At 48.1% G+C, this 52,214-nt stretch carries 47 protein-coding genes and 2 pseudogenes; 28 read left to right on the forward strand and 21 right to left on the reverse strand.

The window, feature by feature from the left end:
• A partial coding sequence (locus C8R14_RS08175; protein ID WP_146208364.1) for a transposase occupies positions 1–105 on the reverse strand: 105 nt, incomplete at its 3' end.
• A gap of 57 nt (positions 106–162) precedes the next feature.
• On the opposite strand from C8R14_RS08175, the gene C8R14_RS08180 reads away from it, so the two are divergent.
• From C8R14_RS08180 to C8R14_RS13750, 4 genes and pseudogenes are all read left to right on the forward strand, one after another.
• The gene (locus C8R14_RS08180; RefSeq protein ID WP_373605810.1) at positions 163–489 is read left to right on the forward strand and encodes a transposase; all 327 of its coding nucleotides are present in this window, start codon (positions 163–165) and stop codon (positions 487–489) included.
• 12 nt (positions 490–501) lie between these two features.
• Positions 502–684 (forward strand): annotated as a pseudogene (locus tag C8R14_RS08185) (integrase core domain-containing protein); the annotation flags it as partial.
• A 427-nt stretch (positions 685–1,111) separates the two neighbouring features.
• Complete coding sequence (locus C8R14_RS08190; RefSeq protein ID WP_041353487.1) at positions 1,112–2,731, forward strand: hypothetical protein; 1,620 nt, start codon at positions 1,112–1,114, stop codon at positions 2,729–2,731.
• Between the two features lie 25 nt (positions 2,732–2,756).
• On the forward strand, positions 2,757–2,894 hold the full coding sequence (locus tag C8R14_RS13750; protein WP_219997558.1) for a hypothetical protein: 138 nt from the start codon (positions 2,757–2,759) through the stop codon (positions 2,892–2,894).
• On the opposite strand, the gene C8R14_RS14530 is transcribed toward C8R14_RS13750, so the two are convergent.
• Together C8R14_RS14530 and C8R14_RS08200 are read right to left on the reverse strand one after the other, a co-directional pair.
• Positions 2,833–3,180 carry a four-helix bundle copper-binding protein gene (locus C8R14_RS14530; RefSeq protein WP_011634384.1) on the reverse strand — a complete coding sequence of 116 codons (348 nt, stop codon included), beginning with the start codon at positions 3,178–3,180 and terminating at the stop codon, positions 2,833–2,835. The two genes, C8R14_RS13750 and C8R14_RS14530, sit on opposite strands and share 62 nt — an antisense overlap.
• Before the next feature lie 245 nt (positions 3,181–3,425).
• Complete coding sequence (locus tag C8R14_RS08200) at positions 3,426–3,764, reverse strand: KGG domain-containing protein (protein ID WP_011634385.1); 339 nt, start codon at positions 3,762–3,764, stop codon at positions 3,426–3,428.
• A gap of 1,140 nt (positions 3,765–4,904) precedes the next feature.
• On the opposite strand from C8R14_RS08200, the gene C8R14_RS08205 reads away from it, so the two are divergent.
• The 8 genes from C8R14_RS08205 (at position 4,905) to C8R14_RS08240 (ending at position 14,158) form a co-directional block, all read left to right on the forward strand.
• On the forward strand, positions 4,905–5,996 hold the full coding sequence (locus C8R14_RS08205; protein WP_011634386.1) for an ABC transporter ATP-binding protein: 1,092 nt from the start codon (positions 4,905–4,907) through the stop codon (positions 5,994–5,996).
• Entirely contained in the window at positions 5,993–6,895 is a 903-nt protein-coding gene (locus C8R14_RS08210; RefSeq protein ID WP_011634387.1) for an ABC transporter permease, read from the forward strand. The genes C8R14_RS08205 and C8R14_RS08210 overlap by 4 nt, the downstream gene beginning before the upstream one ends.
• A 19-nt stretch (positions 6,896–6,914) precedes the next feature.
• A complete protein-coding gene (locus tag C8R14_RS08215) occupies positions 6,915–7,700 on the forward strand; it encodes an ABC transporter permease (protein ID WP_011634388.1) in 786 nt (261 codons plus the stop codon).
• Entirely contained in the window at positions 7,697–8,806 is a 1,110-nt protein-coding gene (locus C8R14_RS08220; RefSeq protein ID WP_011634389.1) for an ABC transporter substrate-binding protein, read from the forward strand. Before C8R14_RS08215 ends, C8R14_RS08220 begins: the two co-directional genes overlap by 4 nt.
• A gap of 4 nt (positions 8,807–8,810) precedes the next feature.
• Entirely contained in the window at positions 8,811–9,119 is a 309-nt protein-coding gene (locus C8R14_RS08225) for a (2Fe-2S) ferredoxin domain-containing protein (RefSeq protein ID WP_011634390.1), read from the forward strand.
• 319 nt (positions 9,120–9,438) lie between these two features.
• On the forward strand, positions 9,439–10,242 hold the full coding sequence (locus C8R14_RS08230; RefSeq protein ID WP_011634391.1) for a hypothetical protein: 804 nt from the start codon (positions 9,439–9,441) through the stop codon (positions 10,240–10,242).
• A 1-nt stretch (position 10,243) separates the two neighbouring features.
• Positions 10,244–11,692: an Eco57I restriction-modification methylase domain-containing protein gene (locus tag C8R14_RS08235; RefSeq protein WP_011634392.1), complete on the forward strand. Its 1,449-nt coding sequence runs from the start codon at positions 10,244–10,246 to the stop codon at positions 11,690–11,692.
• 3 nt (positions 11,693–11,695) lie between these two features.
• Positions 11,696–14,158 (forward strand): DEAD/DEAH box helicase family protein, encoded by a 2,463-nt coding sequence (locus tag C8R14_RS08240; RefSeq protein WP_011634393.1) that lies wholly within the window; start codon positions 11,696–11,698, stop codon positions 14,156–14,158.
• A gap of 61 nt (positions 14,159–14,219) precedes the next feature.
• On the opposite strand, the gene hrpA is transcribed toward C8R14_RS08240, so the two are convergent.
• The 4 genes from hrpA to C8R14_RS08260 form a co-directional block, all read right to left on the reverse strand.
• Positions 14,220–17,981 carry an ATP-dependent RNA helicase HrpA gene (hrpA, locus tag C8R14_RS08245; RefSeq protein ID WP_011634394.1) on the reverse strand — a complete coding sequence of 1,254 codons (3,762 nt, stop codon included), beginning with the start codon at positions 17,979–17,981 and terminating at the stop codon, positions 14,220–14,222.
• 6 nt (positions 17,982–17,987) lie between these two features.
• Positions 17,988–18,467, reverse strand: a complete 480-nt coding sequence (locus tag C8R14_RS08250) for a hotdog fold thioesterase (RefSeq protein WP_011634395.1) — start codon at positions 18,465–18,467, stop codon at positions 17,988–17,990.
• 30 nt (positions 18,468–18,497) lie between these two features.
• The gene (locus C8R14_RS08255; RefSeq protein WP_011634396.1) at positions 18,498–19,607 is read right to left on the reverse strand and encodes a 3-deoxy-7-phosphoheptulonate synthase; all 1,110 of its coding nucleotides are present in this window, start codon (positions 19,605–19,607) and stop codon (positions 18,498–18,500) included.
• A gap of 144 nt (positions 19,608–19,751) precedes the next feature.
• Positions 19,752–21,407, reverse strand: coding sequence for a MutS-related protein (locus tag C8R14_RS08260; protein WP_011634397.1), 1,656 nt, complete (start codon positions 21,405–21,407; stop codon positions 19,752–19,754).
• 147 nt (positions 21,408–21,554) lie between these two features.
• On the opposite strand from C8R14_RS08260, the gene C8R14_RS08265 reads away from it, so the two are divergent.
• The 5 genes from C8R14_RS08265 to C8R14_RS08285 are packed head-to-tail and all read left to right on the forward strand — an operon-like array spanning position 21,555 to position 26,372.
• Positions 21,555–22,133 carry a DUF2062 domain-containing protein gene (locus C8R14_RS08265; RefSeq protein WP_011634398.1) on the forward strand — a complete coding sequence of 193 codons (579 nt, stop codon included), beginning with the start codon at positions 21,555–21,557 and terminating at the stop codon, positions 22,131–22,133.
• Between the two features lie 12 nt (positions 22,134–22,145).
• Positions 22,146–23,300 carry an efflux RND transporter periplasmic adaptor subunit gene (locus C8R14_RS08270; protein WP_011634399.1) on the forward strand — a complete coding sequence of 385 codons (1,155 nt, stop codon included), beginning with the start codon at positions 22,146–22,148 and terminating at the stop codon, positions 23,298–23,300.
• A complete protein-coding gene (locus C8R14_RS08275; RefSeq protein ID WP_011634400.1) occupies positions 23,297–23,968 on the forward strand; it encodes an ABC transporter ATP-binding protein in 672 nt (223 codons plus the stop codon). Before C8R14_RS08270 ends, C8R14_RS08275 begins: the two co-directional genes overlap by 4 nt.
• Complete coding sequence (locus C8R14_RS08280) at positions 23,965–25,167, forward strand: ABC transporter permease (protein WP_011634401.1); 1,203 nt, start codon at positions 23,965–23,967, stop codon at positions 25,165–25,167. The genes C8R14_RS08275 and C8R14_RS08280 overlap by 4 nt, the downstream gene beginning before the upstream one ends.
• A gap of 5 nt (positions 25,168–25,172) precedes the next feature.
• Positions 25,173–26,372 carry an ABC transporter permease gene (locus C8R14_RS08285; RefSeq protein WP_011634402.1) on the forward strand — a complete coding sequence of 400 codons (1,200 nt, stop codon included), beginning with the start codon at positions 25,173–25,175 and terminating at the stop codon, positions 26,370–26,372.
• 9 nt (positions 26,373–26,381) lie between these two features.
• Here C8R14_RS08285 and C8R14_RS08290 read toward each other — a convergent pair whose 3' ends face one another.
• Entirely contained in the window at positions 26,382–26,906 is a 525-nt protein-coding gene (locus C8R14_RS08290) for a cytochrome P460 family protein (protein ID WP_041353488.1), read from the reverse strand.
• Positions 26,907–27,501: 595 nt separating this feature from the next.
• Here C8R14_RS08290 and C8R14_RS08295 point away from each other — a divergent pair.
• From C8R14_RS08295 to C8R14_RS08310, 4 genes are all read left to right on the forward strand, one after another.
• The gene (locus C8R14_RS08295; protein ID WP_011634404.1) at positions 27,502–28,347 is read left to right on the forward strand and encodes a bifunctional helix-turn-helix domain-containing protein/methylated-DNA--[protein]-cysteine S-methyltransferase; all 846 of its coding nucleotides are present in this window, start codon (positions 27,502–27,504) and stop codon (positions 28,345–28,347) included.
• Positions 28,348–28,349: 2 nt separating this feature from the next.
• On the forward strand, positions 28,350–29,063 hold the full coding sequence (locus tag C8R14_RS08300) for a 2OG-Fe(II) oxygenase (protein ID WP_011634405.1): 714 nt from the start codon (positions 28,350–28,352) through the stop codon (positions 29,061–29,063).
• A 185-nt stretch (positions 29,064–29,248) separates the two neighbouring features.
• A complete protein-coding gene (locus C8R14_RS14395) occupies positions 29,249–29,497 on the forward strand; it encodes an Ada metal-binding domain-containing protein (RefSeq protein ID WP_041353490.1) in 249 nt (82 codons plus the stop codon).
• Entirely contained in the window at positions 29,473–30,099 is a 627-nt protein-coding gene (locus C8R14_RS08310) for an alpha-ketoglutarate-dependent dioxygenase AlkB family protein (RefSeq protein ID WP_011634406.1), read from the forward strand. The genes C8R14_RS14395 and C8R14_RS08310 overlap by 25 nt, the downstream gene beginning before the upstream one ends.
• 129 nt (positions 30,100–30,228) lie before the next feature.
• On the opposite strand, the gene C8R14_RS08315 is transcribed toward C8R14_RS08310, so the two are convergent.
• The 5 genes and pseudogenes from C8R14_RS08315 to C8R14_RS13755 form a co-directional block, all read right to left on the reverse strand.
• On the reverse strand, positions 30,229–30,816 hold the full coding sequence (locus C8R14_RS08315) for a DUF938 domain-containing protein (protein ID WP_011634407.1): 588 nt from the start codon (positions 30,814–30,816) through the stop codon (positions 30,229–30,231).
• A 20-nt stretch (positions 30,817–30,836) separates the two neighbouring features.
• On the reverse strand, positions 30,837–31,256 hold the full coding sequence (locus C8R14_RS08320) for a glutathione S-transferase N-terminal domain-containing protein (RefSeq protein ID WP_242500151.1): 420 nt from the start codon (positions 31,254–31,256) through the stop codon (positions 30,837–30,839).
• A 31-nt stretch (positions 31,257–31,287) separates the two neighbouring features.
• Positions 31,288–32,044, reverse strand: a pseudogene (locus tag C8R14_RS08325) (IS5 family transposase).
• Positions 32,045–32,273: 229 nt separating this feature from the next.
• Positions 32,274–32,882: a glutathione transferase GstA gene (gene gstA, locus C8R14_RS08330; RefSeq protein ID WP_011634410.1), complete on the reverse strand. Its 609-nt coding sequence runs from the start codon at positions 32,880–32,882 to the stop codon at positions 32,274–32,276.
• Between the two features lie 546 nt (positions 32,883–33,428).
• A complete protein-coding gene (locus tag C8R14_RS13755) occupies positions 33,429–33,602 on the reverse strand; it encodes a hypothetical protein (RefSeq protein ID WP_176752612.1) in 174 nt (57 codons plus the stop codon).
• Between the two features lie 218 nt (positions 33,603–33,820).
• Here C8R14_RS13755 and recC point away from each other — a divergent pair, with 218 nt between their 5' ends.
• From recC to recD, 3 genes are read left to right on the forward strand one after another with little or no spacing between them, the layout of a single operon-like run.
• Complete coding sequence (recC, locus tag C8R14_RS08335) at positions 33,821–37,387, forward strand: exodeoxyribonuclease V subunit gamma (protein WP_011634411.1); 3,567 nt, start codon at positions 33,821–33,823, stop codon at positions 37,385–37,387.
• 15 nt (positions 37,388–37,402) lie between these two features.
• Positions 37,403–41,089 carry an exodeoxyribonuclease V subunit beta gene (gene recB / locus C8R14_RS08340; RefSeq protein WP_011634412.1) on the forward strand — a complete coding sequence of 1,229 codons (3,687 nt, stop codon included), beginning with the start codon at positions 37,403–37,405 and terminating at the stop codon, positions 41,087–41,089.
• Positions 41,086–43,128 carry an exodeoxyribonuclease V subunit alpha gene (recD, locus tag C8R14_RS08345; RefSeq protein ID WP_011634413.1) on the forward strand — a complete coding sequence of 681 codons (2,043 nt, stop codon included), beginning with the start codon at positions 41,086–41,088 and terminating at the stop codon, positions 43,126–43,128. The genes recB and recD overlap by 4 nt, the downstream gene beginning before the upstream one ends.
• Positions 43,129–43,146: 18 nt before the next feature.
• Here the strand turns inward: recD and C8R14_RS08350 are convergent, their stop codons facing one another.
• The 7 genes from C8R14_RS08350 to C8R14_RS08380 form a co-directional block, all read right to left on the reverse strand.
• Complete coding sequence (locus C8R14_RS08350; protein WP_011634414.1) at positions 43,147–44,451, reverse strand: M18 family aminopeptidase; 1,305 nt, start codon at positions 44,449–44,451, stop codon at positions 43,147–43,149.
• Between the two features lie 22 nt (positions 44,452–44,473).
• On the reverse strand, positions 44,474–44,902 hold the full coding sequence (locus C8R14_RS08355; protein WP_011634415.1) for a TA system VapC family ribonuclease toxin: 429 nt from the start codon (positions 44,900–44,902) through the stop codon (positions 44,474–44,476).
• Positions 44,902–45,147 (reverse strand): hypothetical protein, encoded by a 246-nt coding sequence (locus C8R14_RS08360; protein ID WP_041353760.1) that lies wholly within the window; start codon positions 45,145–45,147, stop codon positions 44,902–44,904. Before C8R14_RS08360 ends, C8R14_RS08355 begins: the two co-directional genes overlap by 1 nt.
• A gap of 84 nt (positions 45,148–45,231) precedes the next feature.
• Positions 45,232–46,569: an ATP-binding protein gene (locus C8R14_RS08365; RefSeq protein WP_011634417.1), complete on the reverse strand. Its 1,338-nt coding sequence runs from the start codon at positions 46,567–46,569 to the stop codon at positions 45,232–45,234.
• A complete protein-coding gene (locus tag C8R14_RS08370) occupies positions 46,566–47,252 on the reverse strand; it encodes a response regulator transcription factor (RefSeq protein ID WP_011634418.1) in 687 nt (228 codons plus the stop codon). Before C8R14_RS08370 ends, C8R14_RS08365 begins: the two co-directional genes overlap by 4 nt.
• Positions 47,253–47,320: 68 nt before the next feature.
• Positions 47,321–47,611 carry a PepSY domain-containing protein gene (locus C8R14_RS08375; RefSeq protein WP_011634419.1) on the reverse strand — a complete coding sequence of 97 codons (291 nt, stop codon included), beginning with the start codon at positions 47,609–47,611 and terminating at the stop codon, positions 47,321–47,323.
• Positions 47,612–47,696: 85 nt separating this feature from the next.
• Entirely contained in the window at positions 47,697–48,056 is a 360-nt protein-coding gene (locus C8R14_RS08380) for a DUF3824 domain-containing protein (RefSeq protein ID WP_041353492.1), read from the reverse strand.
• 297 nt (positions 48,057–48,353) lie between these two features.
• Between C8R14_RS08380 and C8R14_RS08385 the strand changes: the two genes are divergently transcribed.
• Entirely contained in the window at positions 48,354–48,899 is a 546-nt protein-coding gene (locus C8R14_RS08385; RefSeq protein WP_041353761.1) for a DUF924 family protein, read from the forward strand.
• Positions 48,900–49,034: 135 nt separating this feature from the next.
• Here the strand turns inward: C8R14_RS08385 and C8R14_RS08390 are convergent, their stop codons facing one another.
• On the reverse strand, positions 49,035–50,024 hold the full coding sequence (locus C8R14_RS08390) for an integron integrase (protein ID WP_011634422.1): 990 nt from the start codon (positions 50,022–50,024) through the stop codon (positions 49,035–49,037).
• 125 nt (positions 50,025–50,149) lie between these two features.
• On the opposite strand from C8R14_RS08390, the gene C8R14_RS08395 reads away from it, so the two are divergent.
• The 3 genes from C8R14_RS08395 (at position 50,150) to C8R14_RS08405 (ending at position 52,048) form a co-directional block, all read left to right on the forward strand.
• Positions 50,150–50,950, forward strand: coding sequence for a DUF4145 domain-containing protein (locus C8R14_RS08395; RefSeq protein WP_011634423.1), 801 nt, complete (start codon positions 50,150–50,152; stop codon positions 50,948–50,950).
• Between the two features lie 76 nt (positions 50,951–51,026).
• The gene (locus tag C8R14_RS08400) at positions 51,027–51,524 is read left to right on the forward strand and encodes a hypothetical protein (RefSeq protein ID WP_011634424.1); all 498 of its coding nucleotides are present in this window, start codon (positions 51,027–51,029) and stop codon (positions 51,522–51,524) included.
• A 23-nt stretch (positions 51,525–51,547) separates the two neighbouring features.
• Complete coding sequence (locus tag C8R14_RS08405) at positions 51,548–52,048, forward strand: CC0125/CC1285 family lipoprotein (protein ID WP_011634425.1); 501 nt, start codon at positions 51,548–51,550, stop codon at positions 52,046–52,048.
• Positions 52,049–52,214 lie beyond the last annotated feature (166 nt).

Consider the following 52,214-nt stretch of genomic DNA (forward strand, 5'->3'; position numbering starts at 1 on the left):
GATTTCCAGGCTTCTGGCAGCTTCTGCTATCGTTAATCCCTGATCCAGTACCAAGCTGATTGCATCCAGCTTGAATTCCTTTGTATAGTGTTTCCCAGGCTCCATTTCATCCTCCAATTAAGACTATTTTCTCTTAACTGGAGTGCCCGGGTCTATTAGACCATATCATCCCTCCGTAGCTGGTTATATGTTACACCAGCACACCGTGGGACTAAACAATTATGCGGAGCAAGTCCATTGCAGGCGTCTCCGGGAAAGACTATCCGCCATCGATTAAATCGAGGAGGTGATCGATCTGCAAACAATGCGCTATGGACCATCGCGATGGTACGCATGCGTAGTGAGCCGAGAACTCAAACCTATGTAACACGACGTACAGCTCAAGGGATGTCAAATAAGGAAATTCAGCGTTGTCTGAAACGGTACATTATTCGTGAACTGTATCCGCTTATTCTCGCAGATTTGTCAGATGCGGCCACAATTACTTGACATAGGAGCGTCAATGCTGTAGCGGAACGATTCTTTCTGAATCTCAAGATGAAACCTGTCTGGCAGCGAGATTACGCTAACCATGCCGAGGCCAGAAAAGATATGATGCAATACATTGTTGGCTTTTATAACGCAGTGCGCCTGCACTCCACGCTCGGGTATATCACGCCGGTTGATTATGAGTTCATGCTGTAGCAAAAGAACCTATCGCAGTGTCTGAAATTACTTGACCACTACATATCTTTAAGGTCTGCACCACTGATATATTTCATTTTCAATCTCCAAGGTTGTCAGATTTCTATATCCACGCTTTTGAATGGCCTTGCGGAGGCGAAGTATACTTTTTTATAAATCTTGATGGAATATTTGAGTGGGTAGACTCACTTGGCATTTATATGCAATGAATAACGGGGATGCTGAATTCCTTAATCTTCTTGAAAGAAGCCATGAAATAAAATGATAAATATTGCACAACTACTTTTAAAATAAAGAGTATTATCAATAACATTGTGCTCAATTTGATAGGGTAAGTATTGATTGAGAGAGCAAGGCGAAAGGATGAGAACCTAACCAGAGAGAAGTTGAGAATTACAGACCTTTGTACTCACAAAAGGAGATTCACATGAGAAAAAGAACTGTTGTATGGTTTAGCTTGGGATTAAGTAGTCTTGCTGCCGTAATAAGCCCTGCCCTCAGTCAAACGGATTACGAATTGCTCGCTCAATCTTCAAATGCGATTTCTGAAACACAGCCACACAGAAAATCTTCTAATAAGAATACAGAACCTAAAAAAAATACCCCTGACCGACCTTATGATGCAATTGCGGAGGCACAAACACCTAGCTCATCGCTAGACAAAAGTGCGGAGCAGAAGAAAAACGAACATGACCGCTCTGATGTTTTTGCTGCCACGCATGCGCTACCCTCTTCAGCCGCATTCAAGAATCAGCCAGATGACGGAAAGATAAAAGGATTTGATTTTTATCGCGATGCACTCAATGCAAAAGAAGCGATGGAAACCTTCGAAAAAACAATGAAGGCAGATGTGGAGCAGCGCTCTTCAGTAACGAAAACTCAGCGTGATCTATTACTCAAGCGTTACGATCTGAACCCACGTTTGGACTCCAAGGTAACCATGACTCGTGGCAAGCCCTTGGCTGTAGGTCCTACTGCCAGATTGCAAGAGGGAATGGACTGGCAAAAGCTGGCAGAGATGTCCCCACAGGAAATACGTAGCAAGGATATCTTCCCTTATCCTGCGCTACCTCATCCGAAGCAGGTAACTGGAGGACAAGTCTTCCCACCCGTACAAATCAAAGGTTTTCCAAGATTGGAGCGATTCGATGTAGAATTTGATTTACCTGAAGCCTTTCTGCCGGAATTCCCTCCGGCAATGTTTCTTCAGAACAGACCAGAACTAGGGGATGTATCGCGTGGAGAGGTCATATCCATCAACAACTTTTACCGCTTGTTCAAGGATATTCTAACTCCGGTTCAGCTTAACGGACTTCAAATGTTACTTTCCCCGTTGCCACAGGAAGAATTTAATCCGACAGATGATCGTAAAAGTGTGCAGCCAAGTCTGGGTGTCACCTGTTTTGATTGTCACGTTAATGGTCACACTACAGGACAATTTCATTTAAGTCCTGATATACGTCCTCAGGAGCGCCGATTCCGGTTGGACACAGTAAGTCTGCGTGGCTTGTATGCTCAGCAGATCCACGGTTCGAAACGCAGTCTACGTTCTGTCGAGGATTTTACTGAGTTCGAGTTTCGTACGGCTTATTTCAACGGAGATCCTATTCATGCGATGAAAAAAGGATTTCCTGTTTTTGACCGGATCCATGTAAGTCACATGGCCCAGTTTCAAAATATGCTGGATTTTCCTCCTGCACCGAAACTGGATAGCCAAGGAAGACTAGATCATGCAAAAGCAACCAAAAAGGAACTACGGGGAGAACAAATCTTCTTTGGCAAGGGCCAATGTTCAGGCTGCCATCAACCTCCTGTGTTTCTCGACAATCAAATGCATGATCTCAAACTTGAGCATTTTTTGAATGAACCAGGCGATGGGCCGATAAAAACATTTACGCTTCGCGGTATCAAAGACAGCCCTCCTTATCTCCACGATGGGCGTTTGCTCACCTTGGAAGACACGGTAGAATTTTTTAATCTGGTATTACAACTCAAGCTCACCGATCAGGAGAAATCTGATCTGGTCGCTTATATGAGGCAGTTATAATCAGGGAGGTTTTCTTTTACAGCTTATGAGCCAAGATTCTGATATCAACAATGAGCAAACCAGTACTCAAAGTTTAATTGGCTGGTTTGCTCATTCATTATTTAGTGAATATAAGTATCAGCCATTTGGTGACAGCTATCAGCACACTCACGGCATGTATTGATACATTCATCCATATCACCCACTTGTTCACAGCTCTTGGCACAAGCATCACAGACCTCGGCACAAACTCTGCAAACCTGACTGCTTAAAGAAGAATTACTCAACATGAAGTTAGCTGAAGTTTGGCAGATTTCAGCACAATTTAGCATAAGCCGCATATGGTCTGGGGCAACATGTTTACCGCCTGACTCAAGACAATGAGTCATTGCTTCATGCAGACATGTTTGATGGCATCGGTTACATGCATTGATGCATGATTGCATTTCAGAATTTATAGCATGTGACATTTTGAGGCTCCTTCAGATTGTTAAAGGTAAATTTTTAAATCCGCGATTAGCTTTTCATTGTTAATAGTATGGCTCAAACCAGTACAGCTGCGGAATCTTATGCTTATCTAGAACGTTTAAATACTCTTTTAAATAATTTACTCCAACGTCTTCATCTACATCTTCTTTGGTATAACTACCTCATTATAAAAAAGGATCTTTCAATCCGACCCTTTTTTATAATGAAACAACTGACTAATTAATGATTACTTATCGTTTTTATGACTCTGTTTGCCTGCATCAGAATGCTGCTTGGAAGTTCCACCACGAGTATGAGAGGGTGAATCATCGTCATCATCCTTTTTTGACTTTCCGCTTGTAGAAGTGTTTGCCGTATTTCCTGATGTCTTGGCAGCACTACTAGAAGAAGATTGTCCGCCTTTCTTTCCGGCCTCTCTTGCTTCTTCAGAGTCGAATTCATGCGCGGCACCTTTCTCATGCGCAGCCTTTCCACCTTTACTGGCTATTTGACGCTGTTTATCTTCATCCATCGAAGCAAATCCTTTGTTGGAATTATCATTATCCTGATTTTTACCTGTAGCCATGAAGCTCTCCTAAAGTAATTGATTTTGTGAGTTCGTTTACACAACGTTCCTACTGTGCATCGAATGGAAAAGTAAATAGATATCCTCCCAATTATTGATAATTGGACATATGCTCTATTAGGATTCTTACTTAAGCAAACGACACCAGCATAAATTAGTGTTAATCAATATTTTAAAGTTCCGATAAATTCTCCTCACATCAAGATAGACCGGAGCGCGGTTTGGGTGTTGGCCCTAGTGCATACTACTCGCCTATGGCCGTTGGTTAGGAGGTAAGACGGGAAGTTCATAGACCGAATGAGCAGGAAGAAAAATGAGGAAGTGATTGCAGATAGCCACGTGAGCAGTGAGATGCTACGTTATATGACACTGCCGAATGCTTGACCAGCACCGAAGCCGTGGCTGCATTTCTAGCGGAAGCCGAAGTTATCAGCCGACCCACGGACTTATAATACGTTGATCACGCCCGCGATGTCGTAGCGCGGGGCAGAGCGATGCACGGCCTGGAATGACACCACCCCTCAAGTGTCAAAGAACAATCAAATGAGCCTTGCCCGCTCGGGCAGAACCCACACATGACGAGCCTGATATTGATACTTGAGGGGCGGTAACTTTACGGTTAAAAAATTCGAGCCTTCATACCTCCGAGTATACCGCGTAATCATTCAACATTACCAAATCCTGCGACTCGAATTCTTGATTTGGCAGAATTTCAGCAATTGTCAGAAATTCCAGTCAAACTTGAATGGTATGCTAATCATTGATAATGAAAACACTCGACGCACGTATAAAAATGAGTTACGCGATTCAAATAGACACCTCGATAGATGAAAAATCACCTGCGTTGGGAGCTGGCCCAAATGCTCATTTGTTTTTACCTTGCTCTGACGACTTCGCCAACATTTTTTACTCACCCTGCCAGAATAGTATTATCTTTGCGAGGTCGTGCTCTTTATCCGTAAGTGGAACATGGTAGGTACGATACAAACCAATGGATATAAAATACTGGACCGCCACCACGCTGCTATGCAACTTATGCTGACAGCAAAAGGGTAAAGAAAGTGCTCACCGTTACTTCTCAGCGTTCTTTTAACCCGACAGAACCAAATTTGTTAAAATTCGCCTTTTTGGAATAAAGTCATGGCGTTACTTGAATTGCGCAATGTTATTCGGCGCTTTGGCGATTTCACGGCAGTGGATAACGTTAGCCTGTCGATTCAAGCAGGTGAATTCTTCACACTGCTGGGCCCTTCCGGTTGCGGAAAAACAACACTGCTGCGCATGATTGCCGGATTCGATGTCCCTGATTCCGGGCAGATTTTGCTCGATGGCCAGGATATTGCTAATACACCGCCCGAAAAGCGCCCTATTCATACCGTCTTTCAGAGCTATGCCCTGTTTCCACACATGACGGTGGCAGATAATGTGGCTTTCCCGCTGAAAATGTCCAAGGTGGCGCCAGCAGAAATCAAAAAACGGATGGAGAAAGCACTGGAAGAGGTACAGCTCTCCCGGTTCACCCACCGCTTTCCGCATGAACTCTCCGGTGGACAAAAACAACGTGTAGCCTTTGCGCGCGGCTTGATCAACCGGCCGCGCCTGCTGCTGATGGATGAGCCGCTTGGCGCGCTGGACGCAAAGCTACGGGAAGATATGCAGCGGGAGTTAATCAATTTGCAAAAAGAAGTCGGCATCACCTTCATTTTTGTTACCCATTCCCAGGATGAGGCGCTGGCGCTGTCACAACGGATTGCAGTGATGAATCTGGGAAACATCGAACAGATTGGCACACCTTCAGCCATTTACGGAACCCCGGCAAACCGTTTCATTGCTGATTTCATCGGCAAGATCAACCTGATGGAAGCCCGGGTAACGCAAATTTCCAACACGGCCATGACGCTGGAAATTAACGGACTGGGAACAACCGTCCTCCCACCCAAAAAAGAGATACAGGCAGGAGATCAGGGCGTGATCGCTATTCGCCCGGAACAGGTAGCAGTACACGCACTGGCGAAGCAGGCAGAAATACCCCATGCCCATACTGGCAAAGTGCTCGACTTTCTCTATGTAGGCGACGTCACCACCTATGTCATCGAGTTGGACAGCGGCATTCAAATCGAAGCGCTGCTGGCAAATTCTTCACCCGGACGCGCACGCTTCTTTGAAGTGGATGATCCAGTTATTGTCAGCTGGCCACAGGAAGCTGCACAGTTTCTGGTGGATCGGCCATGAACAAATTCCGCCTGACACGCTGGTTGATCAGCCTGCCACCTACACTGTTTCTGCTGATATTCTTTGCGGTGCCCAGCCTGATCATGATTGTGACTTCGTTCCGCTTCCCTGGAGAATATGGCGGGCTGGCACCGTTGACTGCGCCGGAGACAACTGCCGCAGAAGGGGATTCTGGTTTGTATGGTATGACGCTCGAAGCCTACCACTTCTTTTTTAGCGATATCCTGTACGCAGAAATTTTCCTGAAATCCTTTGTGGTTGCGACAACTTCCACCCTGATCTGTCTGATTATGGCCTATCCGGTTGCCATGCTGATTGCCCAAAGCGCTAAAAAATACCGCAACCTGATGATATTGCTGGTCGTCCTGCCATTTGCCAGCAATTTTTTGATCCGCATCTATGCCTGGATGATTATTCTCGGGCCGGAATCAGCATTCAGCCATTTCATCAATAGTGTACTCCAGGCCTTTGGCTTTGAGCCGGTCATGATGTTGTTTTCTCCGTTCGCAGTATTGGTCGGAACCGTTTACGTGCACCTACCCTTTATGATTTTGCCGCTCTACACCAATCTGGAAAAACATGATCCGGTGCTGCTCGATGCTGCACAGGATCTAGGCGCAAACCGCTGGCAGCGCTTCTGGCTGGTCACCTGGCCACAGTCGCTGCCGGGTGTCTTCTCCGGCTCCGCACTGGTATTCATCCCGGTGCTGGGCATGTTCGCTATACCGGATATTCTGGGCGGCACCGGTGACATTCTGATCGGCAACCTGATCAAGGATCAGTTCCTGGGAACACGCGACTGGCCGTTCGGCTCCACATTGTCCATCATGCTCATGCTGGCCGTGCTGTGTGTGACTGGATTATTCACTCTACTGGCTCGCCCTCGTGTACCCAGGTAAATAAATCTCCTGTTCTGATATGAAACACACCAATCTCACCCTGTGGCTTGCTGCCAGTCTGGTTTATATTTTTCTTTATATTCCACTGGTTATTGTCGTCGTTTACTCGTTCAATGATTCCCGCCTGAATGCGGAATGGGTCGGCTTTACGCTGGACTGGTACTACAAGCTGTTTAATAACCAGGAAATGCTGCTGGCCGCGCGTAATTCATTGATTATCGCTGTCAGCGCCAGTCTGCTTGCAACCATACTGGGAACCATGGCGGGATTAGCCATTCATCGCTACCGGATCAAGGTATTGCCGTTTCTTGCATTTGCACCAATTGCCATGCCGGAAATCCTGCTGGGAGTTTCGCTGCTGCTGTTCTTTCTACAAGTACTGAATCTGACGTTAGGTCTGGTTTCGATCATCATTGCCCACACAACATTTTGTGTTGGTTTCGTCGCCATTATTGTGCGTGCTCGGCTGCAAGGTATGGATGACAGTATTTTTGAAGCAGCCCGCGATCTGGGCGCAACACCCTGGCAAACATTCAGGCTGATTACTCTGCCGCTGATCATGCCCGCAGTCATCGCCGGGGCGCTCATGTCGTTTACGCTGTCAATTGATGATTTTGTTATTACTTTCTTCACCAAAGGCATTGGTGAACCGATTCTGCCGATTCAGATCTACACCATGATCAAAATTGCTGTTACGCCCGAAGTTAACGCCATTTCTACATTATTCATGTTGTTGACACTGGTATTGATCATCATCGCTAATCGTCTGGATTCCGGCATCTTGCAGGGGGAAAAGAAATCGTGAAACTCGGCTACACCCTGATGGGTCTCTTTTGCCTGCTGATCATCGCGCTGACCGGCTGCACATCCGAAGATCAGGTTGCGGGTAATTTGTCCGGCAAAAATGGCAATATTCTGAGACTGTTCAACTGGAATAACTACATCAGCCAGCAAACAATCGAGCGTTTTGAGCAGACCTGTCAATGCCGGGTGACACAGGACTATTACTCAGATAACGAGGAATTGCTTGCCAAACTGGCAGCTGGTGCAACCGGCTATGACTTGCTCGTTCCAACCGGTGATGCCATGGATACCCTGATTCATCAGGGGGCACTAAACGTGCTGGACAAATCACAAATCCCCAACCTGAAGAATATTGACCCAAGCTATCTGGGCACTGTGTTCGATCCGGATAACCGCTACTCCGTCCCCTATGCCTACACCACGACATTAATAGGATTTAACCGCGAGAAACTGGCCGAACTAAACCTGCCTACCGATAGCTGGGCGATCATCTTCGAGCCTGAGTATCTGAAAAAAATCAAGGGACGTATCACCGTACTCGACAGCCAGCGCGAACTGATGGCAGCCGCACTCAAATATCTGGGCTATTCCGCTAGTGATACTGATGAAAATCACTGGCAGCAGGCAAAGGCGCTGATTATCCGGGCAAAACCTTACTGGGCCGCTTTCAGCAACACTAGCTATATCCGCGAACTGGCAATTGGTAACCTTTGGGTGGCTCACGGCTATTCAAACGATATGTATCAGGCTGCACTGGATGCAAAAAAAACCGGACGCCGCTTTAGCGTGGATTTTGTCATTCCCCGTGAAGGCGCAGTGCTGTCACTCGACAGCATGGTGCTCCATCACAGTGGCCATCGTCCTGATCTGGCCCACCGCTTCATCAATTTCATGCTGGAAGGTAAAAACTCCGCTGAACTGACCAACCTGACCGGTTCCGGCAACCCCAATCTGGCTGCTCGGCCCTATATCCATCCTGAAATTATCGCCAATCATGCTATTTTCCCGGATACAGCACAACTGTCCCGACTGGAAATGCTGCATGATATCAATCACACACAACGCCGGCTGCTCAGCCGAATCTGGACAGAAATCAAACTGAGGTGAAAGCATGAGCTATTATCAACATCACGTTTTCTTTTGCGTTAACCAACGTGGCAACTGTGAAGGCTGCTGTAATGATTATCACGCCCAGGCAATGCGCGATTACGCCAAGGCGCGCATCAAGGAACTCAAATTAAGCGGCAAAGGGAAAATACGCATCAACAATGCGGGTTGTCTCGATCGCTGCAACGAGGGTCCGGTTATCGTCGTCTACCCGGAAGAAGTCTGGTACACCTACGTTGACCAGGAAGATATTGACGAAATTATCGAATCCCATTTGAAAAATGGACAAATCGTCGAGCGCCTGAAAATCTGATCACTCCTTATCCAGAAATAACAAAATACTTATCCACTACACTAGACACTAGGGGATGCCCTGCTTGTTAAGCCCAATGGCTACCAGAAAAAAGATAAGCATTCAAGAAATCAGAAATTATTTCTAAGAGTTTTCTATTCCTCCTCTTCAGCCAATTCATACCTCTTCATAAAAATAAGTTTTTCTCGGGATTTAGTTGAAGAAAAACATCTTAAATAATAAAAGCTTTTTCTGATGTCGACCTAAAGTTCTATAACGGCCACCCGAAAAGAATACTGGATGAACGTTATCGTTTAGAAGTTTCTGAAGGGAATCGCAGATGAACAAGATTATTGATCTAGAAAAGTTATTTCACCGCAGCAAAGAGCGCATCAAAGATTTAGGTGAAGTATTCACACCCGAATCCAGCGTAACAGATATGTTAAATCTACTCACCAAAGGTAAGCGAGGTTTATGGTCTGATGAGGCAATTGCTTTTTTTGAGCCATGCTCAGGACACGGGAATATCGTCCTACCAATTTACAAAAGACGACTTGAAGGCATTTATAAAAAAGCAGTTGCTCAAGGGTTGAGTAAAACAAACGACGCTCCTTATTACGCTGTTGCCAATACGCTCAATACTTTGTGGGTGATTGATATTGATCCTAAAAATGTTGAAAACTGCCGATCACGAGTTTTATTAGCGACCTTGGATTTCTTAAAAACAAAATTAGAAATTAAAAGCGATGCGATTCTGTTTTCAAAAAAGCGGGATTTTTTCGCCCATATTTTATCGGCAATCAAGTGGCACATTGATGAAAATGAAACCTTGTCCGCTTTGAGTAATCCAGAAAATGCCAAAGCCAGTGCCAACCTTACCAAAGCTGGGGCCAAGTGGTTTTCACAAAATGGTCATCAACCGATGGATTTTGATTTATCGTGGGTGAATTTTTACGAATCCCGCAAAGCCTTAAATACTGTACAGCTTGAGTATCAACGATCACTTCGTTTTATTGACGCCATTCTTTCAGGGAAATTAATAGGCTTTGAAGATTATGAATTCGCCAAAGCCGTTATTGAAATTACCAAACCACAAGACACCGCTCGCAAGCCAGCGAGGATCGCTCAATCAGTAGGGGCATAGCATGGATGCCTTGACGATCAAACCCACAGCTCATGTCGTTGATGTTCTCGGTAATGTAATTGGCCGGGATCAGCCTATTTTACGAATGGAAAAAGCGCTGGAAATGGTAGCCCTACTCGGCGAGAAAGTGTTCACCGATGAAAATGTGATTTTCTTCGATCCATTCTGTAAAGCAGGCGAGCTACTGCTTGCCTGTGCTTTTCATAGTTGTTGGGCCAAAGCAAAAGGTAAAGCCAAACTTTTAGATGTGGATATGGTGATGAAAGAAATCTACCAGTCCAACCGTTATTTTGGTCTCGCTTCCGATGAGCGACATCACCGCTTGAGCATCCGAACATTTTTGGGCAATGAACATTCACATAGTGAAAACTATAATCAGATCATCCGTGACGGGCATTATGTGTCCGAAGAAGACGGGGCATTAGATGCGCAGAAATTTGAAAGGGAGTTCAATTCTATGATCGAGTACATTAATTTAAAAACAAAAAATAAAAAAATCATCGCTATCGGAAATCCGCCCTATCAAGAATCGGACGGTGGGTTTGGAGCAAGTGCTAGACTCATTTACCCGTATTTCATAGAAAATATTATTGACAGTAAAGCTGTTGATGAATTTATACTGGTAGTGCCATCGCGGTGGTTTTCTGGAGGTAAGAACTTAGATCGCTTCCGTAAAAGAATGATGACGAGTAATCAAATCAAGACTATTCGATATTTTGAAAAATCGGAAGAAGTTTTCCCAACCGTTCAAATTAAAGGCGGTGTTTGTTATCTCCAATGGTCATCCTCATATAATGGCAAACCACAATTTAATTACGGCCACTCAAACACAGAAATTGATCTAGAAAGATTTGATGTAATACCAGATGATCCGGAATCGCCATCAATCATCCTAAAAGTCCTTGACCAATCAGATGAATTTGTTTCTAGCATTGCTTGGTCTGGCAAGCCATTTGGGCTTAGAACATTTTATTTTAAAAGAAACGACTCTACCCAAACAGAAAATAAAAATACGATTAGATGCTATTCCACAGGTCGAGCGATTTATAACATTGATAGAAATTTAATCACCAAAAACAAAGATAAAATTGATCGATACAAGGTGGTGGCACCAAGAGCTTATGGAAAAGGAATGAGTCGATGCACTCTTCCTGTGGATCAAATTTTTCTTTTGGGTAAAGGTGAAATCTCAACGGAAACATACAATGTAATTGGATGCTTCGAAACAGAAACTGAAGCTCAGAATTTTAGAATTTATCTACAAACTGACTTCTCTCGATATTTATTGGGGCTTCGGAAATTGACTCAAGATATTCCCAAAGATCGTTGGAATTGGGTTCCGTTACTTGATTTAGAGATTGAGTGGACAAACGAAAGACTTGCCGAATATTTTCATCTTACAAAGAGAGAACAAGAGCATATTAAAAAGAAAGTTCAAGAGTGGTCATAAGGCATGGAACAATTAGAACTCTATGCCTATACCACTGAGGAATATAAAAAGAACGGTTGGATAAAAGTAGGCCACACAAAGGTCGGTGAAGAAAGGATTTGGAACCAGTTTGGGACATCCAATCCTGAAAATCCCGATTATCAAATGATCGGGATGCTTCCCGATGGGGTTTGTGACCATCATATCCATGCTCAACTTATAAAAAATGGCTGTAAAAAAATTGAAAAAGTCCCCGGCCAAGAATGGTTCCAAGTCACAAATAAAAACGACCCATTTAAAGATGTCCGCCGTGCTTACAATGAAATTGTAAACGGCAGTTCCCGCACAGAGCATTATAAGCTCCGCAAAGAGCAAGCGGGAGCCATTGAAAAAGCAAGCAAGTGGTTTAAAAAAGAATATCCCGCCGAGGTCATCGGCTCCGCCACCCACTCCAACCGTTTTCTTATCAATGCCAAGATGCGATTTGGTAAATGCTTTACCAGTATTCACTTGGCGAAAAAAATCAATGCCCGCAATACATTGATCGTGACCTATAAACCCGATGTTATCGGTGAATGGATTGATACCGTAAATGAGCAGGTTGACTTTGACGGATGGACAGGAATTAGGGCCAAGCCAAAATCAGACCGCCCCGCCGATCCCGCACTAAATGATAGTGGTGATTTTCCACGAACCAGTGGCCCGATTGTTTTATGTGTTTCACTACAAGACCTATGGATTGATGAAGACGGTAATACAAAAGATCGGCTTCATAAAATCCCAGAAATTGCCTGGGATTTGGTTATTTTTGACGAGGTTCACTATGGCAGTAGAACCGAGCGGGCCAAGAGTATTTTGGAGAAAATCAAATTTACCCACCGCCTTGATTTATCAGGCACTCCATTCCGCCTAATTGAACAGGATGATTTTTCATCTCAACAAGTTTATACCTACAGCTACCTTGATGAACAAAAAAATAAAAAAGAAGAGATTGAATTCGACCCACAAAATCAGGCGGAGAAAATTTACCGCTTAATGCCCGATCTGAATATCTCGGCCATTGAAATTACCGACGAGGACATTGCCGAGCAACGGGAAACTTTCAAGACTGACGACATTGATTTTTCACTCAATAGACTTTTTGAAACTAATGAAGAAAATAAATTCGTTTACGAGGAAGCCGTTGATCACTTCATTGAAGGCTTAACCCAATCAGGCCACGAGGCTCGCTCTATTAGTGTTTATGGAAAACTTGGATCGCAACTAGGATGTCCACCAAAAAGGCATACCGTTTGGTGGATGAACCGAGTGGATTCAATTTCTGCCTTAATTGAAAAGCTCCAGTCGCATCCTTATTTTTCTAATTTTATTCTTATCAATGCTTCTGGAAGCGATAACAAAAAAGATGACGATGACCGCATTGTGGCCAGAGAAAAATCATCGGTACAAAAAGCCATCAATGAAGCCAATGAAAATCCAAATAAATTAGGCACCATCACCTTTACCTGTGGTCGTTTTTTAACAGGGGTCACGATCAGAGAATGGGATAGTATTTTAATTTTGAACGATATTAAATCCGCCGAGAGTTATTACCAAGCGATCTTCCGTGTGCAGTCCGCTTGGGTAAATGAAAAAACAAAATCACCTCTAAAACCTAAAGCATGGGTTTTTGATTTTGCGATCACCCGTTGCCTACAAGTGACCTACGATTGTGCGAGCAATATCGCCGATCAAATTGACCAACAGGAAAGTTATGAACAACGGACGGATGTGAATAAAGACAACCTAGAAATCGTGACCGAGGGCTTATGCGATACCTTGGATATTAAGCGGTTCTACGAAGGCAGTCTGGTCAGCACACCCACAACCGCCAAGGACATTTTTGAAGTCCTTAACCACGAGGGTTCCCGCATTGCCCTTGCCCGAAGAATTACATCCAATGTTCTGGTGAATTTTGGAAAATTAAAACTGCTTGAGGAGCATCCACATATTTTAGGAATACTGGAAAAAGTTAAGGGTTATCGTAGCGGTGAATTTACGGCAACCATTGAAGATTTCGTTCAAATTGGACGAGACGCGAGTGATTTGGAGCAAGTCAAAGGCGATCCTAATCTTACCCAAGATGAAAAAGAAAAAATCATCGAGGACTTTGCTGAAAAAGACAAAGATAAGGAAAGACAAACCAGAAAAAAATGGTATGCCACTCAGATTAAGCGGTTAGCAATCTGTATGGCCGATTTTATTTATATGACCTACGAGCGGGAATATAACATTGACGATGTTATCCAAACTAAGTCCCCACAGTTTTTTGAAGTGATGACGGGAATTTCTAAGGATGGTTTTGTTGAACTTTGCGATAAGGGCTTTATGAATAGGTTCGCCCTTAATCGCATCGTCCGTGAATTTAGGGATCAGGAAAACACCTCCCTAAACCCTGAACAATACATCCTTGAAAACCTGAAAAAGATGGCTTCATCAAGTTTTTGAAAACTTAATCACAAAATATGTATTTTGTCAAAATCCTGCTATTTCGATAGATAGGGTTCATCTACTCATGCACGCTTTCCCACAGTTTTTGTAGGCGTTTGACTGATACAGGCATGGGGGTTTTCAGTTCCTGGCTGAACAGGGAAATACGCAGTTCTTCAATTTGCCAGCGGAATATTTCCAGATTCGGGTCGGTTACGCTGGCCTGGCGGTGTTTATACAGGCGTTGTTCGTACTGTTCCCACAGTGTGGTGACAATTTCGGTTTGTTCCTGGTCGCGTTCCGGATTTTTGTTGTATTTGTCGAGGCGTAGAATCATGCCTCTGAGATAACGCGGGAGGTGTTGCAGGTACTGCCAGCGGGTTGTGCTCAGGAATCCCGGATAAATCAGGTGGTGCAGCTGTGTTTCCAGATCTTTTTTCAGGAAAGCCACTGATTTTTCCAGAGTGGCTAGTCGCTTTTTCAATTCCTGACAAGGTTGGGCAATCGTCTGGATCAGCTCGGCCATCTCCTGCGAAATAGCTCCCAGCCGTGTACGTGCACGTGTAGATTGTGCGGTAAATTCATGTTCGTTACGCGGTAGCGGATCATCGCCGATCAGAGCCAGATCAATGATGGCCGAACGGATATCTTCCCTGAGCCTGCCAATCTCGATTAAATTGCTCATGAGTAGGATTGCTTTCTGATCAACGGGTAAATTTTTTTCCAGTTGCCTGATTCTGTCCTTAAGCGCAAGGCATAACAACCGCCGCACCCCTCCCCGCATACTGTGTTGCGCGCCTTGCTGCGTATCAAATATACGAATGGCAACACTTTGCTCCTGATCAACCAGTGCCGGATAGCCGGTCAGTTGCTGATTGCCCCGGTTAAAACGGGTTTCCTGTGGTAATTCTCCAAAATCCCATTGGGTGATGCCGTCACGCTCGATTGAATTGGGCTCTGCTCCCGCGCCACGCGTAAATAATTGCTGTGCTGTCTGGCCAAATTGTGCTTTTAATTCAGCCAGATCATGCCCCATGCCCAGCGTGGTGCCGGCATCGTCGATCACTTTGACATTCATTTGCAAATGCACGGGTAACGATTTGTCATCCCAGCTATCCAGCGGCACCTTGATTCCAGTTTCGTTGCGGATGAATATGGACAGGGATTCAGCAAGCAGCACAGCCTGATCCGGGCAGGTGTCCAGCCATTCCAGAAAGCGGGTAACGAATTGCGGCACCGGAATGGCGTGGCGGCGGATCGGCTTGGGTAACATCTTCACATACCAGGTCACTTTTTCCCGGATTAACCCCGGTACCAACCGGTCGAAATGAAACGGTATGAATTGATTGAGTAACGGCAGCGGGATGGTAACTGTTACCCCATCCAGAGGATGACCGGGATCAAAGTGGTAGCTCAAGGGCAGATCATGGCCAGCTACTACCAGTGTTTCAGGAAACTGCTCGATGGTTGCTGCATCTGCAGCTTGCCGCATCAGCATTTCCCGCGTCAGGTACAACAGCCTGGGGTCAATCTGTTCTACCTGCTTGCGCCATTTTTCAAAGGTATTGCCACTACTAATATCTGCAGGAATACGCGCAGCATAAAACTCGAATATCTGCTGATCATCCACCAGAATATCCTGCCTTCGCACCTTGCTTTCCAGTTCGCAGATTTCATCAATCAACTGCTGATTGTGCTGCAGGAAAGGTGCATTGCTTTTATATGCTCTTGCGACCAATGCTTCACGGATAAAAATTTCGCGTGCATGGGCTGGGTCAATCGGGCCATAAGCCACGCATCGTTTGGGTACGATGGTCAGGCCATACAGGGTGACACGCTCAAACACGACAGCTTGTGCGCGCTGTTTTTCCCAGTGCGGATCAAAGTAGTGTTTTTTACACAGTTTGCCAGCGATTTTTTCCAGCCAGATTGGATCGATGGCGGCTACACAACGTGCATAAAGTTTGGTGGTTTCTGCCAGCTCGGCCGCAACTACCCATTTCGGCTGTTTTTTTCTCAGGGATGATCCAGGGAAAATTGAAAACTTGATTGCACGCGCACCTTCGTATATCCCCTTCTCATCCGATTTGAAGCCGATATTACCTAGCAGGCCGGACAGCAGCGCCCGGTGAATTTCATCATAACTGGCAGGAACCTGGTTAGGACGTAACCCCATTTCCTGAATCTGCGTATGCAACTGGCCGTGAATCTCGCGCCATTCCCGCATTCTGCGATGGGAAATAAAATTTTTCTGACATTGTTCAATCAGCTTTCTATTGGATTTTTTGTGTTTGAGCAGATCGTTATAGAAATCCCACAATTTGAGATAACCAATGAAATCGGAGCGATCATCGCGGAATAGCTGGTGCGCTTGATCAGCCGCCTGTTGATGTTCAAATGGTCGATCACGCGGATCCTGCAGACTGAGGGCGGAAGCGATGATCAGCACTTCGGTCAGGCAGTTTTCTTGCCTGGCGGCAATAATCATGCGGGCAATTTTAGGATCGATGGGAAACCTTGCCAGTTGATGCCCGGTTTGTGTCAGCCCTTTTTGCTCATTCAGCGCACCAAGTTCCGATAAAAGCTGGTAACCATCGGCAATCATGCGCGCAGCAGGCGGCTGAATAAACGGAAACTGTTCCACATCTCCAATTTTCAGCGATTTCATGCGCAAAATAACCGCCGCTAACGAGGAACGCAGAATCTCCGGATCGGTATATTGCGGGCGGGCAGCAAAATCTTCTTCTGAATACAGGCGAAAACATACGCCGTTCATCACCCTGCCGCATCGTCCAGCACGCTGATTGGCCGAAGCCTGGGAAATTTTCTCGATCAGCAGCTGCTCCACCTTGTTGCGATAGCTGTAACGATTAATGCGTGCCAACCCGGTATCAATCACATAGCGAATACCGGGAACCGTGAGTGAAGTTTCGGCAACGTTGGTGGCCAGCACAATGCGTCGCCGTTGGCCAGGCATAAAAATACGCGCCTGTTCTGTGTGGGACAATCGGGCAAACAGGGGCAAGATCTCTGTGCCAGCCCTGCTACCGGGGCCGGAAAAGGTGTGTTTACGCAAGATTTCTGCGGTTTCCCGTATTTCCCGTTCTCCGGGCAGGAATACCAGCATATCTCCCTCCCCCATGTGCATGGCTTCATCAACCACATTCAGAATGACTCGGGACAGATCACGCTCCTCACCATCTGCCTGATCGTTGAACGACCGGTAATGGATCTCTACCGGGAATAATCTGCCAGATACCTCAATGACAGGTGCATTATTAAAATGGGAAGCAAAGCGCTGGGCATCAATGGTGGCGGATGTAATAATCAGCTTCAGATCCGGACGGCGCGGCAGTAATTGCTTGAGATAGCCGAGCAGGAAATCGATATTCAGGCTGCGCTCATGCGCTTCATCGATGATGATGGTTTGATAGGCGCGCAGCATGGGATCTTGCTGTGTTTCAGCCAGCAAGATCCCATCGGTCATCAACTTGATACGTGTATCAGGATGCGTCTGATCAGAGAAGCGGACTTTATAGCCGACCAGTTGTCCAAGCGGGCTGTTCAGTTCCGTGGCAATACGTGCAGCAACGGTTCTGGCAGCAATACGCCGGGGCTGGGTATGACCAATCAGTTTTTTGGCACCCCGCTGCTCTCCAATACTATGTTCCAGTTCCAGGCATATTTTTGGTAACTGCGTGGTTTTGCCGGAACCGGTTTCACCACAGATAATAACGGCTTGATGCTGCGCGATCGCGCGCGCGATTTCTTCACGTCGCGCGACGACCGGCAGTTCTTCCGGATAGGTGATGCGGGTAATTGATTCGGAGGGAGGTGCCAATAAATGTTACTTGCCGACGATGATGGTCTCTTTCTGGTTGCTGAGTGTGCCCTGCTCAATAATGGCAACGGTTAGCTTGGAAACAGCAACACGCTTGCCAGTGGCCTCCTCGGTAATGTCCGTTTGCCAGACCTGGATGCGTCTGCCGACATGCAACGGCGTACATACACCAATGACATTTCCTTCAGCCACTGCCCGGATATGGTTGGCATTTATTTCAATGCCAACAGCCCGGTAAATTTCAGGGTTGATCGTCATCCACGCGGATACGCTGCCCAGGGTTTCGGATAGCACGCAGCTGGCACCCCCGTGCAAAATACCAAAAGGCTGGGTGGTGCGATGATCTACCGGCATGCTGGCCTTAAGGAAATTCGGGCCAACTTCCAGGAAGCGTATACCAATATGCACACCCATATTGGCATTACGCAACCCTTCCAGATAATCAATAGTGTAGTTTTTAAACCAGATCGCTTGATCAGAACTCATATTGTCTCCACATACTTAACAGGTCGGGGCTCAGGAATTTGCAGCAGAATGGATTGGGATCAATACCGGTTCGGCGCGATGTTTACCTCTGCGCTTTTCCACTGCTTCGGCCAGATCGGAAAGTACCTGTTGTGTTGTCTCGAAATCAATACAGCCGTCTGTAATACTCTGTCCGTAAACCAGCTCTTTCAATTGTTTGCCTTCCACATTCTGCCGACCTGCCACCAGGTGGCTTTCAAGCATGACACCACTGATTGAGCGATTACCTTCCGTAATTTGTCGTGCAACATCAGCAGCCACTTCCGGCTGACGCCGATAATCCTTGTGGCTGTTCGCATGGCTGCAGTCGATCATCAGATAAGGAGGCAGTTTAGCTTTTGTTAACGCCTCAACTGCAGAAGCAACATTTCCTACATCATAATTCGGTGATCTTCCGCCACGCAGGATGATATGACAATCCTCATTTCCCCTGGTTGTGAAAGTGGCCACCCGTCCTTCTTTGGTGACTGACAGGAAATTATGCGGGTGGGAGGCTGCACTAATTGCATCAATTGCAATATTCAGATTACCGTAGGTGCCATTCTTGAACCCTACCGGACACGAAACACCGGAGGCCAGTTCGCGATGTCCCTGGCTTTCAGTTGTCCGGGCACCGATAGCTGCCCAGCTAATCAGGTCGGCCACATACTGCGGGCTGATCAGATCAAGAAATTCAGTAGCAGCCGGCATATCTGTATTGCCCAGTTTCAGCAATAAATTGCGAGCCAGTCGTAACCCTTTGTCAATATTGAAACTGTTATCCAGATCCGGATCATTGATCAGGCCTTTCCAGCCAACGGTTGTGCGGGGTTTCTCGAAATAAACCCGCATAATGATATGTAACTGACCTTTCAGCTCCTGACGCAGACGACTCAGCCGGGAAGCATATTCTACGGCTGCATCTACATCATGAATTGAACACGGGCCGCAAATGACAAGCAACCGATCATCCTCTCCCCGCAATATGTCATGGCACTCCTGCCTGGCAGTGACCACTGTTTCCGTTGCACGCTCGGTCAGAGGGTGCTCACGAAGCAGTTGCACTGGCGTGATCAGCTCATCTCCTCTGATAATGCGCCGATCGTCAGTTTTATGTTCCACTGATAATTCCTCGATGATTATTTCTCTCCATTTGTCCTCGCTACTCCACAAAAACGTACTATCCACTGTTCACTGTTACATTATGTGGTTCAGCTCTGCCTTAACAAGTAGGTCTATTTTACTGCGATGTCTCGCTAATCTCCATCATTCCTGTAACGAAGCCAGATGACTGGCCACATCTTCCTTGCTGAAACCGATTGCACTGGCAATACGGTCTGCATGGCTGATGCGCGAGACACCCGGAACAAGCCGGTGTGTCGGCTTCTCTGAAACGAATTCAACTTGCAGATAGTCTCCGATTTCTTCCTGCTGCAAACGTTCGCACAATTCGTGATTATGGGTCACCAGCAGCGTGGTGGCACCCAGCTGATGAAATCCTTTCAGCACATACTCCGAAAGTGTCATTTTTTCTTCAAAGGTGGTGCCTTCCGCCAGTTCATCCAGTATCACCAGAGAACGTGGTGTCGAATTGAAGAAGATTTCGCGGGTTTGTTTCAGCTCATGTGCAAAACGCCCCATTCCTTCCTCCAGTTGGCCGGGAGCAGGAATCTGATAAAAAATATGCTCTGCAGGCACTATTCGTGCTTGCGTTGCTGGGATATACGCTCCGGCTTGCGCCAGCAGCTGAATCTGAGCAACCGTTTTGCAGTAGGCGGTTTTTCCACCGCTGTTTGGCCCCGTCACGATCAGCAAGCGTTTATTGTTATCCAGCGTAATATCGTTGGGAACATAATCCGGATGCGTCCGTACCAGCAATGGGTTTTTGGCGGCAGAAGCAACCAGTGTGTGACGTTCGTTCCTATAGATTTCCGGCAGAACGGAATCTCCTGGTATGGAATGCGCATGCCGACGCAATGCCAGCAATTCATCAATCATCCCCAGTGCTTCAATTGCTCTAGCCAATTCCGGACTACTCCGAAACAGTTTCTGCAGCGGGTAGATGACCGAATCCCGGTCGGATGCACTGACTGCTTGTAAAATGATCGGAATGATCGGCACAAGCAGGATCAAAACCCCATAGCCAATGTAGCTGGCACCCAGCTCGCTCAGTGTACTCTGAAAGAAAAAAAGCAGACCGGCCATAAAAACCAGAAAGAAACCGATAAACGGCCACTTGAACACAGAGGGGCGAAATCGCGGAATAGGTAAGCGAGATTTTTCTTCTCTTGTCAGAAATTTTCTTTCCGAGACATAGATGGGTCCATGCATGAGTGAATAAGTACGTGTCCGGGCAAAATCACGCAACGCTTGCACCAGCGTGCGCAGGTAATCACTATTGGGAGTGGGAAGCGCTTCTGCCTGATCTACCATATCTACAGCAAAACCAGTGCCATCAACAAACTGACGATAGCCGTATCCACCAAATTCCAGTCTTTCCTTACCGGTTTTATCTTTGGGATCATCGGTCGTCAGTCCGCCTGCAAACTCGCCGTAAAGCAGATGGTATAGTGAGGTTTCATCGAACGCCATTCGTTTGATGTACTTTTCCAGGGCGTCCAACAGCTCAGGATTGGATTCAAGTTCACGCAACGCTTCCTGCTTGCTTTGTAATAATGCAGCATCGGTCACCGGGCGCGCAATTGAGCGGTACAATACGGATTGCCCTACCCGGGTCTGTGCATGGTTGATTTCATCAAACAGGGCATCAGCCTCCACCGCAACAAAAGTCTTGGCATCCAGTGCCCCGTAATTATCTGCAGTGGGTTTTGTATCCCGTATCTGCGTCTGATGTTTGCCGGATGACAAAATGAAACTTTCGCGCCAGACAGAAGCAGTAACAGCTTGTGATGTATCATTCATATTTTTATATATTGATGGATTGCAATTGAACTTAGCTCGTACAACTTTAGACGATTTTACTACCTCATGCAGGGATTAATGGTGATAAAACCTCCCTCATCGCCTTACTATTAATTACTAAGTAATTAATTTTTTCGGGCAAGAATCATGCTGCGTAAAATTTTTAAAAAATATCTGCCTTCTCACGAAAGTATCCAGCAGAGCCGCTTTGTGAAATTTTTTGGCACGCTGCTGTATCATCATAACCTTTGGCATTTACACCGCCGTTCTGTTGCCGGAGGAGTAGCTGCCGGTCTGTTCGCCGGTCTGGTTCCGGGCAGCAATCCGGTGCAGTTCTTTTTTGCCACTCTGTTTTCCGTGATTTTCAAGGTCAATCTGCCCATCGCTGTATTTACGACGCTTTACTCCAATCCTTTTACTATCGTACCGCTTTATATAGCAGCGTATTTTTTGGGTAGCTGGGCGACCGGCAGCAAGATAAGTAGCATGGATGACCTGCCTCCACTGGAATTGCATTTGCTGGACAAACATCTTTCTGAATGGGCTCCCGTACTGACGGACTATCTGGCAACCCTCGGGAAACCACTGATTGTCGGGCTATTTTTACTAGCCTCCCTGCTATCTGTCACCGGCTATTTCGCGGTACGCATGTTCTGGCGTTACTACGTTATCCATACATGGCATAAACGAGCCAAGCGTAAGCGTCACTCCAACAATAACCCCTAACCTTTCATCTTCATGCCTGGAACACGTTTACTGCTTCGCATAGCAGGCATTGCGCTACTGATTACCGCAGCAGGGTACATCACTTGGCATTTAACCAGAAGCCAGCCTCTGGAAGTGGAACTGGCGACCGTTAGTCGCGGTGCCGTTGAAGCCACGGTGGTCAATACGCGCGCTGGCACGATCAAGGCATGCCGACGAGCCAAATTATCTCCACAAGCAGGTGGCCAGATCATCCGTATGGAAATCAGAGAAGGAGATCGGATCAAGAAAGATCAGGTGCTACTTGAATTATGGAATACCGATCTGCAAGCACAACATGATCTGGCAAAGCAGCAATTGGCTACAGCAGAAAGCCGGCGACAGGAATCCTGCATCCTGGCTGACAACGCACAACGTGAATATATCCGCACCCAACAACTGGTTGAGAAAGGATTTGTTAGCGTACAGCGTGCCGATGATGCAAGCGCTACTGCCAAAGCCAACCGGGCAGCCTGTGCCGCCACGGGTGCAGAAGTCAGGCGAGCGCGTGCACAGATTGCAGTCAGCCAGGCCAACCTGGATCGAACACAGCTTATTGCTCCTTTTGCTGGAGTCATTGCTCAGATCACAGGAGAACTGGGCGAATATGTCACCCCTTCCCCGCCGGGAATTCCCACCCCGCCAGCAGTTGATCTGATTGATGACTCCTGCCTGTATGTCAGTGCGCCGATGGATGAAGTCGATGCACCCAAAATCCGGGTGGGACAAGTTGCACGCATCACGCTGGATGCCCTCCCTGGCCAGATTTTTGAGGGGAAAGTACGTCGTATTGCCCCTTATGTGACTGAAGTCGAGAAACAGGCGCGCACGGTGGATGTGGAAGCCGAATTTGCCAATCCTGATCAGGCTGTTTTGCTGGTGGGTTATAGCGCAGATATCGAAGCAATTATTGATCATCGTGAAAATGTGCTACGCGTTCCCACCCAGGTGATCCGTCAGGGCAACAAGGTTTGGGTGCTGGATCAAGATAGCAGGCTTGAGGAGCAAACGCTGAAAACAGGCCTGGCAAACTGGGCCTATACCGAAGTGCTTGAAGGGTTGTCTGAAGGGGATCAGGTACTGCTGTCCGGCGATAATGGAGAAATCAAAACGGGCACACAAGTGACCCCCAAACCTCCTCAGCCATGATACAGCTCCAGGGTATCACCCGGATTTTTCATATGGGGGATCAAGCTATCCATGCACTTGACCATATTGATCTGACAATCGACTCTGGTGAATATGTTTCCATCATGGGGCCTTCCGGATCGGGCAAATCAACCCTGCTGAATGTTATCGGTTTACTCGACCGGCCGGACAGCGGGCATTATCTACTGGATGGCAGAGACGTCACCGCACTGTCGGAAACCGAGCAAGCACAAGTTCGCCGGGAAAAAATTGGTTTTGTTTTCCAATCTTTCCATCTGATCCCGCGTTTGACGGCTGCAGAAAACATTGAAATTCCTCTGATACTGACTGGCATGCCTTCAATAGAGCGTAAGGAGCGCATCGCAGAAACCTTGCAGGCATTCAACTTGAGTGATCGTGCACACCACCGACCGGCTGAACTATCTGGCGGGCAGCGCCAGCGGGTGGCCATTGCCCGCGCAACGATCTTGCGTCCTACTGCATTGCTGGCGGATGAACCCACCGGCAATCTTGATCATCGTATCGGCTCAGAAGTAGCAACGTTGCTGGAAGCATTGAATCAAACAGGTACCACGCTTATCGTCGTAACGCATGATCGCGAACTGGCATTACGCGCCCGGCGCCGGGTTGCCATGCACGATGGTCGGATCGAAACCGACGAACAATGAGACTACAGGATCTCCTGCGTTTTTCCCTTAAAACTATTACCAGCTACCCTGCTCGCTCGTTTTTGATCATACTGGCCATGGCATTGGGTGTGGCTGCAGTGATCATTCTGACTGCATTGGGCGATGGGGCGCGCCAGTATGTCGTCAATGAATTTTCTTCGATCGGCACCAACCTGATTATTGTCCTGCCTGGTCGTTCCGAAACAGCAGGGAGTTTTCCAGGCGCAGTCATGGGCCAGACGTCAAGAGATCTGACGCTGGATGATGCTCATTGGGTAGGAAGGCTGCCACAAGTCAGGCGTTACGCTCCCCTGAATGTCGGTGTGGCTGAACTTTCTGCTGCAGGCAAGCTGCGGGAAGTCACGCTGATGGGCACCACCGCGGATATTTTCCCAATCCGTCACATGAAGCTTTCACAGGGAAAATTTCTTTCAAGCGCGGATGAAAGCAGTGCCCAGATTGTATTGGGTGCCAAGATTGCACAGGAATTTTTCCCGGATGGAAATGTACTGGGGCAGCGCGTTCGCCTGAGTGATCGGCGTTTTCTGGTCACCGGCGTGATGGCGGAACAAGGCGAATCCATGGGATACAACTCGGATGAACTGGTCATTATTCCTATCCAGCATGCCCAGACATTACTCAACACTAATTCGCTGTTCCGGTTGCTGATTGAAATCCGCCATCATGGCGAAATCGATAATGCCAGGGAAGCAATTCGTCAAACGCTCATTCGACGTCATGACGGGGAAGATGATGTCACCGTAATCGCCCATGATGCTGTACTGGCTACATTTGAACGTATCCTGCGTGCATTGACACTGGGGGTTGCCGGTATCGCCGTCATCAGCCTTGCTGTTGCCGGCATTTTGGTGATGAATGTTATGCTGGTATCGGTCAGTCAGCGCACGGCAGAAATTGGGCTACTCAAGGCAATTGGCACGCCGGCTGCTGTCATTCGCTATATTTTTCTGGCTGAAGCCGTCTGGCTATCCCTGGCGGGAGCCCTGGCCGGATTCATACTGGGACAGGCAGGCAGCTGGGCACTACGTCTGGCATATCCGCTGTTGCCCGCCTGGCCACCACTCTGGGCCAATTTTGCCGGGGTAGGAGTCGCAGTATTGGCTGGCGTTCTGGCGGGATTATTACCGGCAATCCGTGCGGCGAAACTGGATCCGGTTGATGCACTTGGCAAGCGATAAAGTCGATGAATCTTGTTGAATCCCTGAGATTTGCACTCCGCGCATTAACCGCCCACCGAACGCGCACATTTCTGTCTGCATCCGGTATTGCCATCGGCATTGCCGCCGTGATCCTGTTAACATCAATCGGTGCAGGTATCCAGCGTTTTGTGTTATCCGAATTCACCCAGTTTGGAACCAACATTGTGAATATCACACCCGGCAAGACTCGTACGCGAGGTGCTTCGACCGGATCAATTAGCAGTGTGCGCCTGTTGACAATTGAGGATTCGCTCGCGCTGAAATCCTCTCGCCATGCGGTCTATACCAATGCAACCGTCACCGGGAACGCGGAAGTACGCGGTAACGGCCACAGCCGACGAGTTACTGTATATGGCCAGGGGCCGGATTTCGATCGGGCATTTAATATGCACACTGCGATCGGGCAATTCCTACCAGCGGACGATCCGCGTAATCCACGCGCCTTTGCTGTGCTCGGTGCAAAAGTACACAAGGAGCTGTACGGCAGTACCAATCCGCTTGGCTCGGTACTGCAGGTCGGTGGTTCACGTTTTCGTATCATTGGTGTCATGGCCTCCAAGGGCCAGGTACTGGGTTTTGATCTGGATGATACGGTTTACATTCCCACAGCACGGGCATTGGAAGTTTTCAACCGGGAAGGTGTGATGGAAATTCAGGTAGTCTATCCGCCAGCCACACCACTGGATGAAGTCACGCAAGATATCAAACGTATCATGCTTAAACGGCACGGGCGTGAAGATTTTACGATAACACCACAGCAGCAGATGCTCAGTACACTCTCTACCGTACTGAATGTACTGACTTTTGCCGTCGCGGTATTGGGAGGAATTTCATTGCTGGTCGGAGCGGTGGGGATGATCACACTGATGCACATCACTGTAACAGAACGGATGGCCGAGATCGGCTTGCTGAATGCATTAGGTGCAACCCCCATGCGTATCCGTATCTTGTTCCTGCTGGAATCCACCGCGCTTTCGACGCTGGGGGGGATTGTCGGATTAATCACAGGATCAGGGATTGCCGGACTACTGGGAATACTGGTCAGCGATTTGCCCATCAGCATCCCGTGGCGCTATGTCATCGCGGCATTGCTCCTGTCAGGGGTAATCGGGCTGGCAGCGGGCATTGTTCCCGCCATACGCGCAGCCCGTCTTAATCCGGTGGATGCCCTACGCGCTGAGTAAAGCCTGGCTTCAGTGATTTTTTACGTAATCCACTAACTTCTGGAAGGAAAATAGATTGTCCTGTTTCTGTAACGGGTTATGACATTGTGCACAATTCAGATCGTTATCCTTTACTTTGCCATTTGGTTCATACAAGGCAAACCCCCAGTTACCGGAGCGATCTTCTGCTTTAAAAGTGCCATCCCAGTCACTTCTTTTTTCCATAACACCTACAGCAGCCAGTTTGTCGATGACAAACAAGCCATCCTCACCCGATTGGATTTTGCCCTCGGCATCTTTCTTGGGTATATATATTTCCATGACCACAACTGAACCGGGAGCAGCCTCCTCACCTTTTTTGTAGCTATCCACGGCAATCTTATTTGCATAGAATTTTGCTAACTGTGTTTGATTAGCACGGTTAGCGGTGCCATATTGCGAAAATATCTCAGTATAATTTTCCGGAAACTTAACAAACTCCGGGTTTCCTCCCCCAAAGGCAGGGAATGACAACGTTAAACCGATCAGTGCAGACAAACCTAAACTTGATTTCATTTTTTCTCTCCTTTTAAAAATCATTCTGCGGGCAAATCACCAGCAAACATGATTTACTTTGTTTTTGAGCGGAAAACGAAACATACGTGTAAAACACGCAAATTCCACTGACATTATAGACGCTCCCCATACAAATCATGAAACCTATCATCTGGATGATGATACTCATCACAGAAATTCCTGCAGAGTCAGAAAATACCCATCCTTAATCATCTTGCAGACTGACCGGAATATCTCTCCGGACATGCAAAACGTCAATGTAAACGGCGGAAATAGAACCACAACGCTGATAATGACATTCAAACTTATGAAAACAGCTCAGAAAAAATGGTTTTGATTAAGCGGCTGAAAATTGTTAGCAGATGTCGTTTTCGGCGTTAAATTTGTGACGCGATTAAACAAAGTAGAGATCAAAAGCAGATGGCTACTTGATCCTCCATACATTCAATTTGACTATCGCTCATCGCAAACACAATCAGCCCTTGCTTAATCTGCGCTACAAATTTGATAGTCAGCAAGTTTCGGGTCGTGTTTATGAAAATTCGCTTTTATTCTATGGGGATAGGAAGGATAGAATATAACGCGAAGGATAAAAATGATGATCGATCAAGCGCAAACTCATTACGACCGTATTGTCAAAGCAATCGAATATATTCAAGAAAATTTTAAACAGCAGCCTGCTTTAGAGGATATTGCGGCGGCAGTACATTTAAGTCCGTTTTATTTTCAACGACTGTTTTCTGAATGGGCGGGAGTGAGTCCCAAGAAATTTGTCCAGTATCTTAGTTTGGAATACGCTAAAAGTTTGTTAAAAAACAGGAATTCCAGCTTGATGGAAGCAGCGTATGAGACAGGGCTATCGGGAGCCAGCCGATTGCACGATCTCTTTGTGAATATAGAATGCATGACGCCGGGTGAATTTAAAAATGGTGGCAAAGCCTTGCGTATCGATTACTGTTTTGCTGACAGTCCGTTTGGGAAAGTGATGATCGCATCTACCTCCAAGGGAGTTTGCCGGATCGCTTTTGAAGAGGATGAAGTCTTGGCTTTCAGCAATCTTAACAAGAGCTTTCCCAATGCTTCCTATACACAAAGGGTTAATCAATCTCACCAGGCTGCCCTGTTTATTTTTCAAAAAGATTGGTCACGGCTGGATGAAATCAAGCTACATTTAAACGGCACGCCGTTCCAACTCAAAGTTTGGGAATGCTTGCTCAAAATTCCGATGGGCGATCTAACCACCTACGGCCATATTGCAAAAACAATCGGCAACCCTAAAGCCTCCAGAGCTGTCGGTACGGCAATCAGCCGTAATCCCGTCGCATTTCTCATCCCATGCCACAGAGTCATCCAATCCAGTGGGCAGATCGGCGGTTATATGTGGGGGGCCACCCGAAAATCCGCGATGATTAGTTGGGAAGCCGCGAGAACGGGAGCATGAACATGCAAGACACTCTGAAAAAGATAGCTGCGGCGAATTGGCAACATGTGGCTGATGACATGCACGAAAAAGGCTATGCGATCGTGCCCGGTATTTTGTCGGCTGTGCAGTGCCGTCATTTCATTGAGCTTTACGACTGCCCTGACAGCTATCGCAAAACGGTAACCATGGCGCGTTATAGGTTTGGCCTGGGGGAGTATAAATATTTTGCCTACCCGTTGCCGGATATTATTCAGGCCTTACGGGAAAAGCTCTATGCCAAACTCGTTCCTGTTGCTAATCGATGGATGAACGCTTTGAATATCGAAACGCAGTTTCCAGAAAAACTGGCAGACTTGCATAAGCAGTGCCGCGACCATCATCAATGTCAGCCAACCCCCTTGATTTTGAAATACGGCAAAGGCGGGTTTAACACCTTGCATCAGGATTTGTACGGGGATATTTATTTCCCGATTCAAACCGTATTTTTTTTAACGGAACCTGATGAAGATTTTACCGGGGGCGAATTTGTCTTAACGCAGCAAACATCGCGAGCACAGTCCAAGGCAATCGTGTTAAAACCCAGGAAAGGCGACATGTTGATGATGACGACTCACTTTCGCCCTGTGAAGGGAAGCAGAGGTTATTACCGCGCGAATATGAAACATGGTGTCAGTGAAGTGCATAGCGGGCAACGCTATACGATGGGTATTATCTTTCACGATGCAGTAAGTTAAAGATCAAATAAACTCAGGCAGGGAGAGTGACGAATCCTGGCTGATGGTACTTGGGGTAGATGATTTACTAAAATCAATCACATTTTACGAAAATGGGTTTGTACCCCCATATTTTGAACACCTAATGGAAAATGTCACACTCCCTAAATTTACCCCTAACTCTGTTAAGTGGATAGACCCAGAAAATGATTCGGCATAGTGAAATTAGTGATCAGGATGTAAGGCGAGGGATAAAAGCCCTGCACATTCAATTTGGCGGCAACAGTCAACTGCAAATCTATGGCACTTTGGGATGTCAATCTGGCAAAAGAATGCGGCGCAAAAATCGGGTATTTTTTGCCAGTGCTCAAGCAGCCATCGAGGCAGGTTATCGCCCTTGCGGCAATTGTATGAAGGAAGCGTATAAGAAATGGACCGGATCACGCATACTTTAGATGCCCCTGAAAATCTGTTACCCCAAGCGGGGGAAGTCAATTATTACGGGCCAATTTTATCGCTGGAAGAATCTGATCGTTATTTAGCGATACTTCTGAAAGATATCGCGTGGCAACCGGATGAAGCGATTATTATGAGCAAACATATTTTGACCAAACGTCATGTCGCCTGGTACGCGAATTCACCCTTTCAATACACGTATTCGAAAATCACCAAACAGGCTCTGCCATGGACGCAGGATTTATTGGAGTTAAAAACGATTACTGAGCAGGTAAGTGGGGAGACATTCAATTCATGCCTGCTGAATCTTTATCATGATGGCTCCGAAGGCATGGCGTGGCACAGCGATGCAGAAAAAGATCTGAAAAGAGACGGGGCGATCGGCTCCTTAAGCTTGGGTGCAGAACGGAAGTTTGCATTTAAGCATAAGCGCAGCAAGGAAACCGTTTACATCCTGCTGGAACATGGTAGCCTGTTAGTGATGAAAGGAACCACCCAAACCCATTGGCTTCACCGATTGCCCCCAACCAAAACCATCCATACCCCCCGCGTTAATTTAACATTCCGCATGATTGTGAATCAGGGTATTGAGGTGACGTAATAGAATTTTTCAAAACAATGGAATATCTAGCCAAAGATTCCACACTGAAAACACTGCCTACCTACCCATTTCTGTGAATAGGGTGAACAGGCTCGCAGGCGCAGCAACAGTTACCTGTTACAGCTTAGCTTAGCGTTTAAAGTGCAATAATCGGTTATTAGCGGGCATGTCGTAATCTTGCTGCAAGTTGAAGCCAGCCTTAGCGGCAAGGGCAATCACATCTTCAATATTACGAATGCCCATTAACAGATCGCGTTGTTGTAAATGCTGATTAAAACTAGCATTACTGGCACTGGTAAATTGGCCATTGTAGTTAAAAGGGCCGTAAATACACAGCTGTGCTTCAGGTAAGCAAAACTCATTTAAGCGTTGAAACAGTTGTTCAACTATCTGCCACGGCATGATATGCAAGGTATTAGCAGTAAACAGCGCATCCACTTTTTCAGCACTAAACACCGAGCTAGTAATATCCAAAGCTAGCGGGGCAGGTAAATTTGCCAAGTTAGCTTGTTGGATCCGGGCGCTAAGGTCGGATAAATAAGCCGGTTGATCGCTACTTTGCCAGTTTAAGTGTGGTAAGTGCTTAGCAAAGTGGACGGCATGTTGGCCGGTGCCACTGCCTATTTCTAACACCCGCTTGCTATGCTGAAATACCTGCGTCAACACCTGCAGAATAGGCGCTTTGTTATTTTCACAAGCTTGAGAAAATGCTAGCACTATCTTTTTACCTACTTAGGTTATTCTGCCGCAAAGCGTTGCTGCAGGTAGGCAATAATATCGTTAGATTCATACAACCATTGCACCTCTCCGTTATCATGGCTAATACGTAAGCAAGGGACTTTAATCCGGCCTCCACCCGCTTTGAGAGCTTGGCGATGGGTTGGATTATCCAGGGCGTCGTACTTAACAACATTCAGGCTTAACCGGGCCATTTCTTTACGTACCCTAATACAAAATGGACAAGCCTTAAACTCATACAAAGCTAACTGACTGCAGTCTGCATCAACTTGGGCTTGCGCTTCACTATCACGATTTATGCCTTTAGGTGTGGTTAGCTTTTCGGCGATTAGCATAAAAGGGGTTAAAATAATTCGAATAAGTTTAAATACCAAACGCATATATTGACCACCTAAAAATTCAAATAAAAATTGTTGCACATTATGTCATAACCACTGCTATATAATGTAGTCACAAGATATCTGCCCAGAGGGCGAGACATCTAATTTGTACGGCGGCAAGGAAAGAAGAGGTATTTTTGGTGTGTCTGTAGCAACGCTACCTTTTGAAAAGAAGGAAAGTATTTTCGGCGAAATACCTCAGTTTATACAGCGCTTGATCATAATGTCTTTGCGTCTTCCGGTTCTTCTTTGGAGGAATAACAACCTCCACTCCCCGTTTTTCTGCCTGTTCAATAATGGCATTACTGTCATGCCACGATCTGCCAGCAGATGATCTGCATCCATCCCTTCGATCAGGCGGCCAACTTGCGTGTAATCAGCAGTGGTACCTTGTGTAACAAGGATTCTGACCGGCATACCATGCGCATCCACGGCCAGATGTATCTTGGTGTTGAGCCCCCTTTCGCCCGATTCATCTCCTGATTATCTCCTCTGGCCCCGCTGGCATGTGGGTGAACCTTGCCGTGACTGGTATCTATCATCAGCCATTCATAATCCGGATCATCCATCAGGATTTCCAGCAATTTTTCCCAGATACCCTTGTCACGCCAGCGAATAAAGCGACGGTGGGTATTACTCCACCCCCCATAGTCCGGCGGCAAATCCCGCCACGGGGCTCCTGTTCGCATAATCCATAAAACAGCATTGATAAACCGACGATTATCTGTGGCTATCCCTCCCCATGCCCCTTCTCTACCTGGTAAATGCCCCTCAAGTAGCGACCATACCTTATCTGAAATATCATGCCTGCGATGGGATGGTGTCATGCAAATCTCCTTTAATTTCTTAAAAGGATCTCATATTTCTTGTCTCATGACTACACTATCTAGCATTAAGAAACCATTTTAGAATCAAGTGAATGCTCGAAAACCCTGATTAAGGAACCCGATAGCTTTGCGACCAAACCCTAATGGGTAGCCCTATGGCTGGTTTCTGTCGAGAGGAATGAGGTCAAAACTCGGGAAAAAATTTAACTTTTAGCCTGCGCGCGAACAACTAGCGTATCAACCCTTCCTTCTGCATGGTTTCGATAACTGCTGGGCGCGCAGCGATGCGGGTCATATAATCCGTGAGTGCTGGCCACTTGCTCATATCGACCTGATGAAACTTGGTCCAACTTAGTGTCGTAAACAGGTACGCATCCGCAATGGTGAACAGGTTACCCAGCAAATATTGCTTACCATCAAGCTGATCGGCTAAAAAATTACAGTGCTTGCTGAAGGTGGCAAGTTGAGCAGTCTTCCATTCTGGCGTAATGTTGGGATGAAAAAGTGCACCCAGTGTTTTGTGGATCTCCGTTGCGATGAAATTTAGCCATTCCATCAACCGATAACGCTCCATACCGCCAAACTTCGGCGCTAATTTAGCATCCGGCTTTTCATCAGCAATGTATTGCAACAGTACAGCGACTTCGCTCAGAATCTCGCCGTTGTCGAGTTTAAGGGTGGGTACATAACCATTGGGATTGATCTTGGTGAAGTCTTCACCGTGTTCAGTCTGCTTGCTGGCGAGATCTACTTTCTCCAGTTCAAAGTTAAGACCTGCTTCACGCAACGCGATGTGAGGGGCCAAAGAACAGCTGCCCGGTGCATAATATAGTTTCATAATAGTCTCCATTGGTCAGAATTGTGATTGACGGACAATTCTGGATTTTGTCGCATTAAGCGCAAAAATGTATCTTTAGGGTGGGCTGACATGCCGTCACTTTAAGCGAGACATGGTTGAATAAACTGGGCTTAGCGTCGAGAATATAGCCTGTGAGGCACGATGCTGAGAAATTTTACCTATAAAAAACAATCCCCTATCAGTACAACGAAGTCCGTCGTCTCAAGATCAAAAAATCTCGTTATCAAGTGACAAACTGATACAAGTATAACAACGGATTACGGCGATGGGGTGATATCCCGATTTGATTTACGGAGGCAGCAATCGCTGAGTGGCACCCCGTGAAAACGGCAGCTCACGGTAGGTAATACCTGCCGCGAAAAACAAAAGCATGGATGAGTGCATCTGCACTCAACAAAATGGCTAAGCCAGGTGTGCCGGAGTCTATAAAAATCTAGAAATTAACGAGCGAATGAGCACTTGAGTTCAAATCTTGATTTATTCCACCACCCTAACGTTTCAGGCAATTTAAACGGGTAGAAAATCTTAAGCATCCACATCAATCCATTTTCTGTGTACCAGTAATTTTTCAATTTCCACCACAAACAACACCAACGACGATAATGCGAAACCCACGATTGGGCACCTTGAATAACCCGAGGTTTTCAGTAAATCCGGTCGCGAAATGATGAGCGCGATTAAATTCGATTCAATTTCCATGACAAATCGCCGCTTTTCCTGGCGATGTTGCGCCGTTTTTACCCTGAATCGCCCCGGGCATTGGCGATTTGGCCCATTTCGGGTATCAAAAGGCCTTGATTTCTGTCTCTCTGAAGTAGACCAATCGCTTCAGGTTGTAGTAGACCGCCATCATCGTCATCGCAAAGTTGGATGGAATACACCCAATACTTCCAGCACAATAAAAAGGGAGCTTTGCTTTGCCTGAAGGCCAGGGTCAGTTTACAAACGGTTTCATGGTTATCCATGGCAATCAGCCCGAGCTTTTGCGGCAGTTGCTGGTGCACTGGTTCAAGGCACATTCGCTAGATCCACTGGAAGATGAAATCATTCTTGTGCAAAGCAACGGGATTGCTCAATGGCTCAAGCTCGCGCTGGCAGCAAATACAACAGATACTCCCGGCAGTGGTTGTGGTATTGCGGCAGCACTCGATATGCTGCTGCCCGCCCGCTTTATCTGGCGGGTTTATCGGGCCGTGCTGGGGCCTGATGCTGTGCCGGACATCTCCCCATTTGATAAACCGCTGCTCATCTGGCGCTTGATGCGTCTCCTGCCAGACGTTATCCCCCTTCCGGGTTATGAACCCTTGGCACGTTTTCTGGAACAGGACAGTGATCTTCGCAAGCGCTACCAGCTGGCTGAAAAAATTGCCGACCTTTTCGATCAGTACCAGGTCTATCGTGCCGATTGGCTCGCCGCCTGGGCCAGAGGGGAACATGTACTGTACAACACTCACCATATTGCTCGCCCGCTCGATGCGACTCACTGCTGGCAGGCTATGCTGTGGCGCGCTTTGCTTGAAGACGTGGGAGTCGCCAGCCAGAGCAGCCGGGCAGTTGTGCATCAGCGTTTTCTGGATGCCGCCAAGAAACTGAAAAACCGGCCTGACGGGCTGCCTCGCCGTGTTTCTGTATTTGGTCTGTCTTCACTGCCGCGTCAGTCGCTGGAAGTATTACTGGCCATCTCGCCTGTCACGCAGATTCTTTTGTGCGTCCACAATCCCTGCGAGCATTATTGGGCCAATCTTCTCTCTGAAAAAGACCACGCCCGGCGAACCTCAAACCGGCATGCTCATAAAAACAATACACCTGCAACTATCACGGAAGATGCTTTGCATCTGTATGCCCATCCATTACTAGCTGCGTGGGGAAAGCAGGGCCGTGATTACATTGCCCTGCTGGATGAGCTGGATGAACCTGATGCCTACCGCGCCCGATTTGAACAAGTCGGCGAGCGGATTGATCTGTTTCAGAGCCATGGAGAATCAACGCTGCTGAACCAGTTGCAGGACGATATCCGCCTGCTGCGAACGGTGGATGAATCACGCGATACCTGGCCGGCAATCGATCCTGCCAGCGATCGCTCAATTCGCTTTCATCGCGCGCACAGCGTACAGCGCGAGGTTGAAATTCTGCATGATCAACTGCTGGCAGCATTCAATGCAGATGCAACACTGCGGCCGCGTGATGTTATCGTGATGGTGCCTGATGTAAATGCCTATGCACCCTATATTGAAGCAGTTTTTGGACAAGTTGAGCATTCTGATGCGCGTTATATTCCATTTTCAATGGCTGATCTCACGCAACGCCAGCAAGCGCCACTTATATTTGCCCTGGAATTTTTGCTGGATGTGCCAGAATCACGCTTGACTGTCAGTGACCTGCTCGATCTGCTTAACGTTCCAGCTGTCAGACAGTGTTTCGGGATCGGCATTAATGATTTGCCACGCCTGCATCAATGGATCAGACAAACCAACATCCGCTGGGGGTTGAGTGCCCGCCATCGCGCGAAATTTATTCAGGAAAGTCTTGAGCAAAATACATGGGCGCAAGGGCTCAAGCGTATGTTATTGGGCTATGCCGTCGGCTGTGATCCCACCGGACGCGAAGATTACAGTTGGCGTGACATTGAACCCTATGGTGAGGTTTCAGGGCTGGAAGCCGCGCTGACTGGCTCCTTGTCCCGGTTGCTGATCCAACTTGAAACACTTACCGAAACCTTTGCGGAGCCTGCCACACCTGCCATTTGGGGCCAGCGGTTGCAATTCCTGCTTCAGGGCTTTTTCAAGAGCGAGACAGCAGAAGACACAGCCCTGCTTTTGCAGTTGCAAACCAGCTTGCATGCCTGGCTTGAAGCTTGTACAGCCGCCAGTTTTACCGAAATGATCCCGCTGGCTGTTATCCGTGAACACTGGCTGGCCCAAATTGATCAGCCTAACCTGGCGCAACGCTTCATGGCCGGCGAACTGACCTTTGCAACCTTGATGCCAATGCGTGCCATTCCGTTCCGGATGGTCTGCCTGCTCGGCATGAATGATGGTGAATTTCCCCGTACCCACCCACCCGTTGATTTTGATCTGATGGCACGGGATATACGCCCGGGCGATCGTTCCCGCCGGGAAGATGATCGTTATCTGTTTCTGGAAGCGCTGCTCTCCGCTCGGGAGAAACTGCATATCAGCTGGGTGGGCAAAAGCATACTGGATAATTCCGATCTACCGCCATCCGTACTGGTCAGCCAGTTGCGGGATCACATCGCAGCCTGCTGGCAATTGGCGGATTCCCCGGACAACGATCTGCTGGCTGCCCTGACGGTTGAACACAAGTTGCAAGCTTTCAGCCAGGATTATTTTGACAAGGATCCGGCCACCTCAGCGTTGTTCACCTATGCGCGCGAATGGGAGCGCAAACTTATCAGTCCAGCGGCTCCAGCTGCTACGGAGCCTTCTTTGTCATTGCCTGTTTTCAATAGCCCTGTCTCGCTCGGACAGCTGATCGCCTTTTTGAAAGATCCCGTCAAAACCTTCTGCCGTGAACGGCTGGGTATTTATTACGAAATGGACGACCTGACCAGCGAAGATCACGAGCCTTTCATTCTGAATGGACTGGAACAGTGGTCACTCCAGGATCAATTGATTCAGGCTCGACTAGATGCTGTCAATCATGAAAATGACGAAACAGTCGCAGTGGAACAACAACTGGATCGCGTCCGGCGACGAGGTGAGCTGCCGCTTGGCGGAATGGCAGATTTGCTGAAAGCAACCCTGGCTGATCCTTTGGACAAAATGTTTAAGTGTTATCGCGAAGCGATTGCCAGTTGGCCATTTCCGCTGGAAGACCAAATATTTGAGTATCCATACGTCACCACTAATGGTGTGGCAATCACTGTGCAGGGGCGCATCACACAACACTACTGTATGCATGATGCAAGCAACACGAGCAATACAAGTAATGGTGATAAATACTGCCGGATCGAACTGAGTTCCAGCGATTTGCTGAAAAATAACAAATGCCGTCATGACAAACTGCTTGCTGCTTGGATATTCCACCTGGCCGCACATCTCGATGGCCAGCCGATCACAACACGGATCATTGGCAAGAATGATCCGGTACAAATTAATCCACTGACGCCGGATCTCGCCAGACAGTACTTCAACATGATTATTGAAGCCTACGTTAACGGCTTGTGTACGCCGCTGCCACTGGCGCCCAAAACCGGTTTTGCCTGGCTGGAAAAAGAAGGGATGCCTTTTAACGGCCCTCTTGCGGCATGTAAGCAAAAGGCTGTTGGCACTGCCCGCAGCCAATATGAAGATGACTATCAGCGTACTGGTGAAGCCAGTCAGAGCATCTATCTACAGCGATTTTATCCAGCCTTTGCACAACTGTGGTCAAACGGCCGCTTTACGCAGCTTTGTGATGATCTGTACGCGCCGTTGATGCACCATGCCGACACACCTGGGGCAAATACCAAAAATCCGGAATAAAGGCTAGTACACACCATGAGCCAGAACATCACACCACTTGATCTCTTTACCCTCCCTTTGACCGGGAGCCATCTGATCGAAGCCAGCGCCGGTACTGGCAAAACTTTCACTATCGCCATGCTCTACGTTCGCCTGATCCTGGGACATCAGGGGGAATTTGCCTTTTCCGGTGGCGCATTGACACCCCCAGAAATTCTGGTGGTAACTTTTACGGAGGCCGCCACCAAGGAACTACGCGATCGGATTCGCGCACGTCTGACAGAAGCCGCCCGCCTCTTTCGAGCTGACCCAATAAATGCGCAATCACTGAACGATACTGATCCGCTGCAGCAGTTGCTCTTCGAATACTCACCTGCCGAATGGGCTGCCTGCGCCCGCAAACTGGAACTGGCAGCTGAATGGATGGATGAGGCAGCCATCTCGACCATTCATGGCTGGTGCAACCGGATGCTGCGGGAACATGCCTTTGATAGCCAAAGTCTCTTTACCCAGGAGCTAGAAACTGATCAAACAGAATTACGGGCAGAAGTGGTACGGGACTATTGGCGGATTTTTTACTACCCGCTTACCCTGGAAGAGATTGTCTGGATTAATGGTTATTGGAAAAGCCCTACCGAACTGGGAAAGGCTGTCACCCCCCTGCTCGATTATGTGGATCAATTGCCTGATTTATCTGCTACGGATCCATCGACCATTATCAGTGCCAGCCAGGAAAACAAACAGAATCTACTGACCAAGCTCAAACAACCTTGGGCACTTTGGGCAGATGAATTACAGGCGCTGCTTGATGCTGCTGAGGCAGCCGGCCAGATTGATGGGCGCAAACTGCGTGCTGACTGGTACACCAATTGGTTAAATAAGCTGAGAGATTGGGCCAATGATCCCGCCATGGATAACGTAGACATTGGTAAGGGTTGGGAGCGTTTGACGTCGGAAGGGATCGCGAAAGCATGGAAAAAAGGTACCTCCCCCCATCATCCCGCATTCGACACAATTCCTGTGCTAAAGGAAGCACTTAATAACCTGCCCGATCCCAGGATTGAGCTGCTAAGCCATGCTGCCTGCTGGATTGCCAAAAAATTTGACACCATTCGGAAACACCGTTCCCAGATCGGTTTCAATGATCTGCTGACCGGCCTTGAAACCGCCCTCACCGGCCTTTATGGCGAGCGGCTGGCTCAAGTCATCCGCCAGCAATTTCCGGTTGCGCTCATTGATGAATTTCAGGATACCGATCCCGTTCAGTACCGGATTTTTGAATATATTTATGAGATTTCCAGCAATCGAAATGATTGTGCACTCATCCTGATCGGTGATCCCAAGCAGGCAATCTACGCTTTCCGGGGAGCAGATATTCATACCTATCTCAAGGCCCGGAGAGCAGTTGAGGGACGACTCTACACGCTGAATACAAATTTCCGCTCAACCCAAGCGATGGTTGATGCTGTCAATCATTGCTTTGCATCTGTTGAAAACCAGGCGGATTCTCGCGGCGCATTCCTGTTCAGAACCGGAGATGGTAACCCCGTGCCTTTCCTGGAAGTTCAAGCCAATGGTCGCAGGGATACATTCCAGATTGAGGGAGAGACATTGCCCGCCATGCTGCTGGCTGTTTCAGCCCAACAGATGGAACTCTCAAAAACCGATTACATTGAGCAGATGTCTGCCCTCTGTGCAACCCGGATCGTTGACTGGTTGAACGACGGGAAATCCGCAAAAGCCGGGTTTGCCGGCCAGGACATGTCTTTCCGGGCAGTCAGGCCAGGGGATATAGCCATTTTGGTCAATAACGGAAATGAAGCCGCCAACATCCGCCAGGCTTTGCTGCAACGGGGCGTCCGTTCAGTGTATTTGTCCGATAAGGACACGGTTTATGCCACCCGTCAGGCAACCGAAGTCCATCGCTGGCTAGCTGCCTGTGCTGAACCTGACAACGATCGCCTGCTACGCGCCGCGCTGTCCACCACATCGCTGGGCCTCACGCTAGCAGAGCTTGATGCTCTCAATACGGATGAAGCGGCGTGGGAAGCCCAGGTAATTCAATTCAAGGGCTATCGCGAGTTATGGCAAAAGCAGGGAGTGCTCCCGATGCTGCGCCGCATCCTGGTTGATTTTAAATGCGGCGATCGCCTGCTTGCGCTCAAGGAGAATCTCAACGGCCAGAGCGGAGAACGCATCCTGACTGACCTGCTTCATCTGGCAGAAATATTACAGCAGGCAAGCTTTACGCTGGAGGGTGAACATGCGTTGATCCGTTTTCTGGCCGAGCAAATTGCTGCCCCCGAGGGGGAAGCAGATAGCAAAAAACTGCGTCTGGAAAGCGATAGCGATCTGGTGAAAGTTGTCACCATTCATAAATCAAAGGGGCTTGAATATCCGCTGGTTTTCTTGCCGTTCATCTGCATAACCCGGCCTATCAAAAATAGTGATATCCCGCTCAAATGGCACGACGATCAGGGCACATTAAAAATTTCCCTTGCTGCTCACCCCGAAATCATGGCACGTGCCGATCTGGAACGCCTCCGTGAAGACGTACGCAAGCTTTATGTGGCATTGACGCGTGCCTGCTATCTGACTTGGATGGGCTTGGCACCCATCAAGAACAAGTCAAGCGCGGTTGGTCATTTGTTCAGATTGAAAGCTACCCCGGCTGAACAATATCTTGACGCTCTCCAGTCTTTTGTACAGGAACGCCCTGATTTCTGTGTGACGGACAAACCGGACAACAATCTTGAGCAATACGTTGCAGAAACCCGATCCGCCCCGCCGGGTGAGGCTTGCCGCCCGCTGCGGATGGTGAGAGAAAACTGGCGCATCAGCAGTTATTCGGCGCTTCGGGTTGATGGTAATGTTCCATCCACGCGAATAGCTCAGGAAGATACACCGCAGGCAGAAAATCTCCTGGAAGAGCAACTCGAACGCTCATTCATCTCACTACAGCCTGTTTCAGAACAACCGGCAAGCGTGACCATTCATCATTTTTTCAAAGGAGCTGAGGCGGGCATCTTTCTGCATGAACTGATGGAATGGGTCGCCAACACCGGCTTTACTATTGTATCGAGTGATGAAACCGACTTGCGTGACACCATTGAGCGTCGTTGCAAGATGCGCCACTGGGAAACCTGGGTTGCACCACTTGTTGACTGGGTCAAGCGCATGCTGTCCACATCCCTGCCGTTTGGCTCAATTGGAATTTGCCTCAATACGCTGACTGTTGTTAAAGCCGAGATGGAATTCTGGGCTGAAGCCAGCAATGTCGATCTGACTCTACTGGATGCCGCCGTGATCGAACAGACACTGGCAAGTCGCCCGCGCCCGCATCTGACACAGAGTGAGTTAAACGGAATGCTCAAGGGTTTTATCGATCTGGTTTTTCAATATGATGGGCGCTATTACGTTGCGGATTACAAGTCAAACTGGCTCGGTGCCACAGATCAGGATTACACTGTGGCTGCCATGGACGAGGTGATTCGTGCCAACCGTTACGATCTGCAATACGTCATTTATCTGTTTGCCTTGCATCGGCTCCTTAAATCCCGTCTGCCCGATTACAATTACGAACAACATGTGGGCGGTGCCGCCTGTCTCTTCGTGCGCGGGATTGATGCACCCACAGCCGGTGTCCATTTTGAACGCCCCCCGGGAACGTTAATGGACACGCTGGATGAGCTATTTGCCGGGAAGACAGAAGGTAGCGCATGAGCACTCCAGCAACAAACCCGCAGGAAATACTGGCTCTGCTGGAAAGCTGGGTTACCCGTGGCTGGCTGCGCGAGCTGGATCTTGCCTTGGTACGTTTTTTAAAAACTGAAGTTCCTGCTATGGATCCGGTATTGATGCTGGCAACCGCTCTGGTCAGTCACCAACTGGGGCGAGGTCATGTTTGTCTGGATCTGGACAATCTCTTAAGCGATCCTTGTACGGCGTTGTCGTTGCCCTCTGGCCAGAATGAGCCCTCTGCCAGAAAAGAAATTCAGCATATCAGCGTTCTTCTGGCGGACTGGAAAGCATCCGGCTGGCTTACGCAACAAACGGAACTGATCAGCAAGGATGAGAGAAATACACCGCTGGTGCTTGCTGGCCCTCGTCTGTATCTGCGCCGCTACTGGCGTTATGAACGTCAGGTGGAAGCTGCTATCTACCAGCGGCTGACCAGTAGTCAGCAGATTGTCAGCCAGTTGCCTGAAATTGAGTTCAAAGACAAACTGAATGCACTTTTTCCACCCAGCGGTACCACGTATACACAAACAGACTGGCAAAAAATCGCTTGTGCACTTGCTGCCCGCAGTGCATTCAGTATCATCACCGGCGGGCCAGGAACCGGAAAAACGACCACTGTAGTTCGTCTGCTGGCACTGCTGCAATCGATTGCGCTCATCCAGCATCCGGAATGCCTCCTTAAAATCTGCCTGGCCGCCCCTACTGGCAAGGCAGCAGCACGCCTCAAGGAATCCATTACCGGCGCCATCGACAAGCTGCCCGCTTTTATTCAGGACGATACCACGCTGAAAACGAGCATCCCAAGCAACGTGACAACCCTGCACCGTTTGCTGGGCTCGCGTCCGGATTCCCGGCTGTTCCGGCATGATGCACGCCACCCGTTGCCACTGGATGTACTGGTGATTGATGAGGGCTCCATGATTGATCTGGAAATGATGGCAGCCGTACTCCTTGCCTTGCCCCCTCACGCTCGCCTGGTTATCCTGGGAGACAAGGATCAACTGGCTTCTGTTGAAGCAGGTTCTGTGCTGGGTGCCTTGTGCCACCGGGCTCAGCAAGGGCATTTCCAGCCTGAAACTGCCCAATGGGTTGAAACGGCCACCGGAGAAAAGATTGATCCCGTTCTGCTGGATACAAACGGCTTGCCACTTGACCAGCATATTGTGATGTTGCGGACAAACTGGCGATTTGATGCTGCCAGCGGCATCGGGCAACTGGCCCGTGCAGTCAATACTGCTGATTCGGAAACCATTCGCACAATCTGGATGCAAGGCTATGATGACTTGTTCCGTCATAATTTACCTGATCTCGAAGATAGCCGCCTGGCAACCATCCTGCTCGGCCAATCTGGAGAAAAAGATACACCGCAAGGAATTGCGGGTTATCTGGGCATCATTAAAGCAGAGCGGCCACCACTGGATGCAGAAAAAGTTGCATTTGATGCCTGGGCGCATCAGGTGTTGCAATCGCACGGCCGTTTTCAGTTGCTGTGTGCGCTCAGAAATGGCCCATTTGGGGTCAGCGGCATGAATCAGCATATTGAAGCACTGCTGGCCAGACACCAGTTGATTAAACCTGGCAGCATCTGGTATGAAGGGCGCCCGGTACTGGTCACCCGCAATGATTATGCGCTTGGTTTGATGAACGGGGACATCGGGATAGCGCTCAGCTATCCCACGCCTAACAGGACAACCGGAAAACTGGAATGGGGTATACGGGTTGCCTTTGCCAGAGGAAATGGCAGCGGTGGTATTCACTGGGTGCTGCCCAGTCGTCTCTTGTCAATCGAAACTGTTTTTGCACTGACTGTTCACAAATCACAAGGCTCGGAATTTGAGCATTGTGCCCTGCTGCTACCACCCGAACTGAATCCCGTTCTGACACGAGAGTTGATCTATACCGGCATCACCCGGGGAAAACGCTGGTTATCCATCATTTGTACCGGAAACAGCAATATTATTGATCAAGCCGTTTCCAGAACGGTCCAGCGCTCCGGCGGATTGTTTGCCGGATCATCCTGATCAGGAGCGGCTGGTACGCTAACTCAATAAAAACTGTTTCAACACTTTGATCATATATTCGTGATCCTGCACGCCCGCGCTCTCCCGGATGCTGTGCATGGCCCACATCGGGCAACCGATATCAATACTGCGTATACCCAGTTTGGCTGAAGTCATTGGCCCGATTGTGCTGCCACAAGGTAAATCTGAGCGATGTGAATAGCGCTGATAAGGTACATCCGCTGCTTCACACCAGTGAATGAAATGAGCGGCAGAAATACTTTCTGAGCTATAGCGGTGATTGGCATTGAATTTGATTACCGGCCCCTGGTTCACGGATACCTTGTGATCTGCATCATAAGCCGAGGGAAAGTTGGGGTGATAGGCATGTGCCATATCTGCACTAATGAGAAAACTCTGCGCTAGTGCACGCGCAGCATCTTCGTGATCTGGAGAAGTGGCCAGGCTGATCCGCTGTAACAAATCTGTCAAGAAACTGCCGCCCGCACCAATATGGCTTTCACTGCCAATTTCTTCATGATCAAAAAATGCGCAAACAAACGTATTTGCGGCATGGTTAAGCGCAGTATCATCCAGCATTGCCTGTAATCCGGCATGACAGGACGCCAGATTATCAATCTGGCTATTGGTATAAAACTCCTGGTTTGCCCCCCAGAATGCCCCTTTCTGTGTATCGTAAACAGCCAAATCCCAGGACAGGATTTGTGAAGCACCAATTCCTGTCATCTGTTCCAGCAGCGCCAAAAAACAGGATTGCGGCAGTTGATCGTTGGTCAATTGCGCAAGGAATGGCAACAATTCATTCTGTTTGTGCAGCTTCAATCCTTCTTCATTGACGCCCCGGTTCATGTGAATTGCCAGGTTCGGTATGCGCAGCAAAGGATGATCAATACGCACTAATTTATGTGCAAGATGTCCCTGCCCGTAGGAATAACTGACGCGCCCGGCCAGGCTTAGATCACGATCAGCAAAAGTGGCGAGAATGGGGCCGCCATAAACTTCAACCCCCAACCGGACAATACCATCACTGGCAGTTGCGGCATTGGGTCTGATTCGCAATCCGGGAGAATCGGTATGTGCGCCGATAATTCTGAATCCAGATTCTGCCGGTGGTGTCTGTCCCGGTACGAATAATATAATTGAGGAATCATCTCGCACCACATAGTAGCGCCTGCCCGGATGTAACTGCCATCTGGCTGTTTCATCAAGCCGGATGAATTGAAATTTTTCGATCTCTGCTTCGATCGAAGCAACGGCATGCCATGGGCTTGGACTTTTGTCGATAAAATCCAGCAGATTCTGCACATACGTTTGAGCTATCATGATCTCTGTTTTTAAAGGGAAGTTATAAAATTACAATATGTTGTTGGCTTGCACCTGAAACAATGTCCGGGTTCAGGCGCGAATCGAAGCTGACAAAACGGCAATGATGGCGTACAGCGAGCCCCAGCAAATAACTGTCAATAATTTGCCAATGACCAAGCATTTGTTGCCAGTTTACTTGTTCTGCATCCAGCAGACTGTAATCATCTGCTACAAATGCATGGGTTGGATGCGCTATAGCCTGTGCTAATCGGCTGGCCACAGCAGCCAGTGACAATGCTTCCGGATAGGCCGGCTGAGTCATGATGCGCAGACACCCGTTTTGGGTGAGCGGACAAGAAGCCCAACCGTGGATGATCTCCTGCTCCAGCCATTGACTGGCACGAACATGATGGACATGGCCCGCATCAAGCAGGGCAATCAACACGTTGACGTCAAGCAAAGCGCGCATCAAATACCTTCTTCATCACGCAGGCGATTAATAAGTTCGTTGCTGACAATTACGCCACGCGATGGAAATGGCCGAAAACCGGTTACAGAAGAGGCATCGTCAGGAGAAGATACTTCGGCAACATGGCCAGCCAGAGCCTGGCGCACAAGACGTGATATAACTTTGCCAACGCTTACATTTTCCGTACGGGCAATTTCCTTTGCGGCGGCAAGAACATCGTTCTCAATATCTATCGTGGTACGCACAATAAACTCCTTTGACTGATGTATACGCATCATGATGTTATCACACCATGCGATCATGCCACCCAATCTTGGGAGTGCAGGCTGTTATTTGCTTCTTTCGAAGTGCAGTATGACGCTGAGTCCCCCAACAGGATGGTTTTCAATCAATAATTCACCGCCATATACCTGCATGATGTCGCGTACTATGGCCAAGCCAATACCGTGGCCAGAGGTGGATTGGTCGGCACGCGCACCACGTTCCAGAATGCGGGCGATTTCATGCGGTGGGATACCGGGGCCGTCATCCCTGATTTGAATTTCCACTTGATTTCCCTGATAACCGGCAGATAAATGAATGCTGTAACGGCACCACTTGAATGCATTGTCGATCAAGTTCCCAAGCAGTTCCATCAGATCGCCTTCGTCAATGCGCAGACGGATGCTGTTATCAATGTTCACTGTAATATCCGGATGCTTGTGGCGATAGGCTTTGGTCACCGTGTTGATGATTCTGTCGATCATCGGGCGTAACAAGATCAACCCCATGCCTGGTGAGCTGCCGGCAGTCGCGGCACGGCGTAATTGATACTGGATGGTGTTATCCATGCGGTCGATTTGCTCTTGAATTGTTTTGTGCCGGATGACCTCCTCGTCCTCACCATGAATCGCGCCTTGCAGTATAGCAAGTGGTGTTTTCAGACTGTGCGCCAGATCAGCAAGACCGTTGCGATAGCGCTTCTGCTGCTTGTGTTCATGGGTAATCAGGGAATTAATGCTGTCAGTCAGTAGTTTAAGCTCTCTGGGATAGATACCCTTGAGGCTTTCCTGTCGACCGGATTCAATTGCGGCAAGCTCCACGGAAACTTTGCGTAATGGCAGCAGCCCCCAGCGTAATACCAGCATTTGTGCAGCGAGCAGAACTACCGCCATGACACCCAACCAACCCCATAGATCTTCACGATAACGTTCTATCTGGGCATCAAGCAGCGTGGTATCGGTTATGACGTTGAAAGTCAGCGGGTAACCGCCAGAGGAGGTTTCCCAAGCGATGCCGTAGCGATAGATAAAGTGTGGTTCGTCATTGAGCAGGATCTGCTCAAATATTTTTTCTCCCTGTCCCAGTGGGGCAATAGCCGGAATAGATTTATTCAATGACGAGATGGAACGCCAAATGATCGTGTTGGCAGGGCCGATGATGAAGGCATAAGTATGCGAGTTGACGTGTTCAAATTCCACATCCAGCTGATTGACAGGCACATCCAGTTCGCCGTCTTCCACTTCGGCATCACCCATCAGCATTAACAGTTTTGCAAATAGGCGATCCTTCACCCCTATGCGTGCACTGTCGTAGAAAGCGCGATCCAATGTAAACGTAATGCCGCCAATAAAAACCAGTAATACCAGCGTTGCACTGAGCAGGACACGCTGATTGAGCGACATCATGCCGATTTATTACATTCCAGTATGAAACGGTAGCCACGCCCACGCATGGTTTCAATTGGCTTTAATGTACCAGCGGGATCAAGTTTGCGCCGCAACCTGCCAATCATGACCTCAAGCACATTGCTGTCTCGATCTTCGTCATGTGGATAAAGGGCGTCTGCAAGTATTTGTTTAGAAAGCACTTCACCACGATGACGCACCAGTTCTTCCAGCAAGCGGTATTCAAATGAGGTTAATTCGATATTTACACCATTGATGGAAACCTGTTGTGCTGTCATATCCACCGCGATAGGGCCGCATTCCAGCAAGGTCTGCGGGATGCCGTTGGCACGGCGCAATAATGCTTTGACCCGGGCTTGCAGTTCTTCCATTTGAAATGGCTTGGTCAGGTAATCATCCGCACCCGTTTCCAGGCCGCGCACCTTGTCTTGCCAACTGCTGCGCGCGGTCAGAATCAAAATTGGCAGGAGACTGCCCCGCTGTCGCAGTGCCTTGATTACATCCAGACCGGATTTACCGGACAGGCCAATATCGATAATGGCGGCATTCAAACGGTATTCCGTAGCGAGAAACAACCCTTCTTCGCCATTGTTGCAAGTATCAACCATGTAACCTGCTGCTTCCAGTTGCTGACGAATCTGGTTTTGCAAAAGGAATTCATCTTCGATAACCAGAATGCGCATTCAAGCCTCTTGTCTCACAGGGTGACAATAAAATGCGTTGAATTGAATCATGAAATTTACTTTGAAGATTAATGCGTGGATACAACCGCGCCATTCTGTGCATTGATCAGAATGGTATGCACTATGCCCTGGTCACTCAGTATTTTAATGCGATAGAGATTATCAGTTCGGTTGATTGCCAGCACACGTCCCCTGAAATGTTGTTGTGCGATGGCGATTGCTCGCTGTTCCGAAATGCCGTTTGCTGAACTGCCTGCTTTGCTGCGCTCACTGGCTGTATTAGGTCGGCTGGCGGTGGTGTCGGATATTGCAGCGATCATGATTAGCACAACCAATAACGCTTGCTGCCATCCATTCATAAACCCTTATCCTTGCACGCCGATAATTAAAATCAGGCGGAAGCAGAATAAGTTTTTAATTTAGATCTGCCTCTCGCCTTTCGCATCAGAAACGTAACATAAAATCCACATTCCCGGCACTGATCCCCATATTCATTCGGGGTGGTACAACATATACCGGAGCCGGGGGGTAATAGTTGTAATTGTAATTATATTGTGATTGCGGGTAGTGTTGCTGATAATAGACAGGCGGCTGACTATAGATGTGCATATGCCCGTTAGAGTGCCGATGATGATCATGATCATGATGGTGATGGTGGTGGTGCTTATGCTTATGGCGCTTATGCTTATGATGGGAATGGCCATGATGTCCTCTATCAGCGTGCGCCAAGGAGGGTGTTGCCAGACTGGCAGTCAATAATGTGGTTAGTGCCAGACCAATCAGTTTTTTGGTTTTGACGTTCATGATATTTCTCCTTGGTATTATTCTTTTCAGGTTGATTCCTGATGCTACCAATGTTAGGACACCCAGCCTGAACCCAAGCTGAATAGGAAAACCCACTACCCAACCATCGTTCAATTAGTGTAATTTCTATCGTTTTAAGCATGGCACCCCACTGGAATCACAATCTGGTTTTCCCGGTTTTTGAGGGCACCGTGAACCAGATCACACATCTGAGAGGCGTTAAAACCAGGTGTAATAATTTAGTGATTCGAGATATCAGGTTTGCACGTTAACTTTTCGAAACTCGATAGCATGGTAATGAAAATATACACAGAGGTTCTGTCATTCTGGTTCCAGGAAATCAAGGAAAAACTCTGGTTTTCTGCTGATGCAAACTTTGATGAACTGATTCGTCAGCGTTTCTCCGGTTTGATTCAGCAGGCCGCCGCTGCCGAATTGTTTTCATGGCGGACGACTGCGACAGGCCGTCTTGCTGAAATCATCGTACTGGATCAATTTTCGCGTAATGTCTATCGTGATACCCCACAGGCATTTGCCCAGGATCCCATGGCATTGGCGCTTGCCCAGGAAGCTGTCGCTTCCGGCGCACTGCAGTCATTGAATCAGAAGCAACGCGGTTTCCTGTTGCTGCCTTATATGCACAGTGAATCGCGGCAGATACATGTCGTGGCAGCAGCACTCCATAAGGATTTTGCCTCGGCAAAAAGCTATTACTACGAACAGCGACACAAAGCCATCATTGACCATTTTGGCCGCTACCCGCACAGAAATAAAATTTTGGGACGAATTTCCACGCCGGAAGAACAAGCGTTTCTGAAGCAGCCACTCTCACATTTCCATTAAGGAGCCTGTAAAAAAACTACCTGTGCTGCCATTTCTGCGTTTAAAGTTTGCTCAAAAGCTTCCATTCTTTTGCTAACTTTGTCCTTGAACTGCCTATAAGCGTTAGGCAACTGGAAACATTCTGATTAATCAGTTTTACAGATGATCCAGCGGGCTGATCACACCTTTGCCACCTTTGTTCAGTACATGGGTATAAATCATTGTGGTGGCAACATCACTATGCCCCAATAGCTCTTGCACTGTACGAATATCATAGCCAGCTTGTAAAAGATGCGTGGCAAAGGAATGGCGCAGGGTATGTGGTGTAGCTGGCTTGGTCACTCCCGCTGCCAGCACTGCCTTCTTCATCGCACGCTGCAGCAATTTTTCATCCATATGATGACGTCGCTCTACACCACTGCGCGGATCAACTGAATAGCTCTTGGCAACAAAAATATACTGCCAAATCCAGTCAGTCGCCGCCTTTGGATATTTTCGCTCCAGTGCATCCGGTAAATACACTGCGGCCATATCTTTGGCCAGATCATCCTCGTAGAGCAATCGCCGGTGTCGTATATGCTCATTCAAAACCGGGATCAAACTTTGCGGCAACATTGTTACCCGATCTTTTGCCCCCTTGCCATCGCGCACCAGTATTTCAGCTCGCTCAAAATCCACATCTTTAACCCGCAAACGTACACATTCCATTAACCGCATACCGGTGCCATACAGCAAGCGCGCCATTAAGCCATGTGCTCCTGTCATCCGACCCAACACCGCCTGTATCTCATTATGCGTCAGCACCACCGGCAAACGTGCCGGCCGCTTTGCTCGCACCACGTTGTCAAGCCAGGGCAAATCGATTTCCAGCACTTCCCGATATAAAAACAGCAAAGCTGAAAGTGCCTGATTCTGCGTTGATGCCGCCACCCTGCCCGATACAGCAAGATGTGTCAAAAAAGCCTCCACCTCCCCGGCCCCCATCTCCTGTGGATGCCGTTTATCATGAAATAAAATGAAGCGCCGTACCCACTGGACATATTGCACCTCAGTCCTTATGCTGTAATGCTTTAAACGCAGCTTGTCACGAAGCTGATCAAGTAACTTGGGTGAAGTCGGCGCATGAGATGGTGGCATTTTATTCATACTTTTTTTAAATTCATTGTGTTATCAAATAATAAATTTGTTATACACCTTCTTGTGAAGAAGTATACACCGCTTGCGGTGTATACTGAACGTTAGGCGAATAGGACGAATGTAAGGAAATAGCTATGCCGAGAGAACCTTCCCCGCCGTCGATAACTGAGACCGCCTTCGATTGTCCGCATTGCGGGGCATACACGACTCAGTATTGGTTTGAGGTATACGCAAATGCGCGAGACAAAAACGCCACCCCGCATATTCCGGACGGAAACACACGAAAACGGATAACCGAGACTAAGGACATTCCAGATGAGGCAAAACGCAATTTCCTCGAATGGTGTGACAAGATGGATAGCGGTTTAATCTATCTGGAAAAGAATGACGGCAAATACGTATATAGAAATGTTAACAACCTAAACCTAAGTCAGTGCTATAACTGCGACAAAGTCGCTGTATGGGTTCATGGGAATCTGATCCACCCAAATGAAAAACTTGGCGTGCTCCCAAATCCCGACCTTCCTGATCACATAATTCGGGATTATGAGGAAGCTCGGGGCATTCTTGGTGATTCGCCAAGAGGTGCAGCAGCGTTGCTTCGCCTTTGTGTGCAAAAACTCTGCATGCATCTTGGGGAGAAAGGCAAGAACATTGATGATGACATCGCAAGTCTGGTTTCAAAAGGATTGAATCCACTTGTTCAAAAGTCATTGGATATAGTTCGTGTAATCGGAAACGAGGCGGTGCATCCTGGCGTAATCGATCTAAACGATGACAGAGACACCGCCAGCCAATTACTCATCCTCATCAACTCTATTGCCGATCAGATGATTAGCCATCCCAAGAAAGTCGAAGAACTTTACGGAAAACTTCCCGAAAATAAGCGTGAGGCAATAGAAAAGCGCAATAGCAAGGTAAAGCCGAGTGAATAATTCGCCTAACAATGCGCTCCTGCCGACGTCGGCGTTAACGCGCCGCCGCGGCAGAGCTTAGGCGTTAGAGGTCACTATGATTGACCGCGAGGCACGTGACAGATTTGCCCAAGCGATTCGAGCCTTGGTTGCGGGCACCATTACCAATGACCAGTTTGAGGACATACGGCTCCCCTCTCTCAACACCGCAGACCCTGCCATTGCGGCGATCTATCAAGAGGGTGCCTGGCACTTGTACTCTGACTTGGAAGAGCATCGGCTTCGTGGCAAGCACGCACTGTCCCCCAAGGATAAATCTCATGTCGCCCGTTGGGTTCTCTTCCTAAAGACCGACTTGCCATACGAGTGGCCGGAGCTCCGTGGCATGCGGTTCTTTGCTCTTGGGCTCGCCAACCTGTTTACATTTGGGCTTGCCAACCGATTCTATGCAAATTGGTTCAAGCAGCAGGGGGAGGTAGAGGTATGGCCATTCATCCGTCAAGCGGACTATGCGGCTGCACTTGAACGCCCAGTGTATTTGGGGGTGGCCTCTAACAATTCGTTCAAGCCGATGCCGCTTCGCGGCACGGCTTAACTCAAGCGTTAGGAGTATCAACGATGCGAAACATCGCGTTAATCACATTGGTTTTGGCACTCGCTGGATGCGCATCCGCATATAAGCCCAAAGGGTTTGGAGGCGGGTTCAGCGAAACACAGCTGGATACGAACGTTTTTAGAGTGTCATTCCGAGGAAACGGCTACACTCGCGCAGAAAGAGCAGAAGAATTGGCGCTGCTACGCAGCGCAGAACTTACGCTTAAAAATGGGTTTACCCATTTCGCAATTATTGACAGCCAATCACGCGAGAAGCACAGCGCATACACGGCGCCAACGCAGTCATATACAACAGCAAACGCCACTGCATACGGCAATTCTGCCTACGGTACAGCCAACACCACAACATACGGCGGGCAAACCTTCTTAATTTCAAAGCCGAGCACAACCAACACAATTATGTGCTTCAAAGGAAAGCCTGATATCCAAGGGCTCGTGTATGACGCACAGTTTTTATGTGGCTCGCTCGGCAAAAAATATGAAGCTATCTGCGGTGCAAATTAAGGCCACTCCTAACATTGCGGTCGAGAGGGACGCTCCGCCAGCGGGGCGGGCTTCGCCCATTTTCGCCCCGTTTGAACCGCCCCGGGTTTTGAGGAGGCTCCACTATCTGAGAAGATGGAGCCATGAACAAATCAAATAAATATTCCCCCGAAGTAAGAGCGCGCGC

Source organism: Nitrosomonas eutropha, assembly GCF_003201195.1.
GTDB lineage: Bacteria > Pseudomonadota > Gammaproteobacteria > Burkholderiales > Nitrosomonadaceae > Nitrosomonas > Nitrosomonas eutropha.

What these genes read in the sequence shown, in the direction of transcription:
- C8R14_RS08295 (WP_011634404.1), top strand. Translation starts at nt 27,502, where the DNA reads ATGATGATCGATCAAGCGCAAACTCATTACGACCGTATTGTCAAAGCA.
- C8R14_RS08215 (WP_011634388.1), top strand. Translation starts at nt 6,915, where the DNA reads ATGAAACACACCAATCTCACCCTGTGGCTTGCTGCCAGTCTGGTTTAT.
- C8R14_RS08270 (WP_011634399.1), top strand. Translation starts at nt 22,146, where the DNA reads ATGCCTGGAACACGTTTACTGCTTCGCATAGCAGGCATTGCGCTACTG.
- C8R14_RS08225 (WP_011634390.1), top strand. Translation starts at nt 8,811, where the DNA reads ATGAGCTATTATCAACATCACGTTTTCTTTTGCGTTAACCAACGTGGC.
- C8R14_RS08300 (WP_011634405.1), top strand. Translation starts at nt 28,350, where the DNA reads ATGCAAGACACTCTGAAAAAGATAGCTGCGGCGAATTGGCAACATGTG.
- C8R14_RS08385 (WP_041353761.1), top strand. Translation starts at nt 48,354, where the DNA reads ATGAAAATATACACAGAGGTTCTGTCATTCTGGTTCCAGGAAATCAAG.
- C8R14_RS08355 (WP_011634415.1), bottom strand. Translation starts at nt 44,902, where the DNA reads ATGCGCGCTTTGCTTGACGTCAACGTGTTGATTGCCCTGCTTGATGCG.
- C8R14_RS08210 (WP_011634387.1), top strand. Translation starts at nt 5,993, where the DNA reads ATGAACAAATTCCGCCTGACACGCTGGTTGATCAGCCTGCCACCTACA.
- C8R14_RS08230 (WP_011634391.1), top strand. Translation starts at nt 9,439, where the DNA reads ATGAACAAGATTATTGATCTAGAAAAGTTATTTCACCGCAGCAAAGAG.
- C8R14_RS13750 (WP_219997558.1), top strand. Translation starts at nt 2,757, where the DNA reads ATGAGCCAAGATTCTGATATCAACAATGAGCAAACCAGTACTCAAAGT.
- C8R14_RS08370 (WP_011634418.1), bottom strand. Translation starts at nt 47,252, where the DNA reads ATGCGCATTCTGGTTATCGAAGATGAATTCCTTTTGCAAAACCAGATT.
- C8R14_RS08400 (WP_011634424.1), top strand. Translation starts at nt 51,027, where the DNA reads ATGATTGACCGCGAGGCACGTGACAGATTTGCCCAAGCGATTCGAGCC.
- recB (WP_011634412.1), top strand. Translation starts at nt 37,403, where the DNA reads ATGAGCCAGAACATCACACCACTTGATCTCTTTACCCTCCCTTTGACC.
- C8R14_RS14395 (WP_041353490.1), top strand. Translation starts at nt 29,249, where the DNA reads ATGATTCGGCATAGTGAAATTAGTGATCAGGATGTAAGGCGAGGGATA.
- C8R14_RS08390 (WP_011634422.1), bottom strand. Translation starts at nt 50,024, where the DNA reads ATGAATAAAATGCCACCATCTCATGCGCCGACTTCACCCAAGTTACTT.
- C8R14_RS08280 (WP_011634401.1), top strand. Translation starts at nt 23,965, where the DNA reads ATGAGACTACAGGATCTCCTGCGTTTTTCCCTTAAAACTATTACCAGC.
- C8R14_RS08395 (WP_011634423.1), top strand. Translation starts at nt 50,150, where the DNA reads ATGCCGAGAGAACCTTCCCCGCCGTCGATAACTGAGACCGCCTTCGAT.
- C8R14_RS08310 (WP_011634406.1), top strand. Translation starts at nt 29,473, where the DNA reads ATGGACCGGATCACGCATACTTTAGATGCCCCTGAAAATCTGTTACCC.
- C8R14_RS08285 (WP_011634402.1), top strand. Translation starts at nt 25,173, where the DNA reads ATGAATCTTGTTGAATCCCTGAGATTTGCACTCCGCGCATTAACCGCC.
- recD (WP_011634413.1), top strand. Translation starts at nt 41,086, where the DNA reads ATGAGCACTCCAGCAACAAACCCGCAGGAAATACTGGCTCTGCTGGAA.
- C8R14_RS08235 (WP_011634392.1), top strand. Translation starts at nt 10,244, where the DNA reads ATGGATGCCTTGACGATCAAACCCACAGCTCATGTCGTTGATGTTCTC.
- C8R14_RS08190 (WP_041353487.1), top strand. Translation starts at nt 1,112, where the DNA reads ATGAGAAAAAGAACTGTTGTATGGTTTAGCTTGGGATTAAGTAGTCTT.
- C8R14_RS08200 (WP_011634385.1), bottom strand. Translation starts at nt 3,764, where the DNA reads ATGGCTACAGGTAAAAATCAGGATAATGATAATTCCAACAAAGGATTT.
- C8R14_RS08380 (WP_041353492.1), bottom strand. Translation starts at nt 48,056, where the DNA reads ATGAACGTCAAAACCAAAAAACTGATTGGTCTGGCACTAACCACATTA.
- gstA (WP_011634410.1), bottom strand. Translation starts at nt 32,882, where the DNA reads ATGAAACTATATTATGCACCGGGCAGCTGTTCTTTGGCCCCTCACATC.
- C8R14_RS08250 (WP_011634395.1), bottom strand. Translation starts at nt 18,467, where the DNA reads ATGAGTTCTGATCAAGCGATCTGGTTTAAAAACTACACTATTGATTAT.
- C8R14_RS08205 (WP_011634386.1), top strand. Translation starts at nt 4,905, where the DNA reads ATGGCGTTACTTGAATTGCGCAATGTTATTCGGCGCTTTGGCGATTTC.
- C8R14_RS08290 (WP_041353488.1), bottom strand. Translation starts at nt 26,906, where the DNA reads ATGAAATCAAGTTTAGGTTTGTCTGCACTGATCGGTTTAACGTTGTCA.
- C8R14_RS08260 (WP_011634397.1), bottom strand. Translation starts at nt 21,407, where the DNA reads ATGAATGATACATCACAAGCTGTTACTGCTTCTGTCTGGCGCGAAAGT.
- C8R14_RS14530 (WP_011634384.1), bottom strand. Translation starts at nt 3,180, where the DNA reads ATGTCACATGCTATAAATTCTGAAATGCAATCATGCATCAATGCATGT.
- C8R14_RS13755 (WP_176752612.1), bottom strand. Translation starts at nt 33,602, where the DNA reads ATGGAAATTGAATCGAATTTAATCGCGCTCATCATTTCGCGACCGGAT.
- C8R14_RS08265 (WP_011634398.1), top strand. Translation starts at nt 21,555, where the DNA reads ATGCTGCGTAAAATTTTTAAAAAATATCTGCCTTCTCACGAAAGTATC.
- C8R14_RS08375 (WP_011634419.1), bottom strand. Translation starts at nt 47,611, where the DNA reads ATGAATGGATGGCAGCAAGCGTTATTGGTTGTGCTAATCATGATCGCT.
- C8R14_RS08365 (WP_011634417.1), bottom strand. Translation starts at nt 46,569, where the DNA reads ATGATGTCGCTCAATCAGCGTGTCCTGCTCAGTGCAACGCTGGTATTA.
- C8R14_RS08405 (WP_011634425.1), top strand. Translation starts at nt 51,548, where the DNA reads ATGCGAAACATCGCGTTAATCACATTGGTTTTGGCACTCGCTGGATGC.
- C8R14_RS08275 (WP_011634400.1), top strand. Translation starts at nt 23,297, where the DNA reads ATGATACAGCTCCAGGGTATCACCCGGATTTTTCATATGGGGGATCAA.
- C8R14_RS08240 (WP_011634393.1), top strand. Translation starts at nt 11,696, where the DNA reads ATGGAACAATTAGAACTCTATGCCTATACCACTGAGGAATATAAAAAG.
- C8R14_RS08350 (WP_011634414.1), bottom strand. Translation starts at nt 44,451, where the DNA reads ATGATAGCTCAAACGTATGTGCAGAATCTGCTGGATTTTATCGACAAA.